Genomic DNA, 56441 nt, shown 5'->3' on the forward strand with positions numbered 1-56441 from the left:
GTGCGCGGCCGCCCTGCCCGCAGCCGCACAGACCCCGCCCCCCTCCGCGCCGCTGACGATCGAGAATGTGCTCGGCAAGGACATGCCGAACGTCAAATGGGCGCGTGACGGCGAATGGACCCGCGACGGGGCCGGGTTTCTGAAGCTGGAGGCGTCGAAGACCGTCGACGGCGGCAGGGACATCGTCCGCTACGACATCGTTACCGATGCGCGGACCGTCTTGGTCCCCGCCGAAATGCTGGTGGCATCGAAAGGCGCGAAGCCGATCGACGTGCAGGGCTACGGCTTTTCCCCCGACGAACGGAAGCTGCTGATCTACACCAACAGCAAGACGTTTCGCCGCACCAATGCTTTCGGCGATTACTGGGTGCTGGACTTGAACACCAAGGCTCTGCGCAAACTCGGCGGCGATGCCCCCGCGTCCAGCCTGATGTACGCGACCTTTTCCCCCGACGGCACGAACATCGCCTATGTCCGCGGCAATAACCTGTACGTGGAGCCGACCGCCGGCGGCGCTCCCCGCCAGCTGACGACCGACGGCAACACGCTGATCGTCAACGGCATCGGCGACTGGGTGTACGAAGAAGAATACGACTTGGCGAAGGCATGGAGCTGGAGCCCGGATTCGAAGCGGATCGCGTTCTGGCGGTTCGACACGTCGGGTGTCGGCACCTTCAACATGATCACCAATACCGAAGGCCAATATTCGCGCGTCATTCCGCTGCAATATCCGAAGGCCGGAACGGTCAATTCGGCAGCGACGGTCGGGACGATCGACGTCGCGACAGGGACGACGACCTGGATTCCGCTGGAGGGCGACCCCCGCCAGAACTACGTGCCGCAGATGAGCTGGACGCCGGATTCGCGCGCGCTGTTCCTCCAGCAATCCAACCGGCTGCAGAACGCGTACAAGGTCATCCTGGCCGATCCCACGACGGGCAAGAGCAATACGCTGTTCACCGAACGCGACGCCGCCTGGGTGGAGGCGAACCGCGATCCGACCTGGACCACCGACGGCCGCGGTTTCACCTGGCTGAGCGAACGGGACGGCTGGCGGCACCTCTATGTCGGCTCGCGCGACGGCAAGGCCATGGACCTGCGCACGCCGGGCGACTTCGACGTGATCGGCGTGCTGAATATCGACCCCAAGAGCAACTGGGTGTGGTTCACCGCGGCGCCGGGCGATCCGACACGCCGCTACCTCTACCGCGCAACGCTGACCGGCAAGAAGCGGGTCGAGCGGGTGTCGCCGGCAGGACAGATCGGAACCCACGACTATGACATGGCGCCGGGCAGCCGATACGCGCGGCACATCTTCTCGACCTACGACACCGCACCATCGACCGAGCTGGTCGACATGACCACCAACCGCGTCGTGCGCACGCTGGCGACCAACCAGCCGGTCACCGACTTCATCGCATCGCGCGGGCTCGGTAAGACCGAGTTCACCCGGCTCGACATCGGCGGCGGCACCCAGCTCGACGCGTGGATCATCAAGCCCAAGGGCTTCGACCCGTCGAAGAAATATCCGCTGTTCGTCCATGTCTACGGCGAACCCTGGGGTCAGACCGTCGCCGATCGCTTCGGCGGGCGCAACGACATGTGGCACCGGATGTTGGCGGAGCGCGGCTATATCGTCGCGAGCATTGATCCGCGCGGCACCGCGTCGCCACGCGGGCGAGCGTGGCGCAAAAGTATCTATGGGCAGGTCGGCATTCTCGCGTCCGCCGATCTGGCGGCGGGCGTGCGCAAGCTGATCGCGACCCGCAGCTATGTCGATTCCGATCGCATCGGCGTCTGGGGCTGGAGCGGCGGCGGGTCGATGACGCTGAACGCGCTGTTCCGCTATCCCGATCTGTACAAAACCGGCATCGCCGTCGCCGCGGTGTCCGACATGACGCTCTACGACACCATCTACCAGGAACGGTACATGGGCCTGCCCTCAGGCAACGCGAAGGGCTATCGCGACGGATCGCCGATCAATTTCGCGCAGAATCTGAGGGGCAATCTGCTGATGATCCATGGCACCGGCGACGACAACGTCCACTACCAGAACCTGGAGCAGGTCGTCGACAAGCTGGTCGCGAACAACAAGCATTTCGATATGATGGCGTATCCGGATCGCGCCCACGGCATCTACGAAAAGCCGGGCACGAGCCTGCATCTCTACACGCTGATGACCCGCTATCTCGAAGAGAAGCTGCCCCCCGGCCCGCGCTGACTTAGGCGGGCAGCGCGCCGGCGGGCTGCTGGTCGGCCGGCGCGGTCAGCAGCCCTTCGCGCTTGGCGACGATCGTCGGGACCAGCATCTGCCCGGCGACGTTGACCGCAGTGCGCCCCATATCGAGGATCGGATCGATCGCCAGCAGCAGCCCTGCCCCTTCGAGTGGCAGGCCGAGCGTGGTGAGCGTCAATGTCAGCATGACGGTCGCGCCGGTCAGCCCTGCGGTCGCCGCCGACCCCAGCACCGACACCATCACGATCAGCGCATAATCGCCCGCGTGCAGCGCCAGGCCGAAGAATTGCGCGACGAAGATCGCCGCCACGGCCGGATAGATAGCAGCGCACCCGTCCATCTTCGTCGTCGCACCTAGCGGCACGGCAAAGGCCGAATAGGCGCGCGGCACACCCAGCGCGCGCTCGGTCAGGTCCTGTGTCACCGGCAAGGTACCGACCGACGACCGGGTGACGAAACCCAGCTGGATTGCGGGCCATGCGCGACGGAAGAACCACAGGGGATCGACCCGATGCACGGCCAGGAGCAACGGATAGACGACCAGCAGGACGATCCCCAGCCCGACATAGACGGTCGCCGCGAACGCACCGAGCGAGGACAGCGTACTCCAGCCATAGCGGACGATCGCATCGCCGATCAGTGCGGCCGACCCGATCGGCGTCAGTGCGATCACCCAGCGGAGCAGACGGCGCAGGATCGCCAGCAGTGAGGCGTTGAACGCCAGAAACGGTTCGCCCGGTGCCCCGACGCGAACGGCCGCCGCGCCGATCGCAATCGCAACGACGATGATCTGCAGCACGTTGAACCCCAGGGCCGTCGTCGTCGTCCCTGCAGTCGTGGTCGTCGTCGCGGTCAAGCCGAGCATGTTGGCCGGGACCAGGCCCTTCAGGAAATCGAGCCACGACCCGACCGTCGTCGGCGCTGCGGCCGCCGCCGCGATCGACGCACTGCTATGGAGTCCCGGCTGCAGGGTCAGCGCCAGCACGATGCCGACCGAAACCGCGATCAGCGCAGTGATGGCGAACCACAGCAACGTCTGACCAACCAGCCGCGCGGCGTTGGGCAGATCTCGCAGCGCCGCGATCGAGCTGACGATCGCGGTGAAGACCAGCGCAGGCACCAGCGCCTTGAGCAACTGCACGAATATCTGACCGACCGTGTGAAGCGCGACTCCGACCGCTCCGTCCGCGCCGCCCGTCCGACTGGCGATCAGGCCAAGCCCGACGCCCGCGGCCATGCCGACCGCGACCTGAACGCCGAACGACGGACGGAATCTCGATGTGTGCTGCATATGCGAAGATGTCGGTTCCCCGACCCTTTGCAACAACGAAGCTTTTCTTCGATCGACCAAATCGGCGTTTGCCTGCGACATGCAGGGTACCGCCGCTTATTCGGGGCGACGGGGGCGCCCGTGTGCGTCAGTGCCGCAGGCCGGCCTTCAATTCGTACCGCCCGTCGTTCATTTCGCCGAACAGGTCGCCGATCGCGGGATGATCGACCGGCTCGTCGCTGTCGTCGCGGATCAGGTTCTGCTGGCTGACATAGGCCGTGTAGGTCGATTCGTCGTTTTCGGCGAGCAGGTGATAGAAGGGCTGGTCCTTGCGCGGGCGAATGCCTTCAGGAATTGCCTGATACCATTCCTCGCTATTGGCAAAGACCGGATCGACGTCGAAGATCACGCCGCGGAAATCGAACATGCGATGCCGCACGACTTCGCCGATCCCGAACCGCGCTGTCGAGACGCTGGGCATCGGTACGCCGGCGTCGAGTATGTCATCGGTGGAAATGCTGCGATCCATGCATCCAAGGTAAGCAGCTTTTCGCCCTGCACAAGCATGACGCTTGCCACGCCCAAATTCCTTCGCTAAGCGCGCCCCTCACGACCCGCCCCGGGGCCTTTTCAGGAAGGTGACGCCCGGCGCAAACCCCTCGCGGAGAGGTGGCAGAGTGGTCGAATGCACCGCACTCGAAATGCGGCGTGCCGGCAACGGTACCGAGGGTTCGAATCCCTCCCTCTCCGCCACTTACCTTTTGATGTTCAGACGGTGCGCGAGCTTCGCGTTCAGGTCTGTCATGTGTCCGCCACGACGTCAGACGGGGCCGGCTCTCGCCGACCCCGCTGCCCGCCGTGGCGACTCCTGCGCTTGGCTTTCGCCAAGCGCAGGGCGCCCGCGTTAGAACTGAAAAGCAACCCGCCCGTACAGGAACCGCCCGTTGAAGCCGAACGGCGACAACTGGCTGTACGGCAGGAAGTAGCTGTTGGGCGTGAAGCCCGGAGCGCCCGTCGCGCCGCCGGTCGGCAGGCGATCCGGATAGGTGTCGAACACATTGTCCGCACCGACCGCCAGCGTGACCTGCTGGATCGGGTGCACGCGCACTTCGACGTCGGTCACCCACTTCGGCGTCAGCTTGAAGTCGCCGGCGACCGTGCCGAGCGGCGCGGTGAGCGCTCCGTTGACTGCGGTCCAGACCGAACCGAAGCGGTTGGCGCGCACGGTCGCGCCGACGATTCCCAGATCCCAGTCGGCCGACAGGTTCAGCTTCGTCCGCGGCTGCGAGTCGGTCAGACGATAGGATTCCTGACGACCGAACAACGGCGAACCCTGAAGCAGCGGGTTGGGCAGAACGGCGCGATCGGTGATCTTCGTGGTGTTGTAATTATACCCCGCGGTCAGCACGAAGCGGCCCGCACCGAATTCGGGCACGCGGTAGGTGCCGATCACATCGACGCCCTGCGTGCGCGTATCGACGCCGTTCACGAAGAATCGTGCCGATGTCACGCCGTTGATGCCCGCGCCGGTCAGCAGGTTGACCACCGCCGTGCCGGTCAGATTCTCGGTCAGCGTGACACGATCCTTGATGCGGATGTTGTAGTAATCCGCGGTCAGGCTGAAGCCGTTGAACGGATTGAGCGTGATGCCGCCCGCTAGGTTCAGCGCCTTTTCCGGCTCCAGCTGCTTGCCGCCGAGCGCCGCCGCAACGCGGCTGGTCGCCGGCACCGTCACGATGTCGATCAGCACCGGAGTATTAACGACCGTTCCATTCGGCTGCGTCACCGCAACGATGGTGTTGTTGGTCGACGTGGTCGTGAAGAACTGCTGCGCCAGGCTCGGCGCGCGGAAGCCGGTCGACACTGAGCCGCGGATCGCGATGCCCTGGATCGGTTCGAAGCGCGCAGCGACCTTACCATTCCAGGTATCACCGAAGTCCGAATAATGCTCGTACCGGCCCGCGGCCTGCACGGTGAAAGCATTGGTCACATCGGCATCGAGTTCGACATAAGCGGCATAGCTATTGCGCGACACGTCGGTGGCGTTCGACGGCTGGAAGCCCGGGAACACCTGTGCGCCCGGTGCCGCACCATTGGCCGTGTACCGCCCGCCGATGTAGCTCGCCGTGTTGCCGGGACGGATCTTGAAGTTCTCGTTACGATATTCCCCGCCGAGCGCGAAGCCAAGGCTCGAGAGGAAACCGACGTCGAGCTTGCGGCTGAGATCGAGGTTCACGACCGTCTGGCCGAACGCAATACCGCCCGCGTCGAAGCGCCGCGGCGAATCCACCCCGCCCAGCGACACGTTGAAGCTGTCGATCGTCTGGTAATCGAGCTGGTTCGACCCGTAGACGACCGACAGGTCGGCCTTGAACCCGCCGACGTCGGTCCGGATGCCGGCCGCGCCCGACACGTCCTCGATCTGACTCTGGATCTTGGGCAGGAAGCCATCGGCATAATAGGGCACGAAGGTCGTGGTCGACGCGGCCCAGTTGCGGTTGCGCGCGTCGTTCGGACGGCGGAAGAAGCCCGCGCCGATGCCGTCGCGAATGCCGTAGGTGCCGAAGGCATAGAGCTCGGCGTTGGCGCCGATGTCGTAACCCGCATTGACGATGACGTTGTAATCGACCGTCTTGCCGTCGCCGTAGCCGTGGTTGAAGCGGTTTGCGGCGAGTTCCTTGGCATTTTCGCCGACCTGATACTGGCGACGCGGGTCGGCACCCGAACGCTGGGTCGGATCACGATCGCGGAACTGCGCGGAGAAGGTGAAATACCCATTCTCGCCGATCGGCAGGCCCAGACGCGTGGCGAGCGTCAGCGTGTCGCCGTCATGGCGCTTCACTTCCTCGCCGTAGTTCAGCTGAAGGATGTCGTTCGCGCCGCCGTTGTTGGTCAGCACGTTCGGCACGCCGTTCGTCGCCGACACGCCCAGCACTTCGTTCACGCCGCTCTGCGTCGTGCGATACTGCCCGAAGGTGACCGAGCCCGACACGCCTTCGCGCTTCGACAGCTGGATATTGATGACACCGGCGATCGCGTCGGAACCATATTGCGACGACGCGCCGTCGCGCAGCACTTCGATGCGGTCGATCGCGATCGGCGGAATTTCGTTGAGGTCGACTGCGCCCGACCCACGGCCGACCGAACCATTGAGGTTGAGGAGCGCCGCCTGGTGACGACGCTTGCCGTTCAGCAGCACCAGAGTCTGGTCGGGCGCCAGACCACGCAGCGTTGCCGGACGCAGCGAATCGGTGCCGTCGGTCAGCGATGGCTGGGGGAAGTTGAACGAGGGCACGAGCTGGTTGAGCACCTTGTTCGTCTCGGTCTGACCACTGTTTGAAAGCTGGTCGCCGCCGATGACGTCGATCGGCACCGGGCTCTCGGCGATGGTACGGCCGCCGATACGGCTGCCGGTGACCACGACCGTGTCCTCGGTGATCGGCGCGTCGTCGGCCGGCGCGGCCGGCACAGTCTGTGCCGATGCCGGCATGGCCAATGCCGCCGCCGAAACAGAAATTGCAAGCACGCTAAGCAATTTAAGGCGCATAGAAATCCCCCATCATGAAATGTCCGCCCGCTTTGGACCGGCATCGCGCAACATCTTATGTTACGGCAACGATGGAACAAGGATGTCGCAGGGCGAGGCGTGCACTTAAGGTCACGCTGTTGCCCTCACGCCACAATGGCGCCCGAAGGATTCCTTTGGTTGACAGCCCCCGCCCCTTTCGGTAGCAGCGCGCCTTCATCCCGCCCGGCATGCCGGCGCGGGCCCGAATTTTTGATGAGAGTTTGAAACGCCATGTTCGCAGTCGTGCGCACGGGCGGCAAGCAGTATCGCGTTGCCGCCGGAGACAAGATCGTCGTCGAGAAGATCGAGGGCGAGGCCGGTTCGTCGGTCACCCTCGGTGACGTGCTGCTCGCTGGCGAGGGCTCGGACCTCAAGTCGGTTGCCGGCCTGACGGTCGCTGCCGAAATCGTCGCGCAGGCTAAGGGCGAGAAGGTCATCGTCTTCAAGAAGCGTCGTCGCCACAATTATCGTCGCAAGAACGGCCATCGCCAGAACCACACGATCCTGAAGATCGTGTCGATCGGCGGCTCGAACGAGCAGAAGGCGAAGGCGACGAAGGCCAAGAAGGCTGATGCCGCTCCGGTCGAAACCGCCGCCGCTGCTGAAGCGTAAGCGCGCGCCCCGAACAGACGATACGAAGAAGAGAGTTTAGGTCATGGCACATAAGAAAGCAGGCGGTTCGTCGCGTAACGGTCGTGATTCGGCCGGCCGTCGCCTTGGCGTGAAGAAGTTCGGTGGTGAGCAGGTCATCGCCGGCAACATCATCATCCGTCAGCGCGGGACCAAGGTGTACCCGGGCGCGAACGTCGGCATGGGCAAGGATCATACCCTGTTCGCGCTGACCGACGGCCGCGTTGCGTTCAAGGACGGCAAACTCGGCCGAAAGTTCGCGACCGTAGAAATTATGGCCGAAGCGGCCGAATAACGGGCAACCGATGACGGGTTGCCCACCAGGGCGACCCGGCGTTCCGTCACAGGAACCAGCCAAACAAGGGAGGACGGGTCGCCCCGGACTCCCTTTTTTACTGCTCCCTCCTTCGCGACTGTCGCGACCACGTCATATCTTCGTGGTTGGGCGCTCGCGCGACACGAGGAGAGTGGACATGTTCGCACGCACCCGCCGTCTGACGCTCCGGCCCGGCTGGATCGAGGACGCCCCCGCCCTCACCCGCGCCGTCGCGCACGAGTGCGTGGCGATGAAACTCGCCCGTCTGCCCTGGCCGTACGATCTGGTCGACGCGGAGACGTTCCTGACAATGCCGGTCGCTCGCGACGAGGCGCGGTGCCTGATCTTCGCGCACGATCTGGGCGACGCACCGGTGCTGGTCGGCGGTTGCGGCATCAGCCGCGACGAGGGCCAACCCAATCTCGGCTATTGGCTGACGCCGGACGCCTGGGGCCGCGGCTATGCGACCGAAGCCGGTCGAGCGATGCTCGGCATCGCGCGCTGGGGGCTTGGCCATCGGCACCTCGCAGCGCACCACCACCTCGACAATCCCGCTTCGGGCCATGTCCTGCGCAAGCTGGGCTTCGTGCCCACGGGCGTCCGCGAACCGCGGGCGAGCCGTGCGCGGGGCGAAGCGGTGCCGAGTGCGAGCTATGCGCTGTCACTGGATGATGGGGATATCGAAGCGCCGCGTATGGCGGCGTGAGGGTGCCTCATCTGCCCACCTGAGATCCGTCGCCCCCCGCGGAGGCGGGGGTCAATTCTGGCTGACCTGACGTTCTAAGCCGAAAGGTCAGCCAGAATGTATCTCCGCCTTCGCGGGGATGACGAATTCGGCCTTAGGACCGTCAGGCAGCCGCGAGCCGCGCCGCTTCGAACTCGCTGTCGACCAGCCCGATCAGCTTGCGATCATCGTGGTTCCACGGATGGAAACCGGGGAGGAAAAACGCGAAATACTGACCCAGCACTTTGCGGGCCATGCCCGGTCGGCCGAAGGCATATTTGAACAGCCGCCACTTCACGCCCGCACCGGTGAAGCCGTCCTGCCGCAGCAGCTCCAGCATCCCCTTGGTCCGACCGTTGAAGAACCGCCCGGTGACGATCAGCATCACCAGCGCCTTGATGCGCCAACGCTTGAACCGGGGCCAATCCTTCGTCGCATGAAGCCAGGTGTCATAGGCGACGCCCTTATGCTCGATCTCCTCGACCGCGTGCCATTTCCAGAGCGCGACCGCATCCGCATCACCACCCTCGAGATGCGAGGGATCGGCGATCAGCTGGTGCGCCAGGATCGCGGTGAAATGCTCGAGGCACATCGTCGCGGCAAGGCTCGCGATCGGCGGACGGCCCTTCGTCAGCGCCAGCACGCGATCAACCTCGGCGTCGAGCGGGCGGATGTCATAGCCCTGGTCGGTGACGTGGCGGTTGAACGCGACATGCTCGCGGGTGTGAATCACCTCCTGCTTGGTGAAGGCGGCGATTTCCGCGGCCAGACGCGGGGGCGCGCCATCGCGGAACTTGCGGACCGAATCGATGAAGAAGCCTTCGCCCTTCGGGAAGGTCACCGACAGCGCATTGTAGAACGCCGTCGCGACGGGATCGTCGTTCAGCCACCACCGGCGATAGGTCGCACCCCGCCCGAAGCGCATGTCGCACGGCGTGATCGTCAGGTCAGCGGGAGTCTTTGCGTTCACGATCGAATTCCTCCAATCAGGACGATCTAACTGGCGATTACTTACACACATGTCAATAAGTCCTATCCGCAAGCGACTGAGCCCCGCCGAATCCCGCGATGCCGCGCTCGACGCCGCGCGCGACCTGCTCGTCGAGTTCGGCCCCCAGGCGGTGACGCTGAAGGCGGTCGCGACGCGGATCGGGCGGACGCATGCCAATCTCCTCCACCATTTCGGCTCTGCGGCAGGGCTTCAGAAGGCGCTGATCGAGACGATGGCCAGCCGGATCACCGGCCGCATCGGCGAAGCGGTCCTGCGCGCACGCGCCGGTGACCAGGATCCGCAGGAGGTGGTCGATCTCACCTTCGACGCCTTCGACGAGGGCGGCGCGGGCGCCTTGGCCAGCTGGATGATCCTGTCGGGCAACGAGGATGCGCTCGACCCGATCCTGAGCGCGATCCACGATCTGGTCGATCAGTTGACCGCAGCGGATACCGATGGCGAGCCGATCCATGACCAGACGCTCCAGCTGGTACTGATGGCGCTGGGGGATGCGCTGCTGGGCGGGCCGATGGCCAAGGCGCTTGGCCTGCCGCGTGGCCGTGCGCGGGAGCTGGCGGCGCGGGGACTGCTGGCGGGGCGGAAGAGCGACTGATTCCTTCCCGTTCGGGCTGAGCCTGCCGAAGCCCTGCCCCTCTGATCGGACATGGGCAAAGCCCATGTCGTCGGCCGCAGTGCCTGCGCCGGCCGGGCTCGCGCTTTGTGTCGATTTAGCTTCGCTAAATCGCTACAGCGCGGGCCATGCACTTCCTAGACCAAGCAAAGATCTTCGTCCGCTCGGGCGCCGGCGGCGGCGGGGCCGTCTCGTTCCGCCGGGAAAAATTCATCGAATATGGCGGCCCCGACGGCGGTAACGGCGGCAAAGGCGGCGACATCGTGTTCGAAGCGGTGGCCGGCCTGAACACGCTCATCGACTTTCGCTACACGCAGCATTTCCGCGCGCCCCGCGGCAAGGGCGGCGCAGGTTCGAACATGACCGGCGCGGGCGGTCAGGACCTGGTCATCCAGGTTCCCGTCGGCACGCAGGTGCTGAGCGAGGACAAGGAAGAGGTGCTGATGGACTTCACCCGCGTCGGCCAGCGCGAGGTGTTCCTGCGCGGCGGCGACGGCGGGCGCGGCAACCTGAGCTACAAGACATCGACCAACCGCGCGCCGCGTCAGCATGGCACCGGCTGGCCGGGCGCCGAGGCCTGGGTCTGGTTGCGCCTGAAGCTGCTCGCCGACGCCGGCCTGGTCGGGCTGCCCAACGCCGGCAAGTCGACCTTCATCAACGCGGTGACCAACGCGCAGGCCAAGGTCGGCGAATATGCCTTCACCACCACCCGCCCCCAGCTGGGCGTCGTGCGTCACCACGACCGCGAATTCGTGATCGCCGACATCCCCGGCCTGATCGAGGGCGCGGCCGAAGGTGCCGGCATCGGCGACCGCTTCCTTGGGCATATCGAACGCTGCCAGGTGTTGCTCCATCTCGTCGACGCGAATGACGAGGACGTCGCCACCAGCTACCGCATCGTCCGGGACGAGTTGGAAGCGTACGGCGCCGGCCTGGCCGACAAGCCTGTCGTCGTCGCCCTCAACAAGATCGATACGCTCGACGAGGAATTGATCCAGGCGCTTTCTGCCGAACTCGAGGACGCGAGCGGCGCGCAGGTCATCCCCATCTCCGGCGCCGCACAGATCGGCGTCGATTGGGTGCTCGACGAGCTGCTGGCCAAGATCAGCGACTCCGCCGACGTCGTGCCCGACGACGACGAAGGCGAGGATGCAGTGGAGTGGTCGCCGATTTAACAGCGACCGCCGACCTGCTATATTTGCGACATGGCGACCCAAACTGTCTATCCGCTGCTGACCGCAAGGGAGTTCCTCGAAATCGATTTCGGGGATCGGAAGGCCGAACTTGATAACGGCGTCATCCGTATGATGGCCGGCGGAACGGTCCGTCATGCTATGGTGCAGGGCAATATTTTCGCATGGCTTCGACTGCATTTGAGGGGGAGCGGCTGTCGTCCCTATGGGTCGGATATGGCAACGCAAACCCACGATCTCTCGGTGCGCTATCCCGATGTCAGCGTGTTCTGCGGAGAGCGCGACCCTCTAGCCGACACGTATCGTGCCTTCGACGACCCGAAAATCATTGTCGAAATCCTGTCGGCCAGCACCGCGCGAACTGATCTTAGGGTTAAATTGCCGGAATATATGGCCCTTCCCAGCGTCGACACGATCGTCTTCGTCGATATCGCGAGTGAAAGGCTGCGGATCGTCCAGCGAACCGGTCCGCACGGCTGGAACGACGTGCAATATGACGGACCGATCGATCTGATTCTGCCCTCGCTCGACCTTACCATCCCTCACGACGAGATCTTCGCGCGCGACTGAGGTGATTGGCGGACGGCGGCGCGCACGCTAACGAGCCTGCGCGATGAGCCTGTTTCCGCCCGACACCTGCCCGCGCCTGATCGTCAAGATCGGGTCCGCGTTGCTTGTCGATCCGGACGGCAGCGTGCGGCGTAACTGGCTGGCCGGGATCGCTGCCGACATAGCGGCGCGGGTGCGGGCCGGGCAGCAGGTTGCTGTCGTATCATCGGGGGCAATTGCGCTCGGGGCGCGGCGGCTCGGCCTGGCAAAGGGCGGGCGCGCCAGCCTGGAGGACGCGCAGGCCGCTGCCGCGACCGGACAAATCGCACTCAGCCAGACCTGGGCCGAAGTGCTTGGAGCGGAGGGGCTGACCGCGGCGCAAATGCTGGTGACGCTCGATGATCTGGAGGACCGGCGCCGCTATCTGAACGCCGCCGCCACGCTCGATCGATTGCTCAGCCTCGACGTCGTGCCCGTACTGAACGAGAACGACAGCGTCGCGACAGCGGAGATCCGCTTCGGAGACAATGACCGGCTCGCCGCGCGGGTGGCGCAGGCGGCGGGCGCACAGGGCGTCGTCTTGCTGAGCGATATCGACGGCTTGTATGACCGCAACCCCGCCCTGCCCGGCGCCATCCATATCCCGCGCGTCGAGCGGATCGATGCCCAGATCGCAGATATGGCCGACACCGGCTCCGCGTCCGGCATGGGATCGGGCGGCATGGTGTCGAAGATCGCCGCAGCGCGCATCGCCGCTGCTGCGGGCACGCATCTCGCCATCGCCTCGGGACGGATCGACCGGCCGCTCTCGGCCGAGGCCCGGCACACGATCTTCGTCGCGGAAAGGGCCGCGCCGGCGCGCAAGGCGTGGCTGGCCGGCGGGCTGACCGCGCGAGGCACGCTCCATGTCGATGCAGGTGCTGCCAGAGCGCTGGCGGGCGGCGCGAGCCTGCTCGCGGCCGGCACGACTGCCATCGATGGCGACTTCTCGCGCGGCGACCTGGTTGCCATCGTCGGGCCCGACGGACCCATCGCCCGGGGCCTCAGCGAATATGACGCCGACGACGCTCGCTGCCTGTTGGGGCACAAACGCGAAGAGCACGCGGCCATCCTCGGCTATGCGCCGCGCTCCGCACTCGTTCACCGCAACCACATGGCGCTGACATGAGACTGGCGATCACCGGTGCGACGGGATTCGTCGGCAAGCGACTGGTCGCACTCGCGCTGCGGCAGGGCCATGCCGTCACCGCGCTGACTCGCCGCCCGCGAACGGGCGGGGACGGCGTGAACTGGGTGTTCGGTACGCTCGAGACGCCGAACGCGCTTCAGAGCCTGATGCGCGGCGCCGATGCTGCGATCCATGTCGCGGGCGTCGTCAACGCGCCGGACCGGCCGGGCTTCGTCCTCGGCAACATCGACGGCACTCGCAACGTACTGACCGCCGCACAGCAGATGGAGGTGCGGCGGTTCATCCATGTCTCGTCGCTTGCCGCGCGCGAGCCGGGATTGTCCAACTACGGCTGGTCGAAGTCCGCGTCGGAGGGGCTGGTCATCGGCTCGGACACCGACTGGGACATCGTCCGCCCGCCCGCCGTCTATGGCCCGGGCGACTTGGATATGCTTGAGATCTTTCGCATGGCGAAGTTCGGCCTCGCGCTGCTGCCGCCGGGTGGGCGCATGTCGGCGATCCATGTCGATGATCTTGCTCGCCTGCTGCTCGCACTTGCCGAAGCGCCGGCCAGCCGCACCATCCTGGAGCCCGACGATGGCCGCCCCGGCGGCTGGAGCCACCAGGGCTTCGCCCGCGCAGTCGGCGACGCGGTCGGCAGGCGCGTGCGGCCGGTCGCCCTGCCTCGAAAGCTGATGGCGATCGGCGCGCGCATCGATGGATTGGTGCGAAAGGGCGGCGCGCGGCTGACGCCCGACCGTGTATCCTACATGTGCCATCCCGACTGGGTGTCCGATCCGCTGCGCCGCCCGCCGCAACAGCTGTGGCGCCCGCAGATCCCGACGCCCGAGGGCCTTAGCCAAACCGCGGCATGGTATCGCGCCGAGCGCCTGCTATAGCGACGCCCAATCCCGGCCGCATTTGCCGACCAGAAGGACCGCCATGACCGACCGCGCCCAGATTTTCGACACCGTCGCCGCCCAGATCGAGCCGTTCAACAAAAAGGGTGTCGCGCTGACCGAGGCGACCACCTTTCAGGGTGACCTGGAGTGGGATTCGCTCACGGTCATGGATTTCGTCGCGGCGATCGAAGACGAATTCGACATCATCATCACGATGAACATGCAGGCCGAGATCGAAACGGTCGGCCAGCTGGTCGATGCCGTCGCCAAGCTGAAGAACGACTGACCCTCCCCTTTTCCTTGTCCGAGCAGACCATGACCGAAACCGGCCTCCAGCCCGAAGCCCTGCCCGCAAACCCGACGGCGGGGCCGGCGACCCGCGACCTGATGTCGAAGTTCGACGCGCTCATCGCCGAACGACAGGCGCTGATCGATACGGGCGTGACTGATCCGTTCGCGATCGTGATGGATGAGGTCCGCTCGCCGACCGAAGCGGTCATCAAGGGCCGCGAGACCATCCTGCTCGGCACGTACAATTACATGGGCATGACGTTCGACCCGGACGTCATCGCCGCCGGTCATGCGGCGCTCGACCAGTTCGGGTCGGGCACCAACGGCAGCCGCATGCTCAACGGCACCTTCCGCGACCATATGGAGGTCGAGGAGGCGCTGCGCGATTTCTACGGCGTCAGCGGGGCGATCGTGTTCTCGACTGGCTACATGGCCAATCTCGGCATGATCTCGACGCTGGCCGGCAAGGGCGATTATGTCATCCTCGACGCCGACAGCCATGCGTCGATCTACGACGGTTGCAAGCAGGGCGTCGCGGAAATCGTCCGCTTCCGCCACAACGACGTCGCCGATCTCGACAAGCGCCTGGGCCGCCTGCCCGCCGACGCCGGCAAGCTCGTCGTGCTGGAGGGCGTCTATTCGATGCTCGGCGACATCGCACCGCTGAAGGAGATGGTCGCGGTCGCCAAGAAGCATGGCGCGATGGTGCTGTCGGACGAAGCGCATTCGATGGGCTTCTTCGGCCCCAACGGCCGCGGCGTGTACGAGGACCAGGGGCTCGAGGGGCAGGTCGATTTCGTCGTCGGCACCTTCTCCAAATCGGTCGGTACCGTCGGCGGCTTCTGCATTTCGGATCATCCGAAGTTCGAGGCGATCCGCCTAGCCTGCCGCCCCTATATCTTCACCGCCAGCCTGCCACCGTCGGTGGTCGCGACCGCAGCCGCGTCGATCCGCAAGCTGGCGACCGCGCATGAGAAGCGTGCACGGCTGTGGAATAACGCCCGCACACTCCACGCTGGGCTGAAGGCGCTGGGCTTCCGCCTGGGTACGGAGACATGTGACAGCGCGATCATCGCGGTGATCCTGGAGGATCAGACGCAGGCGGTCGCAATGTGGCAGGCGCTGCTCGACGGCGGACTGTACGTCAACATGGCGCGACCTCCGGCGACCCCGGCCGGCACCTTCCTGCTGCGCTGCTCGCTGTGCGCCGAGCACACGCCTGAGCAGATCGAACGCGTTACGGCCATGTTCCGCACAGCGGGCCAAGCCGTGGGCGTGATCGGCTGAGCGCCGCTTCCCAACCCGCTGAGCCTGCTGTAGAATCGCCGTCGGCATGAACGACCGGGGCGGGTCCGACATCGCGGCGATACTCCATGCGCATTGGCGTGCGATCCTGCTTGCGGTCGTGGCGACGCTTGGTGCGGGCGTGTTCGCGGCGGTCATCATCACGCTGGGCGAGGCGAACCGTCAGCGTGACCGCGCGCTCGACCTGCAGTCGCACAGCTTCGAAGTGATGCTGCGAACGCGGGCATTGGCCGAGACGATGGCACGGGCGGAGGCGACCCTTGGGCGCTACGTCATCAGCGCCGACAAGAAGATTGGTCAGCGATATTCGGAGGAATGGCAGCAGGCCGGTCGCCAGATCGATCGTCTGGCGACGCTGACCCGCGATACGCCGCAGCAAAACCGCCGGGTCGATGCGTTGCGGGCCGCCTATGAGAGCCGCGGAGCGGAATTGTCGGCCATCGCGCTGAACACCAGCTACAAAAAAAATCAGCAGGCCCTGTCGCGTTTTTACGCCGCCGCCGATGCCGAAGCGCTGCACCGGACCGGCCGGTTGCTGCAGGAATTTCTCGACAGCGAACGCAGCTTGCTGGAGCGCCGCACTGCGGTGGCAGAGGCGAGCGTCGCCAGTTCCAATCGGGCGGCGGCTGTGCTGGCGATATTCGGCGCCGCGATCGTGCTCGGCGCCATCCTGCTCGGCTGGCTCACCGTCCGCGCGCAAACCGCTCGCGCGGTCGCATCCGCAGAGGCCGAGGATGAGCGCGAACGAGCCGAACTGCTCGAAGTCGCGGTTCGCACCACCACGGAGGAATTGGAAGCCGAAGCGCGCGAACGCGCCGCGGCGGAGGCCAAGCTCCGCCAGATGCAGACGCTCGATGCGATCGGTCAGCTGACCGGCGGTATCGCGCATGATTTCAACAACATGCTAGCGGTCGTTATCGGCGGGATCGAACTCGCCAAACGACACAGCGCCGATCCGGGCGAAGTCGTTCGCCACCTCGATAGTGCGACCGAAGGCGCCGACCGCGCCGCCGCGCTGACCCGCCGCCTTCTGAGTTTCGCGCGGGCGGAGGCCCTGCAACCCGTTGCCGTCGAGGCGGCATCGGTCATCGCCGGCATGTCCGATCTGATCGATCGGACGCTCGGCGACCTCGTTACCGTGGAGGTAAAGGACGACAGCGCGGGCTGGCAGGTGTTCGTCGACCGTCACGGGCTGGAAAATGCGGTGCTGAATCTGGCGGTCAACGCGCGGGACGCGATGGACGGACGCGGCACGCTGACCATCGCGACCGGTCACGAGACGCTTGCCGCGCATCAGGTCGACCATTGCGCAGCGGGCGACTATGCGACGATCGCAGTCGCCGACACCGGTTGCGGGATGAGCGAGGCCGTGATCGCCCGCGTGTTCGAGCCGTTTTTCACGACCAAGCCGATCGGCAAGGGCACCGGCCTCGGCCTCAGCCAGATTTTCGGATTCGTCCAGCAATCGGGCGGCGCGATCGCGATCCGGTCGGCACCTGGCGAGGGTTGCACCGTCACGCTGTACCTGCCCCGCCATAGCGCTGCAGCGGCCACCGCCGGCGACGCGACCGAAGGTCCGGCCGCCGCACAGCCAACGGGCGCGACAGCGCTCGATATCCTGGTCGTCGAGGACGATCCGCGGGTATTGTCCGCGACGATGGGTGCATTGGAAGCACTCGGCCACCGTCCCGTCGCCTGTGCCGACCCGCTGGGCGCGGAAGCGGTGGTGGCCGACCATGACGCGCGTTTCGACCTCATCCTGTCGGACGTGCTGATGCCGGGGCGCACCGGCCCCGAACTCGTCGCCGATCTTGCCCCGCTGCTGCCGAGCGCGGCGGTGGTGTTCGTGACCGGCTTTTCCGGCGACGCCGGCGAACAGGGCGCGCTTGCTGGCCGACAGGTGCTACGCAAGCCCTTCACCATGGCCGCGCTGGCAGCGGCGATCGATACCGCGGTCGCCGCCCGGCCTGCGTCGGAGCCAATCCGTAACGCCGCCTGACGCGCACCGCAATTATCGCTGGCGCGCGCCGTTCGCGCCGATATAGCCGGCCCCCATGAAGTCGATCGATCGCTACCTCGCGCGCCTGATCGCCGTGCCGTTGATCTCGACGCTCGTGATTGCGGCGATGCTGCTGGTGCTCGATCGCATGTTGCGCCTGTTCGACTTCGTCGCGACCGAAGGCGGACCCGTCAGCGTCGTATGGAAGATGTTGGCGAACCTGCTCCCTGAATATCTGGGCCTCGGCATTCCGATCGGATTGATGCTCGGCATTCTGCTCGCCTTCCGCCGTCTGGCGACCACGTCGGAACTCGATGTGCTGCGCGGTGTCGGAATGAGCTACGCCCGGCTGCTGCGCGTGCCGTACTACTACACCATCGTGCTGGCGGCGGCGAACCTGGCGATCGTCGGCTTTGTCCAGCCCTATGCGCGCTACGCCTATGAAGGCTTGCGGTTCGAGCTGCGGTCGGGCGCGCTAGGTGCGTCGATCAAGGTCGGGGAGTTCACCAACCTCGGCGACAAGATGACGCTCAGGATCGAACAGAGCCTGGACGACGGGCGCCGCCTGAACGGCATCTTCGTCCATGCGACGCCGCGGCCCGGACAGGAAGCGTCGGTTACGGCCGAGAGCGGCCAGTTTCTCCGCACCGACGACCCGGACGTCATCATCTTTCGCCTGACCAACGGCACGTTGGTCCACAATGGCCCCGGTTACCGGGCGCCGCGCGTCCTGACCTTCACCAACTACGACCTGCCGATCGATCTGCCGCGGTTCGAGCAGTTCCGCCCCCGTGGGGAGCGCAACATCGAGCGCAACCTGATCGAGCTCGCGCGTCTGGGCCGCGACCGCAGCGCGACCGAGGAAACCCGCGACACCAGCCGCTCCGCCTTCCATTTCCGCCTGGCAGAGGTCGCGACGATGTTCCTGCTGCCGCTGCTCGCGGTCGCGCTGGGCGTGCCGCCCAAACGATCGACCTCGGCGCTGGGCGTGTTCCTGTCGATCGTGATCATCGTGACCTATCACAAGATCAACCAATATGGCGAAAGCGTCGGCGGTCTCGGCCGGATCGATCCGATCATCGCGCTATGGGGGCCCTTCGTGCTGCTGACCGCGCTGATCGGCTGGATGTTCTATCAGATCGCCTATGTCCCCGGCGGCCAGCCGATCGGCGCGCTGGAGCGCGTGTTCGGCAAGGCGCTGAAGGCAGTGAAACGCTGGATTCCGGGCATGAACCGCCGGCGGGGGGCAGAGGCATGAGCAGCGCGACCTCGTTCTTCCCGTCGCGGACGATAACGCTGTACATGGCGCGGCTCTTCCTGACGCGGACGTTCGCGATCCTGCTCGCGCTGGTGGTCGTGCTCCAGGCGCTCGACCTGCTGAGCGAGAGCGGTCGCATCCTCGCCCGCGCCGGCAACGGCGAGCCGGAGATCTGGCGTTACGTGGGCCTGCGCGCGCCGCAGATCATCGCGCGCTTCCTGCCTTTCTCGGTCCTGCTCGGCACCATCATCACGCTGACCACGCTCAACCAGAACAGCGAAGTGATCTCCATGAAGGCGGCCGGGCTGTCGGCACATCAGGTGCTGGCGCCGCTGATCGTCGCCAGCCTGGGCGTCGCGGCGATTTCCTTCGCCTTCAACGATCGGATAGTGTCGCGCGCGACTGCGACGCTCGACCAGTGGCAGAAGGTCGATTACGGCCCCATGCCGATCGATCGCGGCGACCGCGCCAACGTGTGGGTTCGCGAAGGCGACGACCTAATCCAGGCGCGGCAGATCCGCGGTCGCGGCGACGCAGCGACCCTCGGCGGCGTCAGTGTGTTCGAACGTGATGGCGGGCGGCTCATTTCGGTCACGTCGGGCACGACCGGCCGGCGCGATGGCGACGGATGGCGGATCGACGGTGCGCAGCGCTTCGACGTCGCATCCGGCACCGTCACGCCGCTGGGCAGCACGGTCGTCGGCCGCGGCGTACGGCCGGATCAGTTCACCTTGTCGAGTGTCGATCCGGACGGTCTGTCGTTCCGCGAGCTCAGCAGCGCGATCGACGACCTGAGCGCCGCCGGCCGCCCGACCAAGGCACTCGAAGGCTCGCTCTGGCACAAATTGTCCGGCCCGCTGTCATCGGTGCTGATGCCCCTGCTCGCCGCCGTCGCTGCATTCGGCGTCGCTCGGTCCGGCAAATTGTTCGTCCGCGCAGTCATCGGCATGGCGCTGGGCTTCGCCTATTTCGTCGCCGACAATTTCGCGCTCGCGATGGGCAATCTCGGCGCCTACCCGCCTTTTCTCGCCGCCTGGGCGCCGTTCCTGCTGTTCCTGATGGTCGGCGAGGCGGTGCTGGTGCGAACGGAGGAGTAACGATGCGGCGGCTCTTCGCTCTTTTCCGCACACGTTCCGCCGCGCCGGTCGAGCCGGAGCCGGCATCGCCCCCTGCCGCGCCGCTACCGATGCTCGACGACCTGCGCGACTTCATCCGTCGCGATGTCGCTGGTGGCTTCTTCGACGACGACGCGGTGCTGCGAAACGCGGTGGAGGTCTACGCCGACGAGATCGACGCCGACACGCTGCGCGTCAGCGCCCAGGCCTATCTGCGCGACGCGCTACGCGACCACCGCGCCGCGCAGGCGGGGTGGCCGGAGGAAACCGACTGCGACCGGCTCGACGCGGCGTTTGAGGCGTTGGAAGCGCAGGGTATCGTTTGCCGTCAGAACTTCACGTGCTGCGGCACCTGCGGTGCGGCGGAAATTCGTGATGAGATGGACGCGATCGAAGCCGCGGGGTTCGACGTCCGCGGTTACGCTTTCTACCACGCCCAGGACACGGAAGCGGCCGTGGACGGCGATGGGCTGTACCTGAACTATGGCGCGATCGACGACGACGACGACCAGGCGGTGGCGGTCGGACGGCTCGTCACCCAGGAACTCTCGGCGCACGGGCTCAAGGTCAGCTGGTCCGGCGACCTCGCAAAGCGGATCGGCGTCTTCCTCGATTGGAAACGCCGCCGCTGATCACCGCTGGCCGAAGGTCGAGCGCACCAGCCGGTCGAGCAGCCCCGGCAGGCCGGCATAGCTCGCCTTGTGATAGAGCGAGTTGGCCTCCAGCGTCGCAGTCAGGCGACGATGCGCCTCGCCCAGCGAATGATAGGGGACGCCCGGCAGCAGATGGTGCAGCGCGTGGTAGCGAAGGCCGACCGGCGCCCACAGCATCGGCAGCATGGCCGGCGGTGGCACGTTGACCGAATCGAGATATTGCGCGGTCACGCTCATCTGCTCGCCGTCATTCTCCCACAAATGAGCAACGAGGGTACGGACCTGATTGAGCACCATCGTTGCTGACAAGATGCCGAGGTAGATCGCCAGCGCGCGTAGCGGCACGACGCCAGTGGCGACCAGCGCGAGCACCGCGATCGCCCAGACGCTCGTCGCGATCTCGAGTCGCACCCACAGCTTGCGATAGTCGTCCCTCATGTCGCGGCGACGGAAGGCGGGATTGATCGCGAGTGCCGAAAAGCGTGCGGCGATCGTCCGGCGCAGCGCCGGGACTGCCAGGGACAGCGGCGACAGGATCGCAAAACGGAACAGCAGCGCGATCGGTGCGAGCGCGGAAGCGACGACGAACAGCGGCACGGACCAGGGCTTCATCAGCGCGAGCGGCAGATATTCGGGATCGTCGACCGTGCCGTAGCGCGTCTTCGCATGGTGCAGGTTGTGCACGCCCTCGTACATGAAGGACGGAATCATCAGCGGGATACCGACCAGCAGATTCCAGCCGAGTCGGAAGCCCGGCACCTGCGCGTGCTTCATGTGGCTGACTTCGTGAATGAAGCTGCCCGCCCGATACAGCGCGAAGATCGCGACGATGCCGCTGACGATTGCCACGGCCAACGATGGTGCGAGGATCGCGCCCGCCAGGCCGGCATAGCCAAGCGTCGCAGACGCAAGCATGTCCGCCCAATAGATTTTCGGGTTCGCCGCATGCAGGTCGCGCGACAGCTCGGCAGCCGTCCGCAGCAACGCTTTGTCATCGGCGATCTTTTCCGCGGCAGCGCGCGGCTGAACCCCGGCCCAGGCGCCCGGCGCCCGGCGGTCGAGAGTGGCAGTCGTGGTCATCGCGTGTTCCATTGCCCTAAAATAGTGGCTGCATGGTGGCGACGCGAGGGCTCCGACGCCCGGAAAACTCGCTTGCTATGATCGATTCCGCTCGTCACACCGACGCCGCAAAGCCGTCCTAGCGAAAGCCGATCATGGCCGACATCACCATCCGTCCGATATCGTCGAAGGCCGATTACAAGCGCTTCGTCGACCTGCCCTTCCGCCTCTACGCCGACGACCCCAACTGGGTTCCGCCGTTGAAGGGCGAGGCGCTGGGGTTGCTTCTTCCGGAGAAGAACGGGTGGTTCAGCCATGCCAAGGCGCAGCTGTTCCTGGCCGAGCGCGGTGGTGAGCTGGTCGGGCGCATCTCCGCCCACATCGATACGCTCGCGCTGACGATGCCGCCCGAACAAGGCTTCGGCCCCGGTGTAGGGCAATGGGGCCTGTTCGATGCGGTCGATGGCGAGGTCGCCGCCAAGCTGATCGCGACCGCGGAAGACTGGCTGCGCACCCAGGGCATGACCCGCGCGCTCGGCCCCATCTCGATGTCGATCTGGGAAGAGCCGGGATTGCTGATCGACGGCTACGATCATCCGCCGACGATCATGATGGGCCATGCCAAACCCGAATATCGCGGCTGGATCGAGACGGCGGGCTATAGCGGCGTCAAGCAGCTGATGACCTATGACCTGGACATTACCCAGGACTTCCCGCCGATCGTCCGCCGCATCATCCAGTCGGGCGAGCGGAACGAACGCATCCGCGTGCGCGAGGTCGACAAGTCGAAGTTCGACCAGGAAGCCGCAATCATCCTGGACATACTGAACGACGCGTGGTCGGACAATTGGGGCTTCGTCCCCCTCACCCCGCCCGAGATCAAGGACGTCGGCGTCAAGCTGAAGCCGATCGTCTTCAACGACCTGATCCGCATCGCCGAGCTGGACGGCAAGCCGGTGGCGTTCATGATTACGCTCCCCGACCTGAACGAAGCGATCAAACCGCTGAAGGGCAGCCTGCTTCCGTTCGGCTGGGCCAAGCTGTTGCTGTGGCTGCGTCGACCCAAGGTCCGCACCATGCGCGTCCCGCTGATGGGCGTGGTCAAGGAACTGCAGGCCTCGCGCATGGCGAGCCAGCTCGCCTTTATGATGATCGAATATATCCGCCGCGCCTCCGTTCAGCATTATGGCGCGACCCGCGGCGAGATCGGCTGGATCCTCGACGACAACCAGGGCATGCGCTCCATTGCGGAGACGATCGATAGCAAGGTCAACAAGGTCTATCAGGTCTACGGCAAGGACCTGTGATCGGGCGAGGTGGCCGGTTCGCCGACCACCCCGCCGATCGACCCGAGCTCAATTCGGCGCGATCGGATCGAAGCCCTGTGCCATCCACTGCGCACGTGTCCGGCAGGATGTGCGAGGGATACGGCTGCCTGTCAGCGTGTCCTTGATGCAATAGAGCGTCGGCTTCTGCACCTTGGTTTCCCGCGCTGCCGTCGTTGCGCTCATCCCCGTCAGCGCGGCGATGTCGGGCGAGGCCCGGCCGGCGTCCGACGAACCGGTCGCAGCGAGGGCAAGGGCGAAAAGGGTGGTCGTGATCATGATGTGTCTCCCGTCATTCCGGACAAGGGGGCCAGCCCGGTAAGCGTGTTAGTGCATTGAGCATGCCAAACACTCAGATGACGCGATTTCAAACACTTACTCTGCGACTACGCATGTAGTTATCGCTGACTCTCGGCGTTCCCCGCCAAATGATCGCAAGCTTGGCCAAGCTGCACGGACGCGCAGGTCAGCTCACAACGACAACGGCCGCCCCTGCCCCGCCTTCGTAAAAAACGGACGATTTTACCGCAGTTTCACCCATGTCGGCGCGTGGTCGCTGGCCTTTTCTCGCCCGCGATATTCCTTGTCGACGCCCGCGCCGACGAAGCGGTCTGCCGCGAGCGGGCTGAGCAGCAGATGGTCGATCCGGAACCCGGCATCGCGTTGCCAGGCGCCGGCCTGGTAATCCCAGAACGTCCATACGCCGCCCCGCGGGAATTGCGTGCGTAGCGCGTCGGTCCAGCCCTGCGCGAGCAAGGCGCGGTAGCCTTGGCGGCTCTCGGGTTGCATCAGCGCATCGTCCTGCATCGCGCGGACAGAGAAGGTGTCGTCATCATTCGGGATGACATTGTAATCACCTGCAAGCACGACAGGCATCTCCTCGGCCAGCAACGCTTGCGCACGCGCGGCCAGGCGATCGATCCAGCGCAGCTTGTAATCGAATTTCGGCCCCGGCTGCGGGTTTCCATTGGGTAGATAGATCGACGCGATCACGACGCCGTTCACCTCCGCCTCGATATAGCGGCTGTGCTCGTCATCAGGCTCGCCGGCCAGGCCCTTCTGACGCTCGATCGGCTGGGTATCGCGAGCGAGAATGGCGACGCCGTTGAAGCCCTTCTGCCCGTGCCACACGGCGCCGTAGCCGGCGGCTTCGATGTCCTTCGCCGGCAGCGTGTCGTCGGACGATTTCAATTCCTGCAGGCAGACGACGTCAGGCTTGGCTTCATCGAGATATTCGAGCAGCCGCGGCAGACGGGCTTTGATCCCGTTCACATTGTAGCTGACGATCCGCATCAGATCGAGAAGCTGGAGCCGCAGCCGCAGCCCGATGCCGCCTGCGGATTGGTCACGCGGAACGCGGCGCCGCCCAAGCTCTCGACATAATCGACACTGGCGCCCCGGACGAGATCGAGACTGACCGAGTCGACAACGAGCCGCACGCCGTCGGTCTCCGCAGTGACGTCATCGGCCGCCGGCGCCTCGGCGAGCTCGAACTTGTACTGAAACCCCGAGCATCCGCCGCCATCGACGGCAAGGCGCAGGATGGCGGGTTTGTTCTGGCGCGATGCGATCGCGGCGACCCGCGCCGCAGCGGACGGGGTCAGTGAAATATCGGGAGCGGCAGTGGCCATGCCGGGGAGATAAGCCCGCCCAGCCCTCGCGGCAAGCTTAGCGGTCGGAAACCGGCAGCGCCGGGCCGCCGACGCCGCCCGTGTCCATCGACATCGGCGTACCCGGCAGCATTTTCATGTCGGCGACCTGCAGATACGGCGCCGGATTCACGGCGTGGCCATCGATGCGGACTTCATAATGAAGGTGGCTGCCGGTCGAACGCCCGGTCGAGCCCATCAGGCCGATCAGCTGGCCGCGCGACACGCGAGTATTGGGGGCCACGAGGATCTTTGACAGATGGCCGTAACGCGTCTCGATCCCCTTGCCGTGGTTGATCTCGACGAGGTTGCCGTAGCCGCCGGCACGTTCCGCGCGGTTAATCACGCCATCGGCGGTGGCATAGACCGGCGTGCCGATCGGGCCTGGAATGTCGACTCCGGCGTGCATCGCCGCGGTGCCGCGGAACGGATCCGAACGGACGCCGAAGTTGCTGGTGAAGGACAGGCTGGCGACGGGATGTGCCGAAGGGATCGAAATGACAGTGGATTCGGTGGTGTCAAGCTTCTTCCAGGTCTGAAACAGCGCCTGGAACTGCTGGTCACTCGTCGCAGCAGTGGTGCCGGTTTCGGCCGCGGCCACGGTTTCGAACGGGCCACCTACTGCGGGCTTCTCTTCAGCCTGGACCAGCGTCGGCGTGATCACCGTGGCAGCGAAAAGGCAGGCTCGAGCAATCTGGCCCGTGAACGTCGAAAAAGTCATCGATCCCCACATATCCAAAGCGCCCGCGCGCCCTGAAGCGCGAACGAGAAAACACTGTCGAGAGTTGGAGCCCCCTCCGCTTCCTGACGATCGTGGGGATGCAGGGAAGCTCAGCCTTGAGCAATAGGCGCGTAATATTCGCGGGTCAGACCGGCAGTCTCGCGCGCCGAGTCGTTGAACGGGGGCTTAAGCGTACCGCGAAAATGCGTTTTCACCCGGTCCTGCCATGTCGCGATCGGCTCCAACCCCTTTGCCGCACAACCGAATCCGAACCAGCGCGCCCCCGCCGCGACGTGCCGGACTTCATCCTTCAGGATTCGGGCGAGGATGGCGGCAGTGGCATCGTCCCCGACGGCTGCAAAACGGTCGCGCGTAGCCGGCGTCACGTCCAGCCCGCGCGCCTCCAGCACCATCGGTACGATCGCCAGCCTGGCAAGCGGATCCTGCGCCGTTTCGGCCGCGGCTTCCCACAATCCATCATGCGCGGGCATCGCACCGTAGAAACTGCCGAAGCCACGCAACCGCCGGTCCAGCAAAGCGAAGTGCATCGCCTCGTCCGCACCGACCGCCATCCAGTCATCGACGAATGCACGAGGGAAATCGGCGCCGAACCGCCCGACGACGTCGAACGCCAGGTCGATCGCACCGAATTCGATATGCGCAAGAGCGTGTATCAGTGCGACGCGCCCGCGTTCGGACCCGCCCTTGCCCCGCTTGGGCATCCGATTCGGCGGCAAAAGCTCGGGACGGTTGGGACGGGCCGGACGATCGGGCATCGCCACGTCGAAATCATGCGCCAGCCGACCGAGCCGCCAGTCGCGCGCGGCGGCCCGCGCCAGGCGAATTTTCGCGCGCGGGTCGGCCGCCAGCAGAACGTTGCGCACCGCCGCGGCGATGCTCGGGGCCGGAGTCACAGCGTTTTGGCGGCGGCCAGTACGGCTTCGGCATGGCCGGGCACTTTCACCTTACGCCAGGACTTCACCAGTGTGCCGTCGGCGTCGAACAGGAAGGTCGACCGATCGATGCCCATATACTTCTTGCCGTACAGGCTCTTTTCGACCCAGGCGCCGAACGCCTGCAGCACCGTTCCATCGTCATCGTCGCTCGCCAGCGGAACGGTCAGGCCATGTTTGGCGGTGAATTTTGCATGTTTGGCGGGCGGATCCTTCGACACGCCCAGCAGAGCGACACCGGCGGCCGCAAAATCGGCGGCGCGTTCCGAAAAGTCCTGCGCTTCACGGGTGCAGCCGGGAGTATCGTCCTTCGGGTAGAAATAAAGGACGAGCGGCTTGCCCCGATAGTCGGCCAGCCTGATGGGGCCGTCCGCACCGGCCAGGGTCAGATCGGGGATGGCATCGCCTTCGGTCACGTCGCGTCTCCTTGTGCCGCCGCCCAGGCCGCGCGGACGCCTTGGCGGGTCGTGTCGAGCCGTTCAAGCACCGCGTCGAAGCTGTCGATCGTCAGCGCCCTGGCGAGCAGCCCGCGCGTCGCCTCCGATGGCGGCTGCGCATCGGGTGTCACCAGGCGCGCGGTGACGAGCAGGCGGGTAAGAAAATCATGCGCTTCCCGCATTTCGGGCGCGATCAGCCCATCCGCGACCAGCGCATCGATCGCGCGTCCGAGATGCGGATGGAAACCGCTGCGATGCACAAGCTGCAACGTATGGACCGCAAATTCGAGGTCGACGAGCCCGCCATCGAGCAGCTTTGCATCGAGCGGACCCGACGGAGGTTTATGCGCCGCCATGTCGGCGCGCATCTTCATCGCATCGGCCCGGATGTCGCGGTCGGGCCGATCGCCCGCCAGCACCCGATCGATGATCGCCTGCACCGCACCCCGTGCCTCCGGCGATCCGAAAATCGGCCGCGCGCGGGTCAGCGCCATATGCTCCCATGTCCAGGCGCTCTCGCGCTGATAGCGTTCGAATCCGTCGAGCGAGACAACCAGCGGCCCGGACGCCCCCGACGGCCGCAGCCGCGTGTCGATCTCGTACAGCGGCCCCGACGCGGTCGGAACCGACAGTGCCGCCGACACCCGCTGCGCGAGACGATTGTAATAGAGCACCGCACCAAGCGGTTTGGCGCCGTCCGATTCGCTCGCGAAATCTCCGGTAAATAGGTAAATCAGGTCGAGATCGGATGCATGGGTCAGTTGCGCGCCGCCCATGCGGCCGAGCGCCAGGATGACGAGCTCGCTGTCGGGCACCCGACCATGCGCCGCGACAAAGGACTCCACTGCGGCGCCGGCAAGGACATCGATCGCGGCTTCGGCCACGCGGGCATAGCCAGCAGACACGTCGAGCGGGTCGCTCGCGCCCGCCAGGATCTGGACACCGAGCGCGAAACGCTTCTCGTTTACGACCTTGCGCACCCGGTCGAGCACGCGTTCGTAATCGTCGCCCCGCTCGCCCGCACGCATCTCGGTGGCGAGCGCCGCGACGTCGCCCGGCAGGTCGAGCGCGGACGCATCGATCAAGCCGTCGAGCAGATGCGAGCGCCGTCCGAGCTGGTCCGCCAGCGTCGGGGCATGCGCGAGGATCGTGGCGAGCAGTGCGAGCAGCGCCGGACGCGCGGCAATCAGGCGCAGCACGTTGATCGCGGTCGGCAAACGGGCGAAAATCGCATCGAGCCGCAGCAGCGCGCGGTCAGGGTCGGGCGCATCGCCGATCGCAGTGATCAGGGCAGGCAGGACGGCATTCAACGCCTCGCGCGCCGCCTCGCTGCGCAAGGCAGGATAGCGGCCGTCCCGCCAGCTGGCGATGCGCGCTTCTGCAGCCTCAGGGTCCGCAAAGCGGCCGGACACGGGGCGGCTTTCCGCCACCGGCGCCGCTGCGACCTGGGCCGGCCGGTCACCATCCAGCGCATCGTAAACCCGCCCCACCCGCTCGACATGCGGCCGCAGCAGGTCGATCAGCTCGGCGCCGTTGGTCAGCCCATGCAGCCGCGCGACGCGGTCGAGCGATCCCGGCTGCTTGGGGAGCGCATGGGTCTGACGATCGTCGATCATTTGCACGCGGTGTTCGATCGTTCGGAACAGCGTGTACGCCTCTGACAAGGCGGTGGCATCGTCGGGGTCGATCCGCCCCGCCCCGGCCAGCGCCGCCAGGGCGTCGCGCGTCGCCGGGGTTCGCAGTTCGGGCTCGCGACCGCCGTGGATCAACTGGTGGATCTGCGCAAAGAATTCGACTTCGCGAATACCGCCACGCCCACGTTTCAGGTCGAAACCCGGGCCGAAAGCCTGTCCCTGCGCATGGTGCTCGCGAATGCGGCGCGAGATGCCGCGGATCTCGCCGATCGTCCCGAAATCGAGCGCGCGACGCCAGACGAACGGACGGATGGTCGTCAAGAAATCGTCGCCTAACGCCTGATCGCCCGCGCAGGCTCGCGCCCGAATGAACGCTGCCCGCTCCCATGGCAGGGCCTGCGATTCATAATAGCCGATCGCCGCCTCGACCGGCAGGACGATCGGCGTGACCTCGGGCGATGGGCGCAGCCGCAGGTCGACACGTAGGACATAACCATCGCCGTCGCGCGCTTGGAGCAGCTCGACGACGCGCCGGCCCACGCGCACCGCCGCTTCATCGACCTCGTCGCGCTCGCGGTGCGCCAGCCGCGCGGGGTCGAAGATCAGGATCGGGTCGATATCCGACGAATAGTTGAGTTCGCGGCTGCCCTGCTTGCCGAGCGCGATTGCGGCGAAGCCGTCCGCCGTAGCACCGGGCACGCGCTCGGCAACCGCGACGCCGATCGCGCGGTCGAGCGCGCGATCGGCGAAGTCGCTCAGCAACTGCGTGGTGCGGGTTAGATCGTACCGGCCCGATAGATCGCCGATCGCCACTACCAGGGCCAGCCGCCGCCGCGCCATGCGCAGACCGCGCGCCGCGGGCTCGTCGACGATCTCGTCCAGCAGGACCAGCGGATCGTCAAGCAGCGTATCGAGCCGCGCGACCGTGTCGGTCTCGCGGCGGATCAGGTTGGCGAGGAAGTCGGACTCGGCTTCAGCCGCCGCCAAAGCGTCGGACAACCCGCGTGCGCGGGGCAGCAGCACTGTCATCGAGCCGCCACACCTCGACAAGGTGGTGCAGCCCTGGAGCAACAAATCGTCGGTGAAGGTGTTTCAGCACCATGGTTTCCGCTGCGCACGATACGAATGCCCCTTACGTCGTGGCTTCGCCGCGCGACGGCGACGGCATCGGCGCAGCCCTGCGGACGGCCTACACCGACCACCGTCTCCCCGACGATATGCTGGCCTTGCTCGGGAAACTCAACGGGCGCGCGACCGGAAAACAGCACTGATCGAGCGCGGCGGCGGCGCCGCTCGCACTCAGTTGCGGGTTTCGCGGCTCAGGTCGTCGACCTCGTCCATGATCGCGTCGAGCGCGCTCTTCTCACCATCGTCGTGCTCTCGACGCGACGGCAGGCGACCTTCGTTCAATATGCCTTCCAGCGCCACGCGCCCACGCGCGACACGGCTCTTGATCGTGCCCACCGCGACGCCGCAGATATCGGCGGCTTCTTCATATGCGAAGCCACCCGCACCGACGAGGATCAGCGCCTCGCGCTGCGGCTGTGGCAGATGCAACAGCGCGCGCTGCATGTCGGTCAATTCGACATGGCGGTCCTGACTTGCCGGCGCGGCGAGAAGCCGGTCGGCGACCAGATCGTCCCACTCACCCTTGAAGCGCGCGCGACGCATCTGCGACAGATATAGGTTGCGCAGGATGATGAAGGTCCAGGCGCGCATGTTGGTGCCGGCCTGAAACCGCTGACGCGCCGCCCAGGCCTTAAGCAGCGTTTCCTGAACAAGGTCGTCGGCCAGGTCGCGGCTTCCCGACAGCGACCGTCCGAACGCGCGAAGGTGCGGGATGACCAGCGCCAGCTGCGCCTTGAATTCGGGATCGCTGAGCGCGACGTGCGGCACGGGTTCGGCCGCGACGGCCGAGCCGGTCTCTTCGTCGTCATGCGCAGTCTGTATCATGGATGTCCGATCGGGAACGGGTCTTCAAGATAATGCGCCGCCGCCCGATTACGAGCAACGACGCAGATTATCCCGTTCGTCAGGTCAGGAAGTAGATCAGGGCGAAGATCACGACAACCAGCGCCAGCGAAATGGCGAGGATATACCGCGTCATCCCGGGCGTCGCGCCCGCCCGGGCGCGATCGGTGTCGATATGCTGCTGACCTTTGGAATCGATATGGTTCGACATACGCGATCAACCCCCCAGAACCGTTTTGGGTCCGTAATTTTCTGAAGCGTCGGCGGCCTCAGGCCGCCGGCACCGTCGCCTCGTCAAAGAACAACGCCTGGCTGATCGCTGCCTTCACCGTCGACCGCTGGAACGGCTTGGTGATGAGGAAGGTCGGCTCGGGCCGTTCGCCGGTCAGCAGACGCTCGGGGAAGGCGGTGATGAAGATGACCGGCACGTTGAATTCGGCCAGAATGTCCTTCACCGCGTCGATGCCCGAGCTATCGTCAGCGAGCTGGATGTCGGCGAGCACCAGGCCCGGCCGATCTTCCATCGCCAGCGCCACGGCCTCGTCGCGGGTCACGGCAACGCCGGTGACTTCATGGCCCTGGTCGCGAACGATCGATTCGATGTCCATCGCGATGATCGGCTCGTCCTCGATGATCAGGACCCGTGCGCGGGTCTGCTTGTCGATTTCCGACAAGGCGTCGGCGACCAGATCGTCGACTTCTTCCGATGTCGCGTCGATCAGATAGGCAGTATCCTCGGTCGAGAAACCTTCCATCGCGGTCAGGAGCAGCGCCTGGCGCGATAGCGGCGCGACGCGGGCAAGGCGGCGGCGGGCGATCGCCTCGTGCCCGCTCGACCCGTCATCTTCGGGCAGCGCCCGATTATCTGCATGGGTCGACGACCAGATCGCCTGGAATGTGCGATACAGGCCGAGGCGCGGATCGACGTCCTTGGGAAATTCTTCCGGGGCCGCGACGATCGCTTCCAGCGTCGCACGGACATACTGGTCGCCCTCGGACTGGCTGCCGGTCAACGCACGGCCGTAGCGCCGCAGGAAAGGGAGGTGCGGCGAGAGCTGCTGTCCAAGCGACATGTTCGATCGAAACTCCTTATTGGGCACCCTAAGGTGTGGCGGCGCCCGGTCCTTTGCAATCGTTCAGAAAGCCGCTCGTCGGCCCCCTCCCCGATATTTTGCACGGTCTGGAACAAACGAGGCGGTCTTTGGTTTCATCGCCGTTCCGATCCGGATATGCGCACGCACCGGAAGGGGTGCCCGCATGTCGCCGGGCTTATTTTTTATGGTTCGCGTATCCGTCCCGCCCGCCGGGACGCTCAGGGGGACGAGGTGGTTTCCAAGACGGACGACGAGAAGACGCCCGGACGTAAGGGCGGCAAAGCTGGTGGGCAGGAGCGAGACGTCGGAGAGGCGTTGCGCGCGGTCTATCATGATGCCGCATCCGAAACCGTGCCCGACGAGATGCTGGAACTCCTGAAGAAGCTGGGATAGTCCGTCGCAGATGACGGACGCTTCGCACGAGCAGCCGGCCCCGGTCCTGACCGGCGTGCCGGCCGGCCGGTTTGCCCGGTTGCCGACCGGCGCCAAACTTTTCCTGATCCTTAGCGTAGCGCTGTTGCCGTTTGCGCTTATCATCACTTTCGCCGCCTACCAGACGACCCGCGTATCCGACAGCGAGAACCGCGCGCGGTTGCGCGTCGCCGCGACAGAAGGCGCACGCACGCTGACGATCGAACTGGTCGGCGACATGACGGCGCTGCGTTCCGCTCTCGATACGATCGAGCGCGATCCTGAGGACGCGCTCAGCTGCGCGCGAGTCAGCGGTGTCTTCGCGCCCGATCTCGGCGCCGGCGGCAGCTTCGGCATTCATGACGCCGCCGGGCGGCTGCGTTGCGGCCGCGACATTCCGCAGGCCGAAGGCGCCACCGGCACGACGGTGGCGACCACCATCATGCCCGATCGCGGGCTGACGATGACGATTCGCGGCTCAAATGGCCTCGCGCGCGCCACTGCCTTCTTTCCTACCGCCTTTCTGAGCAGCGTCAGTCGACCGAGCGGTTTCGTTCCCGAATATGGCTCTGAACTGCACGACGATGACTCGACGCTGCAATTGCGGCGTCTCGATGGACCGCTGCTTGCGCGCCGCGACACGCTGACGGTCCCGGTCGGCCTGTCCGACCTCGAATTCGTCATGACGATGGCCAGCACGCCGATCACCTCGCCGGTTCTGATCGCGATGCTGCTGCCGCTGCTGATGTGGGCGGTCGCCGCGAGCGTCGGCTGGTTCGTCGTCGATCGCATGCTGATCCGTCCGCTGCGTCGGCTGCGCACCAGCGTCGTGCAATATCGGCCCGGCAATTCGTTCGACGTCATGTCGATCGGGGCCGTGCCCGCGCACGAAATCCGGGAGCTAGACCAGGCCTTCCTCGGTCTCGGCCGCACGGTCCAGGCCCACGAAAGCGACCTTGCTGAAGGTCTCGTCCGCCAGACCCGACTGACCCGAGAGGTCCATCACCGCGTCAAAAACAACCTGCAAGTCATTGCAAGCCTTATCAACTTTCACGCCCGCGGATCGGCGTCGAAGGAGGCGAGTGCGGCCTATGCCTCGATCCAACGGCGCGTCGATGCGCTGGCGGTCGTCCATCGTCATCATTTCGCGGAAATGGAGATCAACCGCGGCCTCGGGCTACGCTCGGTGCTCGGCGAGCTGTCCGCGAACCTGCGCGCGACGGCGCCGGAGGGTGGCGGACGGCTGTCGCTGGTCCTGGACATCGACCCCTTCTATGTCAGCCAGGACACAGCGGTAGCGGTCGCGTTTCTGACGACCGAACTGGTCGAACTGGCGATGACAATCGCGCCCGCCTCGCAGGTTCGCATCTCGCTGAAGCCCGAACCGGGGTCCGAGGACCGCGCCATCTTGAGGATCAATTCGCCCGCCCTCGTCGAAGGCGACACGCTGCGCGACCTGCTCGCCACGCGCTATGGCCGCGTGATCGAAGGCCTGTCACGCCAGCTGCGGACAAAGCTGCATCACGATCCGCTGGTCGGCGCGTTCGAAGTCGTGATCACCGTCGTGGGTCGCGATTGATCCGATTCATTTTTTTTGACGTTTTTGACTCTCCGCTGGAACCCTGAAGCCAAAGGGCCGTTCTGCTCCACGGATAGTGACCTTTTGCCCCCCCGCTCTCGCTATCCAAGACATAGGCCCGGAAGCGTCCACCCCTCCCCCCCCCCGGTGACGCTTCCGGGCCTAAATTCTTTTCGGGGCTCTCGACATCGCCGACCCCCTGCCCGCCGCGACGGCGGAACGATCGCCGATGTCGATCATTGAGCCAGCGCAACCAATCTTCGGGAGTTATCGTCCATGCGTAAGATCCTGACCGCGCTGACCCTTGTCGGCGCCCTGGCGGTGAGCGCCTGCAATACCGTCGAGGGCGTCGGCCGCGACGTGGCATCGGCGGGCAACACCGTTGCGAAGACCGCCGACAAGTCGAAGTAATCTCCGGCCCGACCGGCATGACAGAAGGGCCGCGATCCACCCCGGATCGCGGCCCTTTCGTTTTGGCAGTGCGGTAGATCAGGTCAGGCGTCGCTGTCCGCTGTGACCTTGGCTCGCTTGCGCTCGGTGAACCAGATACCGATCAGCGCAAGTTCGTAGAGTAGCACCAGCGGCACCGCCAGCATCAGCTGCGACCCAACGTCCGGCGGCGTCAACACGGCGGCGATGCCGAATGCCCCGACAATGGCGTACCGGCGGGCACCGACCAGTTGCTTCCGGGTGACGATGCCGGCACGCTCCAGCAGCATCAGCAGAATCGGCAGCAGAAAGGAAATGCCGAACGCGAACAGGAACTGCATCACGAACGACAGGTACGGCCCCACAGTCGGAATCGCTTCCTGCTGCACGCCGCCCAGGTCACCCTGGTAACTCAGCAGGAAATGCACCGCGATCGGGATCGCCATGTAATAAGCGAGCGCCGCCCCCATGGTGAACAGCACCGGTGTGGCGAGCAGGAAGGGCAGCAGCGCCTTCTTCTCGTTGCGGTAGAGCCCCGGCGCGACGAACTGCCACAGCTGCATCGCGATGACCGGGAAAGCCAGCATCATCGCCGCAAAGAACGCGACTTTGATTTGGACGAAGAACGCCTCGAACAGCTGCGTGAAGAAGATCTTGTTCTGCCCGGCCTCGACCAGCGGGTGGACCAGAAACGAGAAGATCGGCCGCGCAAAGTAGAAACAGACGGCAAAGCCCAGAACGATCGCGAGGACGCAATACAGCAAGCGCCGGCGCAACTCGATCAGGTGGTCGAGCAGCGGGGCCTGGGTATCGTCGATGTCTCTCATGACGGCGTCTTGTCGGCCGGCGGCGGGGCCGCGTCGGCGGGGGCGGGTTCGACGACGGGCTTTTCGACCATCACCGGCGGGTGCGGATGATCGTCGACCGTATCACGGACCGGATCGGCATCGGCGGGCGCGCTGTGGAAGACGGGCGCTTGCCCCGGCGTATGCGCGTCGACGCTGTCCTCCGGCGCCGGGAGCGCGGCGGGCGTGGGCGTCGCGGGATGCTCGCGCATGATCCGCGCATTCTCCTCCGCCCATTTCTTTTCCATCTCGGCCAATTCGGCCTCGCGCACCATCGAATCGAAGCCGGAGCGGAATTGTCGCGCGACGCCGCGCGCCTTGCCGACCCAGTGGCCGACAAACCGCATCGCTTTCGGCAAATCCTTCGGTCCGATCACCAGCAGCGCGACGATCGCGACCAGCAGAAGTTCGGTAGGAGCTACGTCGAACATTCAGACGCCCGACCGCGCCGGACACGGGCCGGCGCAGTGCTTCAGGAGGAGTGGAATCAGCGGTCTTCGCGGACGCGCTCGGCCTCGGACTTGTAGGCGGGCTCGGCGGCCTTCTGTGCCTCGATCCGGGTGGGTTCCTTCGACGACGGCGTCTCGTCGTCCTCGGCCATGCCCTTCTTGAACTGCTTGATGCCCTTTGCGACGTCGCCCATCATGTTGGAGAAGCGGCTGCCGCCGAACAACAGGATGACGATCACGGCGACGACCAGCCAGTGAACCAGACTCATGCTACCCATGATCAACTCCTTAAGTTGGGCTCCACTTAGTCGTCCTCGTCGCTCTTTTCCACGGCATTCTCGAAGGCGAGGTCGACAGGATCGAGCAGGCCCGCCGCGCGCAGGTCGTCCAGCCCCGGCAAGTCGCGGCGGCTGGCGAGGCCAAAGTGGCTGAGGAAGCCGGCCGTCGTTGCATAGGTTAGCGGTCGGCCGGGCACTTCGCGGCGGCCGGCGGGACGGATCCAGCCCGCCTCCAGCAGCACGTCGAGCGTGCCCTTGGCGACCTGAACCCCGCGGATCGCCTCGATTTCCGCGCGACTGACAGGCTCATGATAGGCGATGATCGCCAGCGTCTCGATACCTGCGCGGCTGAGCTTGCGCGTCTCTTCGCGGTCGCGACGCAGCAGATGGGCGAGATCCGCTGCGGTCTGAAAATGCCAGCGCCCACCGCGCTCGACCAATTCGATGCCCCGCCCCGCATAGCGTTCGACCAGGGCGGCAAGCGCGCCCGCCACGTCCGCCTGCGTACCGACATGCAGTCCGATGTCGTGCGCCGTCAGCGGCGCCTCCGCAGCGAACAGCACCGCTTCGACCGCGCGTTCGAGCGAGTCGGCCGGTGTCACGAGGCGGCCCGCAGGTACAGCGGTGCGAAGGGCGCGGCCTGGCGCAAGTCGACCTTACCCTGTTTGGCGAGTTCGAGGGCAGCCACGAAGCTGGAGGCGAGCGCGGACTTGCGATAGGCGCCGGTTGCCTCGCCAGGCAGGAATTTCTCGATCATCGCCCATGTGACATGAGTTTCGAGGAGGGCAGATACGCGGGCCAGCGCCTCCTCCAGCGTCATGACATCACGATGAGCGACGACGTGCATCACCGGCCGGGATCGTGCACTGATCCGCCCGTAAGCCGTTATTAAGTCATAGATTTCCGCTTCCCACGTCGCATGCCGGACGGTGCGCAATCCTTCGGGCGCGCCGCGGCGGAAGACGTCGCGGCCGAGCCGATCGCGGGTCATCAGCCGGGCACCGGCCTCCCGCATCGCATTCAGCCGTTCGAGGCGGAGTTGCAGGCGCAGCGCCAGATCTTCGGGGCTCGGCGTTTCCTCCGGGTCGCGCGGCAGCAGCAGCGCCGACTTGAGATAGGCGAGCCATGCCGCCATCACGAGATAATCGGCCGCGACCTCGAGCTTCAACGACCGCGCCTGGTCGAGGAACGCCAGATATTGCTCGACCAGCGCCAGGATCGAAATCGCCTTCAGGTCGACCTTCTGGTTTCGCGCGAGCGCCAGCAGCAGGTCGAGCGGCCCTTCCCACCCGTCGAGGTCGAGTGTGAGGGTGTCAGCGTCCATCGTGTCAGGCAAGCGCCAGGAACGAGTCCCGCCGTGCGATCGCCTCGGCAAAGTCGACGCCCCCGGGCGCCGCGACACTCGCCATCGCGCGGTCGAGGCGCGCACGCGCCGCATCCGAAATTTCGTCGACCCGCCCGGCGATCTCGACCATCTCGTCCATCCGCGCCCAGCAGTCGAGCACCACGTCGCACCCCGCCGCCAACGCTGCCGCCGCCTTCTCGCCCGGCGTGCCCGACAAGGCCTTCATATCGATATCGTCGGTCATCAGCAGACCGTCGAAGCCGATCCGGCTGCGGATGACGTCGGCGATGACCGTCGGCGACAGCGTCGCCGGATGCTCGGCGTCCCAAGCCTTGAATACGACGTGGCAGGTCATGCCCATCGGGGCGTGAGCGAGCGTGCGGAACGGCCGGATGTCTTCCTCCAGTTCGGCGTCCGACGCGTCGACCACGGGAAGTTCGTAATGGCTGTCGACGCCGGCGCGACCGTGGCCCGGCATATGTTTGATGACGCCCACCACGCCCGCCTTTGCCAGCCCGTCGAGCATCGCCCGACCGAGCGCGGCGACCTGCATTGCGTCGCCACCATAGGCGCGGTCGGCGATGGCACCGACGGTGTCGGGAAATCGCCGGTCGAGCATGGGCGCGCAATCGACGGTGATTCCGACCTCCGCCAGCATTGCGCCCAGCGCCTCTCCGTTCGCGCATGCAGCGGCGATGGCCGAGGCGGGTGCGGTGTCGTACAGCGCGTCGAACGCCGGGCCGGCGGGAAAAGCGGGCCATTCAGGCGGCTTCATCCGCGCGACGCGGCCGCCCTCCTGATCGATCAGGATCGGCAGGCGGTCGTTGCCGGAAAGCTCCCGCAATTCTGCCGTCAACGCAGAGAGTTGCGCCCGGTCCTGAACATTGCGTCCGAACAGGATGTAGCCGACCGGATCGGCCTCGCGAAAGAAGGCGCGTTCGTCGGCGGTAAGCGTCAGGCCCGACAGGCCGTAGATGACTGGCTTCATGACAGCGGCTTTAGCGGGGAAGTGCTTGGGCAGGCAAATCGGTTGAGGGGGTCGTGCCCCCTTCCCAAACGTCATCCCCGCGCAGGCGGGGATCAATAGTCGCTGAGCGTCGTGAGACTCATCGCCGTCAGCCAGAATTTATCCCCGCCTCCGCGGGGATGATGATGATGGACGGAATGCCAGGGTGAGCGGCTTTGGGACGATCAGGCTAAAAAAGCCCAACCCAGCCGTTCGCCCTGAGCTTTTCGAAGGGCCGTTCTTTAAACCGCAAGCTTCTCGCTCCGGGCACAAAGAACGGTGCTTCGACAAGCTCAGCACCAACGGGGAGAAGGACTCAACCCCTCAATTCGGAACGAAGCAGGCCTCACCCGCGACCTTCAGCCGCCCGCAGATCGTCGTTGCATTGCCGTTGCTGCCGGCATTCACCCGCAGACGATACACGGTTGCGCCCTTCACATCGGCCTTTTCGATCGACTTGCCCAGGTTCGCGACATAGGCGAACCGCTTCGACAATGCCTCCCAGGCGGTGTTCGCCGCTGCCTCGGACGGGAAGGAGCCGAGCTGGACCAGCGCACCGCCACCGCCGCCGGTGTTCGACTTGGGCAGCGGGACGCCCGGTGCTTGCGCGGTCAGGCGACCGCTGGGCGCCGGCGGAACGGCGGCGACGACGCGGGCCGCCCCTTCGGTCGGCTTCACCTTCGGCGTCGCGGTCTTGCCGGCAACCGGCGCTTCGGGCACCGCGCGGGTGTCGATCGCGCCGGTCGCGGTCGCCCCTTCCGACGTTCGAAACACGCTATCGCCCTGGCCATCGACCTTCATGCCGCCAGGCGTGTCGGGCTTGACCTTGTAGTCGCCGTCCTGCGCCGTGATCAGTTCGCCGGAGCCGGTGGTGCCCGAGCTGCCGCCATAACGCTGATAGGCCCATACGCCGGTCGCGATCAGCGCCAGGACGATAACGGCGATCGCCAGGATGCGAAGCAGCGACGGCCCCTCGCTGTAATTGTCGTCGGCGGACTCGAGCCAGGGGAGCCGATCGTCCTCGGCAAGAACCGGGCGACCGCTGCTCTCGTTACCGATGCTCACCCGCCCATCTCCTCGACTGCCTCGACCCCCATGATCGCAAGCCCGCCCCGGATAACCTGACCGACCGCGTCGGCCAAGAACAGTCGCGCCGCCGTGGTCTCGACGTCGTCGACCAGCAGGAATCGCCGCGACGGATCGTCATTACCCTGATTCCACAGAGCATGAAACTCCGCAGCCAAGTCATAGAGATAAAAAGCGATTCTATGCGGCTCGCGCGCCGCCGCCGCCCCTTCGGCGACACGTGGGAACTGCGCCATGCGCTTCACCAGCGCGAGCTCCGCCGTATCAAGCCGGGACAGATCGGCCTGTGCCGGCAGCGTGATCCCCGCCTCTTTCGCGCGGCGGTGCAGCGAATGGATGCGCGCGTGGGCGTAGTTCACGTAGAAGACCGGATTGTCCTTCGACGCCTCCACCACCTTGGCGAAGTCGAAATCCATCTGCGCATCGGCCTTGCGGGTCAGCATGGTGAAGCGCACCACGTCCTTGCCCACTTCGCGCACGACGTCGGCCAGCGTCACGAAATTGCCCGCGCGCTTCGACATCTTCACCGGCTCGCCCGCCCGCAGCAGGCGCACCATCTGGACCAGCTTCACGTCGAAGCGCGTCTTGCCTTCGGTCAGCGCGGCGACCGCCGCCTGGATGCGCTTGACGGTGCCGGCGTGATCCGCGCCCCAGATGTCGATCAGCTGGTCCGCGCTCTGCGCCTTCTGGAAGTGATAGGCGAGGTCCGCGCCGAAATAGGTCCAGGTCCCGTCCGACTTCTTGATCGGGCGGTCCTGGTCGTCGCCGAACTTCGTCGAGCGGAACAGCGGCAGCTCGACCGGCTCCCAATCCTCGGGCGTTTCGCCCTTCGGCGCCTCGAGCACGCCGTCATAGACGAGGTCGCGCGCGCGCAGCCACGCCTCGGCGGCCTCGGGCTTGCCGGCGGCCTGCAGCTCGGCCTCGGACGCGAAGACGTCGTGATGGATGCCGAGCAGCGCGAGGTCGGCCTTGATGAGATCCATCATCGCGTCGACGGTCTTCACGCGGAACGTCGCGAGCCATTCGCTCTCCGGAGCATCGACATAACGGTCGCCGAATTCGGCAGCGAGCGTCTGCCCGATCGGGATCAGGTAATCGCCCGGATACAGCCCCTCGGGCACGGCACCGACGTCCTCGCCCAGCGCCTCGCGATACCGTAGATGCGCCGAGCGGGCGAGCGTCTGCACCTGGCTGCCCGCGTCGTTGATGACATATTCGCGAATGACCTTGTGCCCGACGAAGGCGAGCAGGTTGGCGAGCGCATCGCCCACCACCGCCCCGCGGCAATGGCCCATGTGCATCGGCCCCGTGGGGTTGGCCGACACATATTCGACGTTGACGGTAATGCCCGCACCGACGCTCGATTTGCCGTAGTCGTCGCCAGCCGCGACGATGCCCGCAAGCTCGTCGCGCCATGTCGCGTCGTCCAGCGTCAGGTTGATGAAGCCCGGCCCTGCCACCGTGACGCTCGACACGCCGGGGATCGCGCGCAGTTCGCCGGCCAGGGCCTCGGCCAGCGCGCGCGGATTGGTGCCGGCGGGCTTGGCCAGCACCATCGCGGCGTTGGTCGCGAGGTCACCGTGGCTCGCATCGCGCGGCGGCTCGACCGTGATCGCGCGTCGCTCCAGCCCCGCCGGCAGCTGTCCCGATGCGACGAGGGCATCAAGAGCGGAATCGATATGGGCGGCAAAGCGCGGATAGAGTGTCATAGCACGCAGGCGCTTACGGGCGGTGGCGTCGCATCGCAAGCACCGGCCGCTCCGCAGTTGCAGGAATTGCAATCGCGATCGCAACACGTGCGATTGTCCCTATGTTGCAGTGCAATATGATCCAGATGTCAGACGGGAACCGCGATCGACGCTTCCCCGACATCATTCGGAGACCTGCTATGTTCAAGCTGCTCAGCATCATCGCGACCCCTGCTCTCGCCCTTGTTGCCACCGCTGGCATCGCCGGCGAGCCGACGAAGAGCTTCACGCACGACGGCGTCACCTATCGTTACGAAAGCACCAAGACGGCAGACGGGGCTACCGTTCTGACCGGCACCGCGCTGCCGCAGGGCGACGCGTTCCGCCTGGTCGTCCGCAACGGTGTCGTCACCGGCCACGCCGGCGCCCGCCCGGTCCGCTTCTCGGTCGCATCGGCCAAGGGTGCCCTCGCCCGTGGCACCGCCGACCGCACCGCCAGCGCGGACTGATCCCCCTCCTCCCCTGCCAGGGGAGGTCGCAGGCCAAAGGCCTGACGGAGGGGAACGGCAGGTCGATCCCGCCCCGCGGGACCTCAGATTGCCGGGGGCAATCTAACCTGCCGTCCGCTCGCGATAGCGGGACACCCCTCCACCATGCTGCGCGCGGGCCCCCTCCTCTTGCCGGGGAGGATCGCGGTCCCCGTTCGAGGCTACGCCAGCCCCTCGACCGCCTTCACCGCTCCCGCCTTCGGGAAGAGCGCTGCGACGGTGCGGGCCGGATCGATCCCGAAGTGCGACGCCGCAGCGCCTGCGATGAAGCCGTCCAGGCTGGTCGTCGGCTTGAGGTCGCGGCCTTCGAACAAGTTCGCCGGCGTAAGTCCCGGCCAGTCGGCCAGCACCCGGCCGCCCTTCACCCCGCCGCCGAACAGCATCGCCGCCGATGCCGTGCCGTGATCGGTGCCGCCGGTGCCGTTAACGGCGACGGTGCGGCCGAATTCGGTGGCGACCAGCACCATCGTTTCCTTCCACGCCGGGCCCATGCCCGTCTTGATGGCGGCGATCATCGCGTCGAGGCCCCGCAACTGCCCTGCGAGCCGGGCTTGCTGGCCGCTGTGCGTGTCCCAGCCGCCTGTCTCTATCATCGCGATGCGCGCCCCGTCGGGCGGAGCGAGCAGCTTGGCTGCCAATGCGCCGGTCGCCGCCGCGTTGCGGCCATCGTCGGCGGCGATATCTCCAGTCAGGTTGCGCGTCGCCATCGCCTGTTCCCACAAGCCATGCAGTTGCGCGTCGCCGGCGTAGAGGTGTGTCACCCGCGCCAGCAGGTCGTCGGTCGCATCGGGCAGCACGGACGGGGCATAGGACGCGACCTCGACCCGCCCCCGGAGCGCCATCGGCACCGTCGCCGCGATGGCGATGGCACGCGTATCGCCCTGCGGCAGGACCGTCAGCAGGCGGTTGAGCCATCCGTCCTTGACCGCATAGGCCTGCGCTCCGCCGGTCTCGAGTACATTCTGACCGTCGAAGTGCGAACGGTCACGGTATGGCGATGCGATGGCGTGTGCGAACAGCGCCTCGCCGCTGCGGTACATGGCCGCCGATTGCGCGAGCATCGGATGCAGCCCGAACATGCCGTCGAGCTTCTGAAACGGCCCGTCGGCGAGCACGCCCCGCGCCGCGGCATAGGCCGGGTCGGCATAAGGCACGAGCGTGCCGAGCCCGTCGGCGGCACCGCGCTGAATGACGAACACGAAGCGCCTGGTCGTCGGCGCGGCGGCGAAAGCGATCCGCGGGGCGAAGGTCGCACCCAGCATGGCGAGGCCCGCGGACGAAACGACATGTCGACGCGTGACCATGGGCTTATCTCCGCATGAAATCGGGGGACACCAGCAGCAGCGCGAGGCCCTGCGGCGGACTTTCGGCACGCGCGATGGCCTGGGTCGTCGCCGGGCTGGCGCCGCCGGGAAACAGCTCGGCCGCGCGTTCCCGCGGGTCGATGATCTGGCCGGCACGGTTTGCGAACCGCTCCGCCGCTTCGACGCGGCGCAGGACCGCATCGGGACCGGCCCAACTTGCGGCCACGTCGTCCCACCCCGCGGGCGACCCCGGCCGCCACACCGGCTGCCCGAGCTGCTGGAGCAGGCCGACGGTCTGCGGCGTGCCGAACTCGCTCAGACCCAGCCCACGAAGCGTCGAGACGGACCAGTCCCACGGGGTCTTGAACTTCGCGGCCTGCGGCACCCAGGCCTCCGGCGCCGCGATCAGCGCACGATAGACGGTCGGCAGATCGCCGTCCGATTGCAGGAACGCCGCCTCCACCCGCGCGACCGCGGCCGGGGGCGGATCGTCGGCAACGAAATGGCGGACGAGCTTGGTCGCGATATGTCTGGCGGTTGCGGGATGCGCGGCGAGCATGTCGAGCACCGCGGACGCCTGGGCCACGCCCGCCTGTGCATAGCTCCTGCCGAGGATCGTGCGCGTCCCCGGTTCGTGCAGTCGCTCGGCGAACAGGAAGCTGCCCGGCGCGGCGCCCGGCGCGCGCCCGACGCCGCGCCCGAGCCCCGCGACCGTCCAGCCGGTCATCGCGCGGGCGAACTCGGTCACGTCGGCCTGGGTATAGCCGGTGCGCGCGCCCAGCGTGTGAAGCTCCATGATCTCGCGCGCGAGATTCTCGTTCAGCCCGAACTTGCGCTGCGCCGCCGCCGGGCGCTGCGCGGCGACCGTCGCAAACGCCGAGTTCGGCCCGACCGACTGCGCCTGATCGAGGAACAGCAGCATCGCCGGGTGCCGCTCGACAGCGAAAAGCATGTCGCGGAAGCTGCCGAGCACATGCGGTCGGATCGCCTCGAATTCGAACGGGCCGGCAAAGGGCGCGACGCGCAGGCCATCGGCGGACACGGCGAAGTGGTTCGCCCAGAAATGCACCAGCCGCTCGACGAACGGTGCGGGCGTCGTCAGCGCCGCGTTCATCCTCAGGCCGATCGAACGCGTGTAGAGGCTTTGCCCCTGACGGCGAAGCGCGACGCGCATCCGCTCCGCCTCGCTCGGCAGCGTATCGTCGGCCTGCGCGACCTGACGCGGTCCGGCGGGGCGCCGGTCGGTTGGTGCCATCGCAGGCTCGGCCATCATCGCCGCAGCAGGGGCCTGCGCACGGCGTTCCTGCCGCACGTCCTGGCGGATCGCCTGATATTGCTGGATCTGCTGCGCCGCCTGGGCCCCGGTGGGCGCATCGGCCAGCACCGCAGGACGCGGCTGGTAGCGGTCGAATTGCGCGACCAGCCATTTGCGGGGATCAGCGGGCGGCGCCTCGCCGGGCCGGGCGCCCAGGCCGAAGCGATTCAAGGCAACGACGGTATCGGACATCGCGGTCGATCTCCCGGTCTCCCGAGCGGGACTACGCCTGTCCTGTCGCAGAACTGTGTCAGGCGCGCGGTTCGTCGCAGCAGCGGCTCGGCTGGCGTCAGAACCCTTCGGGTAATGCGACCGGGCCGGCGATGTCCTGGAACCGGCGGATGGCGTAGCGATCGGTCATGCCCGCGATGAAGTCGGCGATGTGGCGACTGCGGAACGGCTCTGTCTCCGGCATGCGCTCGCGCCACTCGGGCGGCATTGCGGACGGATCGGCACGATAGGTCTCGAACAGCCCGCTGACGATCGTGCGCGCGGTATCGGCGGCGGCCAGCTGGTTCGGGTGGTGATAGAGATTGGCGTACATGAAACGCTTCAGCGTGCGTTCGTCCTCGCGCATCGCGTCGGAGAAGCGGCCGAGCGTGCGGCCCGCGGCGCGGACGTCGTCGACCGTCTCCACCCCCGCCTCCGCCACCGCGGCGCGAGTCGTCTCGATCAGGTCGTTGACCATCGCGCCGATTTGCGAGCGGATCAGTTCGCCGATCAGCCGCTCGGCCGGTACGCCGGGGAAGCGGCTGCACACCCCCTGCCAGCCGCGCGCGACCAGCGGCACGGCGAGCAGCTGGTCGAGCGTCAAGAGCCCGGCGCGCAGGCCGTCGTCGATGTCGTGATTGTCATAGGCGATGTCGTCGGCCAGCGCCGCGACCTGCGCCTCGAGGGAGGCGTGGCTGGTCAGGTCCAGCGGCATCTCGGCATCGACCGCGGCCAGCGCCCAGCCGGGTTCGTGAACCGGGCCATTGTGTTTGGCGAGCCCCTCCAGCGTGTCCCAGGTCAGATTGAGGCCGGGCCACATCGGATAGGGCGAATCGAGCCGGGTCAGCGCACGCAGCGTATGGCCGTTGTGATCGAACCCGCCATGACCCACCAACGCGGCCTCCAGCGCATTCTCGCCCGCATGGCCGAACGGCGGATGGCCGATGTCGTGGGCCAGGCACAAGGCCTCGGTCAGATCCTCGTTCAGCCCCAAAGCACGCGCGATCGTCCGACCAATCTGGGCGACCTCGATGCTGTGCGTCAGCCGGACGCGGAAATGATCGCCATCGGGCGCCAGAAACACCTGCGTCTTGTGGCGCAAGCGGCGAAAGCTGATCGAATGGATGATGCGGTCGCGGTCGCGCTGAAACGCGTCCCGGGGCCCGCGCGCCGATCCGCCCGGTTCCGGATGGAGCCGCCCCCGGGTCGCGTCCGGGTTTGCGGCCCAGCTGGCACGGGCGATCACTTGGTCGCGAGCCTGCTGACCTTCTGTCCTGCCGGGCTCTGCCACGCGAACGCGGATGTGCCATCCTTCTTGAGGGTATTGACGAGGGCCATGGCCTCTTCTTGCGATTTGAACGGCCCCGTCAACAGCCGGTTCGTCGCGCGTAGCGGCGTGGTATAGGCGCCCTTGCCCTTCAGCGCGGCGGACTTGGCCGTCACGCGCTTCCAGTCCTTGTCCAGATCGTCCTCGTTCGCACCGCCCGCGACCTGCACCCACCAGCGCTGTGGCTCCGCCTTGGTGGGGTCGGGCTTCTTCGCATCGGCGACCTTCTTGGCTTTGGCCTCAACGTCTGCCTTCGCCTTGGCGTCTGCAAGCTTCTTCGCCTTGAGGTCCGACAGTTTCGCGTCGGCCTGCGCCTTCGCTTCCGCCTTCTTGTCGACAGGGACCTTCTTCGCGTCGGCTGACTTCGTTGCCTTTACTTCGGCTTCGGCGGCCGCAGTCTTCGATGCGCGCGTAGGCTTGGCGGTCGACCGCGGGGCGGCCACCTCGAGTTCGGCGGCGGGCACGTCGATCTTCTCGATGATCGAGGCGAGCAGTTGCGTGTTTCGCCGTGCGACCTCGGGCGTGCGCACCGTCGGCACCGGGCGGGCGACGGCTTGTTGCACGACGGGGACCGGCGTGGGGGTCGGACTCGGCGCCGGTGCCTGCGCCACCCGGCGGGTCGGAAGGGTCACGACCTCGACGGGAACCGGTTGGGTCGGGACCGGCGCCGGCGGCTCTGCAACCGGCGTCGGTGTCGCAGCGGTGACGACCGGGGCCGGAGTCGGTGTGGGTGCCGGTGTCGGTAGCGGCGAAGGTGCGGGCGCTGCGGCTGTCGTGAAGCTTGATGAGGCGCGCACCACGGTCGGCGACGCCGCCCCCGACGCGGTCAGGCCCGAGGGCACCGTGGTAGAAGCCGCCGCCGCTACCTGTACCGGCGCGGGCGTCGGCGCTGCAACCTGTACCGGCGCGGGAGTCGGCGCAGGGGTCGGCGCTGGCGCCGGTCGCACGAGGGGCAGGACCGGCGCGCGCATTTCGCGACTCGCCACCTGAACCCCCGCCTGCCCGCCCGGCGCCGGCGCCATTCGGGCATCGGCCATTCGCGCCGCGCTCGGCGACAACTGGCCGAAATGCACCGCAAAGGCGCGATCGGTTGCCGGCAGGGTCGTCAACCGCGCAAGAAACGGCGCCAGCGCGGAGCCGCCGGCCATCATATTCGTGGCGATTTGCCGCGCCTGCGGCTGGTCCCCCGCCATCGCCAGCACGAACGCCCAGGCACGCCATGCCGCGCGGTCGTTGCGACGCAGCAGCGGGTCAAGCAGCGTCAGCGCCTCGTCGCGCTTGCCGGCAATGCCGAGCGACAGGCCGAGCCGACGAACCGTCTCGTCATCGGGCGACAGCGTCAACGCGCGACGATAATCGGCCTGCGCCAATGCGCCCTGGCCGGTCAGGTCGTACGCCAGCCCGCGCTGTCCCAGATAGCTGTCCATGCCGACGCCGGCACGCTCGGCCTGCCCATAGAGGCGCAGCGCCTCCACCGGCCGTTCCATCGCCACCAGGATCGACGCACGCGCCGCCTGCAACCGCGGGTTGGTGGCATCGACCGTCTGCGCCCGCGCAAGAAAACCCATCGCCGCCGCCGTGTCGGCCAGCCGAACACTCAATTCGCTTGCCTGGAGCAGCGCCGACACGTCGCGCGGGTTCTGCGCCAGAACGCGCATCTGTGCTGCCAGCGCATCGGCCGTCGGCGTTGGCGCTGGCATCAGATGCTGGGCCATGACGCCCGCCGGAACGACGGCAAGCGCGATCGCCGCGACGCCGGAACGGAAATGTCGAAGTCTCATCTGTGACCGTACCTGAGCGCCCGCGCGCCTGAACCTGCGCTGTCGACGCCGCAATCTTGCGTCGAACCGTCTGAAAATACGGATGAAATCGACGGATGGGACGTTCGGCGGACGCGCATTGCAGGCTCTGCCTAGCAGGTCGGCGCGGAAACGGGGAGTCGGGAGGGGGGCGGCTTCGTCGCCGATTTGTGTCGGGATGGCGCGGTTGGGGCTCTGTGGATCCTCCCCGGCACGGGGAGGCGTGTTGGCGCCCGCTCGCCACGCCGATCCTCCCCGGTACGGGAGGGGGCCATGCGCAGCATGGTAGAGGGGGCGGGCCGCGAGCGAGTCGCCTGCGGAAGCCCCCCTCCACCACCGCCTGCCGCGGCGGTCCCCCTCCCCTTGCAGGGGAGGAGTGTTGGCGCCCGCTCGCCATGCCGATCCTCCCCGGTACCGGGAGGGGGACCATGCGCAGCATGGTGGAGGGGGCGGGCCGCGAGCGAGTCGCCTGCGGAAGCCCCCCTCCACCACCGCCTGCGGCGGCGGTCCCCCTCCCCTTGCAGGGGAGGAGTGTGACGGCGCCCGCTCGCCAAGCCGATCCTCCCCCTGCAGGGAGGAGTGTGATGCCGCCCGCTCGCCATGCCGATCCTCCCCGGTACGGGGAGGGGGACCATGCGCAGCATGGTGGAGGGGGCGGGCCGCGAGCGAGTCGCCTGCGGAAGCCCCCCTCCACCACCGCCTGCGGCGGCGGTCCCCCTCCCCTTGCAGGGGAGGAGTGTGACGGCGCCCGCTCGCCATGCCGATCCTCCCCGGTACCGGGAGGGGGACCATGCGCAGCATGGTGGAGGGGGCGGGCCGCGAGCGACTCGCCTGCGGAAGCCCCCCTCCACCACCGCCTGCGGCGGCGGTCCCCCTTCCCTTGCAGGGGAGGAGTGTGACGGCGCCCGCTCGCTACGCCGATCCTCCCCGACACGAGGACGACTTTGGCCGAAAACAAAACGGGCGCCGGTTGCCCGACGCCCGCTTTCGATTTCTCCAACCAGTCTTACTGGTTGTTCTGGCGGTGCAGGAAGCGGGGGATGTCGACCGGCGACTTGCCGTCGGTATCGTCCTCTGCCTTCGGACCGCGGCCCGACATGCGTTCGAACAGCGTACCGCCCATCTTCACGCGCGGGGCCGGTTCGGCCGGGGCCGCAGGCTCGTCAGCCGCGCCAGTCAGCCAGCGGCGACGGATCGCCGGTTCCGGCGGGACGTCGCCGTAACCCTGCGGCTGCGGCTGCGGCTGCGCCGGCGCCTGTGACGGCGGCACGTCCATCATCGCATCCGAGCCGAGCACGAGCTCATCGTCTTCCGCACGCGCCGCGACGGCAGCCGGCGAGGACACATGGGTCGGCTCGTCATAGCCGCCGGCATCGACCTGGGTCGGGACCGGCGCCGTCGTGCCATAGGTGTCTTCCGGCGCAGGCGCCGGTGCCGGCTGTGCCGCGACCGGAGCGGCGACCGGGGCCGCAGCGGGCTCCGGACGGCGCGGGGCGTTGAACGAGAAGACACGCGGCGCTTCGGCGACCGGCGCAGGCGGCGCTTCGCCTTCGGCCATCGCCTCTATGCCGGTCGCGACGACCGACACGCGGATCTTGCCTTCCAGGTCCGGGTTGAAGGCCGACCCCCAGATGATGTTCGCGTCCGGATCGACCAGTTCGCGGATATGGTTCGCGGCTTCGTCGACTTCGAGCAGGCGCATGTCGTCGCCGCCGGTGATCGACACGATGACGCCCTTGGCACCGCGCATCGACACGCCGTCGAGCAGCGGGTTGGCGATCGCCTTCTGCGCCGCTTCGATCGCGCGGGCATCGCCCGAGCTTTCGCCGGTACCCATCATCGCCTTGCCCATCTCCTGCATCACCGAACGGACGTCGGCGAAGTCGAGGTTGATGAGACCCGGCATGACCATCAGGTCGGTGATGCCGCGCACGCCCTGCTGCAGCACTTCGTCGGCCAGCTCGAACGCTTCCTTGAAGGTCGTGTTGGCGTTGGCGATCAGGAACAGGTTCTGGTTCGGAATGACGATCAGCGTGTCGACGAACTTCTGCAGTTCCTCGATGCCCGCTTCGGCCGACTGCGCGCGGCGCTTGCCCTCGAACGCGAACGGCTTGGTCACCACGCCAACGGTCAGGATGCCCATGTCGCGGGCCGCCTTGGCGATGACCGGGGCCGCACCCGTGCCGGTGCCGCCGCCCATGCCGGCGGCGATGAAGCACATATGTGCGCCCTCAAGGCTCTTCTGGATCTGCTCGATCGTTTCCTCGGCCGCGGCGCGACCGATCTCGGGCCGCGAACCGGCACCCAGGCCCTGGGTGATCTTGGTGCCCAGCTGGATGCGCGTCGGCGCCTCCGACTGCTTCAACGCCTGCGCGTCGGTATTGGCGACAAGGAACTCGACCCCCTGCACATCGGCGCGGATCATGTTCGCGATCGCGTTGCCGCCCGCGCCGCCGACGCCGATCACGCTGATGCGCGGCGTCAGCTCATCGACGTCGGGGGGAAGGAATTCGATGCTCATGCCCTGGTCTCCCAAGGACCCCAATTACTCCGGGGCCCACCTGTTTACTGTCCCGTTTTGCACCAACACTCGAGTTTCGACTAGGGCCAAAACGGGGAAAGCCGTCGCAAAACGTTAATAATTCGCCCGAAATGCCGACATCAGCCGTTGCAGCAGCGCGCCGCCCTTGGGTCGCGCGACCAGCTGGCCACCGCTCGGCTCGATCGCGCGCAGGTCGATCGGGTCGGATGCGGCAAAGGCGGCGAGCCCTGCAAGCGTCGCGAACGCCGGCCCTGAATGCGCATCCGGCAAGGCCGACAACCCGCGCGGCCGCCCGACGCGGACCGCCCGCCCCAGCGCCTGCTGTGCGTAATCGGCGATGCCGCGCAGTTCCGATCCGCCGCCCGTCAGCACGATCTGCCGCCCGACCGGATCGTCGAAGTTCAGCCGCTTCAGCTCCTTGGTGACCTCCGCCATCAGCCGTTCGAGCCGCTGGCGGATCACGGTGTTCAATTGGGCGCGCGTGATGCGGGTCACTTCCGCATCGCCGTCATGGCTGATCGGCGCGACGTCGATCATCTCGTGGTGATCGCGCGGACTCATGTTGGCCGAGCCGTGGAAGCATTTCATCCGCTCCGCCTGCGCGCGACGGGTGCCGAACGCCGAGGCGATATCGTCGGTGATGTCGGCGGCGCCCATGCCGATCGACGCCAGGCTGGCGAGGACGCCTTCGCGGAACACGCTGACGTTGGTCACGCCCGCGCCGATTTCGACCAGCGCGACGCCCAGCTCGCGCTCCTCCTCGGACAGGCACGACAGGCCGGTCGCGACGGGGGCGGCGATGATCGACTTGACCTCAAGATGCGCCGAGCGGACGCACAGGTCGAGATTGCGGACCGGCGAGCCGTCGGTCGCGACGACGTGGATATCGACGCCCAGCTTGTCGGCATGCAGCCCCAGCGGGTTGCGCACGCCGTTGCGCCCGTCGAGCGTGTAGCGCATCGGCTGGGCGTGGAGCACCATCCGCCCGCCGGGATCGATCGCGTTGCGCCCGGCGCGCAGCAGGTCGTCGATATCGGCCTGTTCGACACGGTGGCCGCCTAGGTCGACTTCCAGCTTCACGACGTCGCTGACCAGGCCACCGGCCGAGAAGCTGACCCAGACATCCTCGATGTTGAGGCCTGCGATCCGCTCGGCCTGCTCGACCGCCTCGCGCACCGCGGCTTCGGTCGCGTGCATGTCGCTGATATAGCCACGCTGGACACCGCGGCTTTCGCGCTGGCCGGTGCCGAGCACGACCAGCTCACCGCCGTCGCCCTTCTGCGCGATCAGCGCCGATACCTTCGACGACCCGATGTCGAGTGCGGTGATGAGTTCTTCAGGCCCTGCCTTCGCCATTGCCTTGCCCCTGTGTGACGCCGCTCAGGCGCCGTCCCCCGTCATCGTCTTGGCGTTGGTCGCGCCACCCGGCAAACGCAACACCATTCGTGTCGGATCGCGCAAGTCAAAGCTCAGATAGCCGCGCCCGAGCAGTCGGTCGCGCGCGTCGAGCTGCGAAAACTTGGCCAGCGCCCTCGCCGCGGCCTCCTCGCCCTCGGGCAGCGACAGCTTCTCGCCGCTCGCGAACAGCAGGTCCCAGCGGCGATCGCCGACCCAGGTCGCGGCCTTCACGATCCGCTTGAACTGCGGCGCGGCGTTCATCAGCGTCTGATACTGCGGCTCGCGTTCGTTGGCACCGTCGCCGATCACGAGCGGCAGCGGCGGCATCGCGTCGGGCGACACCGGCTCCAGCGGCTTGCCGGTGACGTCGATCAGCATCAGCTGGCCGTGGTTCTGCCAGATCGCGACGGGCTCGCGCTCGACGATGTCGATCACCAGCATGTCGGGCAGTCGGCGCGACACGCGTGCATCGGCAATCCAGGGATAATCGAGCAGCTTGCTGCGCACGCCCTCCAGATCGATCAGCGGCATCGCCCGGCTGCGCTGGTCGAGGGCGACGGCGTAGATCGTCATCCGGTCCATGCGATTGGTGCCGGTGACCTCGATCCGATCGACCTTCAGCCCCGCACGCCCGACCGTTTCGGCCAGCGCCGTACCGATCGTACCGGGAATGCCCAGCCACGCGGCCATGACGATCAGCACGCCGAGCGCCGCGGCGAACATCGACCAGCCGGTCGCCTTGCGCAACGTCTGTTCGCTGACCGGAATCGCCGCGACGGCGCGGTCCAGCAGGCCGACCTTCTTCGCCGGCTTGCGACCGCCGCGGCCGCTCGTCTGCGGGCGACGCTTCAGCGTGCGTTTGGCGGGTGCGCGGCTCATCGGCGACCGAGGGCCTCGTCGACGATCCACTGGACCAGGTCCGGGTAGCTGATCCCGCAATGCGCGGCCTGTTCGGGCACGAGGCTCAGCGGCGTCATGCCCGGCTGGGTATTGACCTCCAGCAGGAACAGCCCGTCGACACCGCGTTCGTCGTCCCAGCGAAAGTCGGAGCGTGACGCGCCCTTGCAGCCGAGCAGGCGATGCGCGTCGGCGGCGATGCGCTTGCAGGCATCGGTGATCTCGTCGGGGATCGCAGCAGGGAAGACATGTTCCGTCATCCCGTCGGTGTATTTCGCGTCGAAATCGTACCAGCCGGACTTGGGCCGCAGTTCGGTGACGCCGAGCGCGCGGTCGCCGAGCACCGCGGTCGTCAGCTCGCGCCCGCGGATGTACGGCTCGGCCAGGAGTTCGGCGAAATCCTGCCACGGGCCCGCCACGTCGCGACCGATCGGCGAGCCGTAATTGCCGTCGTCGGTGACGATCGCCACGCCCAGCGACGACCCTTCGTTGACCGGCTTGACCACATAGGGCCGCGGCAGGGGGTCGCCCTCGAACAGCTCGGCCGACTTCATCATCCGCCCGCCGGGCATCGGGATGCCGTGGGGGACGAGCTGGTTCTTGGTCAGCACCTTGTCGACCGCGATCACGGACGTCGCAAGGCCGCTATGCGTATAGGGAATGCCCATCAGGTCGAGCATGCCCTGCACGGTCCCGTCCTCCCCCGGTGCGCCGTGAAGCGCGTTGAAGACGAGATCGGGCTTCGCCTCGCTGAGGCGCGCAGCGACATTGCGGTCCATGTCGATGCGCGTGACGCGGTGACCGAGCGATTCCAGCGCGTCCGCAACGCCGGCGCCGGACATCAGCGATACGGGGCGCTCGCCCGACCAGCCGCCCATGAGGACCGCGATGTGCAGGGGAGCGGTCATAGCCCTCTCCCCTTCAGGGGAGAGGGTTGGGAGAGGGGCAGTGCCGCGAGCGAAGGCTTCATTGGTCATGCCCCTCTCCCCGGCCCTCTCCCCTGAAGGGGAGAGGGAGACTTATCCCCACCCGCTGGATTTCCCACTCCAGCTCGACCCCGCTGGTTGCCTTCACCCGTGCCCGCACGTCTTCGCCCAGTCCTTCGATATCCGCGCTCGTCGCGTCGCCGGTGTTCAACAGAAAATTGGTATGTTTCTCGCTGACTTGCGCCCCGCCCCGCGTCAATCCGCGACAGCCGGCGGCGTCGACCAACGCCCAGGCCTTGTGACCGTCCGGGTTCTTGAAGGTCGATCCGCCGGTCTTGCTGCGCAGCGGCTGCGACGCCTCGCGCGCGGCAGCGATGCAGTCCATCTCCGCCTGAATCGCGGCAGGCTCGCCCGCCTCGCCGCGAAACGTCGCACCGACCACGATCGCGCCATCGGGCAGCGTCGAGTGGCGATAGGTGTAGCCCAGCTCTTCGACCGCCAGCGTCCGCCGCTCGCCCGATCGCAGGATCACGTCGGCGGATACGAGTACGTCGGCGGTCTCCTTGCCGTACGCGCCGCCGTTCATCCGCACGAAGCCGCCGACCGTGCCGGGGATCGAACGGAGGAATTCGACGCCCGCGATACCCGCGTCGCGTGCGGTGGAGGACACGAGGATGCCGCTCGCCCCGCCGCCGCAGGTCAGCGTCAGGCCATCCGCCGCGACCTTGGCGAACGGCTTGCCGAGACGAATGACGACGCCGGGGACGCCGCCATCGCGGACGATCAGGTTGGAGCCGAGCCCGAGCGCCATCACCGGCACATCGGGCGCGAGCGCGCGGAGGAAGTCGCAGAGGTCCTGCACGTCGGCCGGCTCGAACAGCCACTGCGCGGCGCCACCGGACTTGAACCAGACGAGGGGTGCGAGCGGGGCATTGGGGGTCAGACGGCCGCTGACGCTAAGCTCCTCCCCGGCACGGGGAGGGGGACCAGCCGCAGGCTGGTGGAGGGGGCTCTCCGCGAGGGCTGCACCAAGAGGCGCCCCCCCTCCACCACCGGCTACGCCGGCGGTCCCCCTCCCCGTGCCGGGGAGGATTTCGGTCACTTCCAACCCCATAGCTTTGCCCAGGCCTGGAATGCCTTCACATTCGCCTCGGCCGCCTTCTGCGTTACGTCCTGCGCGGCGGCGACCTGCTTGCCGGCATCGAGCATCTTCTGCGCGGCATCGAGCTGCGCCTTTTGCGCCAGCAGGATCTCGCGCTGCATGTCGATCGCGATCGAAAAGAAATCGCTCATGCCCGCTTCCCTTCGATTGCTGACGCCAGACCGGCGGCCCATTTGGTGATGTCGCCCGCGCCCAGGCAGATGACCTGGTCGCCGGGGGCAAGGTCATTCGCCAGCACGCCTGCCAGATCGTCGGCGTCCGCCACGGTCGCGGCCTGGCGGTGTCCGCGACGCTTCAGCCCCTCGACCAGCGCATCGGCATCGACGCCCTCGATCGGCGCCTCACCCGCGGCGTAGACCGGGGTCACATAGACCGCATCGGCGTCGTTAAACGCCCCCTGGAAGTCGTCCATCAGATTGCCGAGCCGCGAGAAACGGTGCGGCTGGACGACTGCGATCACGCGGCCCTGCGCACTCTCGCGCGCCGCCGACAGCACCGCGCGGATTTCGACCGGGTGGTGGCCGTAATCGTCGATGATCGTCGCACCGGCCACTTCGCCGACCTTGGTGAAGCGCCGCTTGACGCCCGAGAAGCGCTCGAACCCCTTCTGGATCGTCGCATCGTCGATGCCCAGTTCCAGCGCGACGCCGATCGCCGCCAGCGCGTTCTGGACGTTGTGGCGGCCGGGCATCGGCAGTTCGATGCCCTCAATCGAACGGACCGAGCCATCGCGGTGGCGGATCAGCGCCTCGAACCGGTTGCCGCCGGGATAGGGCTGGACGTTGACCCCGCGTACGTCAGCGCTTGCCGCGAAACCATAAGTCACGATCCGCCGATCACGGACGCGCGGGATTAGCGCCTGCACTTCCGGATGGTCGAGGCACAGCAATGCCGCGCCGTAGAAAGGGACGTTCTCGACGAACTCGACGTAAGCGTCCTTGGCACGCTCGAAGCTGCCATAGTGGTCGAGGTGTTCGGGATCGATGTTGGTGACGACCGCGATCGTGCCGTCGAGACGCAGGAAGCTACCGTCGCTCTCGTCGGCCTCGACGACCATCCAGTCGCTCGCACCCAGGCGGGCGTTGGAGCCATAGCTGTTGATGATCCCGCCGTTGATGACGGTCGGATCGACGCCGCCCGCATCGAGCAGCGCGGCGACCATCGACGTCGTCGTGGTCTTGCCATGCGTGCCGGCGACCGCGACGGTCGACTTCAGCCGCATCAGCTCGGCGAGCATTTCCGCGCGACGGACGACCGGGATGCGGTTGCTGAGCGCGGCTTCGACTTCGGGGTTACCGCGCTTGACCGCGGTCGAGGTCACGACGACCGCGGCGTCGGTGACGTTCTCCGCCGCATGGCCGATCGTGACCGCGATGCCGCGCTTGCGCAGGCCTTCGATCACATAGCCCTCGGCCACATCACTGCCCTGCACCTGGTAGCCGAGGTTGTGCATCACCTCGGCAATGCCCGACATGCCGATGCCGCCGATGCCGACGAAGTGGATCGTCCCGATGTCGGTCGCGACGCCTTTCAAAGCTCGTTCCTCCCCTGCAAGGGGAGGTGGCGCGCGGAGCGCGACGGAGGGGTGTCCCCCCCATCGATAGCGCGACACCCCTCCGTCAGGCCTGCGGCCTGCCACCTCCCCTTGCAGGAGAGGATCGTAAACTCGCCGCTCACGCGAAGGCCTCCTTGCGCTGGGGACTCACCACCGGCGGCCGTGCCGGCTGGGCATCGATGCTCTCCACCAGATCGGCCAGATCGCGCGCCGCATGCGGGCGGCCACAACTGCGCGCGCGGGTGGCGGCGTTGGCCAGGCCGTCGGTGTCGAGGCCCAGGCGCTGCATCTGCTTGGCGAGTTCGGCTGCGGTGAAGGCCGGTTGGGCGATGGTGCGCGCACCGCCCGCTTTGGTGATCTCGCGCGCGTTGGCGGTCTGGTGGTCGTCGGTCGCGATCGGCAGCGGGACCAGAATTGCGGGACGACCGGCGGCGGTCAGTTCGGCAATGGTCGATGCACCTGCGCGCGCGATGACCAGATGCGTCCACGCGAGATGCTCGGGCATGTCGGGCAGATAGGTCGCGGTTTCGGCCGGGATGCCGTGCTCGGCATATTTCGCCCGCACAGCGTCGATATCCTCGATCCGCGCCTGATGCGTCACCTGCAATCGGCGGCGGAAGTGAACGGGCAGCAGCGCAAGCCCATCGGGTACCACCTGGCTGAGGATGGTCGCCCCCTGGCTGCCGCCGGTGACGAGCAC

General features: G+C 66.8%; 56 protein-coding genes and 1 tRNA gene (2 of these 57 running past the window's edge). 22 read left to right on the top strand and 35 right to left on the bottom strand.

The window, feature by feature from the left end; translation table 11 throughout:
* Nucleotides 1–2221, top strand: partial view of a S9 family peptidase gene (locus JW805_09965; GenBank protein ID MBN2972340.1) — the 3' portion only. 35 nt of this gene lie to the left of the window's left edge; the window shows 2221 of its 2256 coding nt (coding positions 36–2256); its start codon lies off the left edge, out of view; the stop codon is at nucleotides 2219–2221.
* Between the two features lies 1 nt (nucleotide 2222).
* Here the strand turns inward: JW805_09965 and JW805_09970 are convergent, their stop codons facing one another.
* Both JW805_09970 and hspQ read right to left on the bottom strand, forming a co-directional pair.
* Nucleotides 2223–3527, bottom strand: a complete 1305-nt coding sequence (locus JW805_09970; GenBank protein MBN2972341.1) for a dicarboxylate/amino acid:cation symporter — start codon at nucleotides 3525–3527, stop codon at nucleotides 2223–2225.
* A gap of 127 nt (nucleotides 3528–3654) precedes the next feature.
* Nucleotides 3655–3987 carry a heat shock protein HspQ gene (gene hspQ / locus JW805_09975; protein ID MBN2972342.1) on the bottom strand — a complete coding sequence of 111 codons (333 nt, stop codon included), beginning with the start codon at nucleotides 3985–3987 and terminating at the stop codon, nucleotides 3655–3657.
* 182 nt (nucleotides 3988–4169) lie between these two features.
* Here hspQ and JW805_09980 point away from each other — a divergent pair.
* Nucleotides 4170–4259, top strand: a tRNA-Ser gene (locus JW805_09980).
* Nucleotides 4260–4410: 151 nt separating this feature from the next.
* On the opposite strand, the gene JW805_09985 is transcribed toward JW805_09980, so the two are convergent.
* The gene (locus tag JW805_09985; GenBank protein ID MBN2972343.1) at nucleotides 4411–7053 is read right to left on the bottom strand and encodes a TonB-dependent receptor; all 2643 of its coding nucleotides are present in this window, start codon (nucleotides 7051–7053) and stop codon (nucleotides 4411–4413) included.
* Nucleotides 7054–7305: 252 nt separating this feature from the next.
* On the opposite strand from JW805_09985, the gene rplU reads away from it, so the two are divergent.
* From rplU to JW805_10000, 3 genes are all read left to right on the top strand, one after another.
* The gene (rplU, locus tag JW805_09990; GenBank protein ID MBN2972344.1) at nucleotides 7306–7686 is read left to right on the top strand and encodes a 50S ribosomal protein L21; all 381 of its coding nucleotides are present in this window, start codon (nucleotides 7306–7308) and stop codon (nucleotides 7684–7686) included.
* Between the two features lie 43 nt (nucleotides 7687–7729).
* Nucleotides 7730–7999, top strand: a complete 270-nt coding sequence (gene rpmA, locus JW805_09995; protein MBN2972345.1) for a 50S ribosomal protein L27 — start codon at nucleotides 7730–7732, stop codon at nucleotides 7997–7999.
* A 178-nt stretch (nucleotides 8000–8177) separates the two neighbouring features.
* Nucleotides 8178–8726 carry a GNAT family N-acetyltransferase gene (locus JW805_10000; GenBank protein ID MBN2972346.1) on the top strand — a complete coding sequence of 183 codons (549 nt, stop codon included), beginning with the start codon at nucleotides 8178–8180 and terminating at the stop codon, nucleotides 8724–8726.
* A 142-nt stretch (nucleotides 8727–8868) separates the two neighbouring features.
* Here the strand turns inward: JW805_10000 and JW805_10005 are convergent, their stop codons facing one another.
* A complete protein-coding gene (locus JW805_10005; GenBank protein ID MBN2972347.1) occupies nucleotides 8869–9714 on the bottom strand; it encodes a metal-dependent hydrolase in 846 nt (281 codons plus the stop codon).
* Between the two features lie 49 nt (nucleotides 9715–9763).
* Between JW805_10005 and JW805_10010 the strand changes: the two genes are divergently transcribed.
* The 11 genes from JW805_10010 to JW805_10060 all read left to right on the top strand — a co-directional run bounded on the left by JW805_10010 (nucleotide 9764) and on the right by JW805_10060 (nucleotide 20778).
* A complete protein-coding gene (locus tag JW805_10010) occupies nucleotides 9764–10348 on the top strand; it encodes a TetR/AcrR family transcriptional regulator (protein MBN2972348.1) in 585 nt (194 codons plus the stop codon).
* Between the two features lie 146 nt (nucleotides 10349–10494).
* Nucleotides 10495–11541 (top strand): GTPase ObgE, encoded by a 1047-nt coding sequence (gene obgE / locus JW805_10015; protein MBN2972349.1) that lies wholly within the window; start codon nucleotides 10495–10497, stop codon nucleotides 11539–11541.
* A 30-nt stretch (nucleotides 11542–11571) separates the two neighbouring features.
* Nucleotides 11572–12129: a Uma2 family endonuclease gene (locus tag JW805_10020; GenBank protein MBN2972350.1), complete on the top strand. Its 558-nt coding sequence runs from the start codon at nucleotides 11572–11574 to the stop codon at nucleotides 12127–12129.
* 43 nt (nucleotides 12130–12172) lie between these two features.
* The gene (locus JW805_10025) at nucleotides 12173–13276 is read left to right on the top strand and encodes a glutamate 5-kinase (GenBank protein ID MBN2972351.1); all 1104 of its coding nucleotides are present in this window, start codon (nucleotides 12173–12175) and stop codon (nucleotides 13274–13276) included.
* The gene (locus JW805_10030) at nucleotides 13273–14175 is read left to right on the top strand and encodes an NAD(P)-dependent oxidoreductase (protein ID MBN2972352.1); all 903 of its coding nucleotides are present in this window, start codon (nucleotides 13273–13275) and stop codon (nucleotides 14173–14175) included. The genes JW805_10025 and JW805_10030 overlap by 4 nt, the downstream gene beginning before the upstream one ends.
* 43 nt (nucleotides 14176–14218) lie before the next feature.
* A complete protein-coding gene (locus JW805_10035) occupies nucleotides 14219–14464 on the top strand; it encodes an acyl carrier protein (protein MBN2972353.1) in 246 nt (81 codons plus the stop codon).
* A 101-nt stretch (nucleotides 14465–14565) separates the two neighbouring features.
* The gene (locus tag JW805_10040) at nucleotides 14566–15756 is read left to right on the top strand and encodes an aminotransferase class I/II-fold pyridoxal phosphate-dependent enzyme (protein ID MBN2972354.1); all 1191 of its coding nucleotides are present in this window, start codon (nucleotides 14566–14568) and stop codon (nucleotides 15754–15756) included.
* A gap of 46 nt (nucleotides 15757–15802) precedes the next feature.
* Nucleotides 15803–17773 carry a response regulator gene (locus JW805_10045; GenBank protein ID MBN2972355.1) on the top strand — a complete coding sequence of 657 codons (1971 nt, stop codon included), beginning with the start codon at nucleotides 15803–15805 and terminating at the stop codon, nucleotides 17771–17773.
* 55 nt (nucleotides 17774–17828) lie between these two features.
* A complete protein-coding gene (gene lptF, locus JW805_10050; GenBank protein ID MBN2972356.1) occupies nucleotides 17829–19031 on the top strand; it encodes an LPS export ABC transporter permease LptF in 1203 nt (400 codons plus the stop codon).
* The gene (gene lptG, locus JW805_10055) at nucleotides 19028–20128 is read left to right on the top strand and encodes an LPS export ABC transporter permease LptG (GenBank protein ID MBN2972357.1); all 1101 of its coding nucleotides are present in this window, start codon (nucleotides 19028–19030) and stop codon (nucleotides 20126–20128) included. The genes lptF and lptG overlap by 4 nt, the downstream gene beginning before the upstream one ends.
* A gap of 2 nt (nucleotides 20129–20130) precedes the next feature.
* Entirely contained in the window at nucleotides 20131–20778 is a 648-nt protein-coding gene (locus tag JW805_10060; protein MBN2972358.1) for a hypothetical protein, read from the top strand.
* Here the strand turns inward: JW805_10060 and JW805_10065 are convergent, their stop codons facing one another.
* Nucleotides 20779–21879, bottom strand: a complete 1101-nt coding sequence (locus JW805_10065; GenBank protein ID MBN2972359.1) for a fatty acid desaturase — start codon at nucleotides 21877–21879, stop codon at nucleotides 20779–20781. It lies immediately after the preceding gene.
* 134 nt (nucleotides 21880–22013) lie between these two features.
* Between JW805_10065 and JW805_10070 the strand changes: the two genes are divergently transcribed.
* On the top strand, nucleotides 22014–23165 hold the full coding sequence (locus tag JW805_10070) for a dATP pyrophosphohydrolase (GenBank protein ID MBN2972360.1): 1152 nt from the start codon (nucleotides 22014–22016) through the stop codon (nucleotides 23163–23165).
* 48 nt (nucleotides 23166–23213) lie between these two features.
* Here the strand turns inward: JW805_10070 and JW805_10075 are convergent, their stop codons facing one another.
* From JW805_10075 to JW805_10105, 7 genes are all read right to left on the bottom strand, one after another.
* Nucleotides 23214–23462, bottom strand: coding sequence for a hypothetical protein (locus JW805_10075; protein ID MBN2972361.1), 249 nt, complete (start codon nucleotides 23460–23462; stop codon nucleotides 23214–23216).
* Between the two features lie 243 nt (nucleotides 23463–23705).
* Nucleotides 23706–24476 (bottom strand): exodeoxyribonuclease III, encoded by a 771-nt coding sequence (gene xth / locus JW805_10080; protein ID MBN2972362.1) that lies wholly within the window; start codon nucleotides 24474–24476, stop codon nucleotides 23706–23708.
* The gene (gene erpA, locus JW805_10085; protein MBN2972363.1) at nucleotides 24476–24814 is read right to left on the bottom strand and encodes an iron-sulfur cluster insertion protein ErpA; all 339 of its coding nucleotides are present in this window, start codon (nucleotides 24812–24814) and stop codon (nucleotides 24476–24478) included. The genes xth and erpA overlap by 1 nt, the downstream gene beginning before the upstream one ends.
* A gap of 37 nt (nucleotides 24815–24851) precedes the next feature.
* Nucleotides 24852–25553: a M23 family metallopeptidase gene (locus JW805_10090; protein ID MBN2972364.1), complete on the bottom strand. Its 702-nt coding sequence runs from the start codon at nucleotides 25551–25553 to the stop codon at nucleotides 24852–24854.
* Nucleotides 25554–25663: 110 nt separating this feature from the next.
* Nucleotides 25664–26467 carry a ferritin-like domain-containing protein gene (locus tag JW805_10095; GenBank protein MBN2972365.1) on the bottom strand — a complete coding sequence of 268 codons (804 nt, stop codon included), beginning with the start codon at nucleotides 26465–26467 and terminating at the stop codon, nucleotides 25664–25666.
* The gene (locus tag JW805_10100) at nucleotides 26464–26922 is read right to left on the bottom strand and encodes a peroxiredoxin (protein MBN2972366.1); all 459 of its coding nucleotides are present in this window, start codon (nucleotides 26920–26922) and stop codon (nucleotides 26464–26466) included. Before JW805_10100 ends, JW805_10095 begins: the two co-directional genes overlap by 4 nt.
* Nucleotides 26919–29606, bottom strand: a complete 2688-nt coding sequence (locus tag JW805_10105; protein MBN2972367.1) for a bifunctional [glutamine synthetase] adenylyltransferase/[glutamine synthetase]-adenylyl-L-tyrosine phosphorylase — start codon at nucleotides 29604–29606, stop codon at nucleotides 26919–26921. Before JW805_10105 ends, JW805_10100 begins: the two co-directional genes overlap by 4 nt.
* A gap of 71 nt (nucleotides 29607–29677) precedes the next feature.
* On the opposite strand from JW805_10105, the gene JW805_10110 reads away from it, so the two are divergent.
* The gene (locus JW805_10110; protein ID MBN2972368.1) at nucleotides 29678–29848 is read left to right on the top strand and encodes a hypothetical protein; all 171 of its coding nucleotides are present in this window, start codon (nucleotides 29678–29680) and stop codon (nucleotides 29846–29848) included.
* Nucleotides 29849–29876: 28 nt separating this feature from the next.
* Here JW805_10110 and JW805_10115 read toward each other — a convergent pair whose 3' ends face one another.
* From JW805_10115 to JW805_10125, 3 genes are all read right to left on the bottom strand, one after another.
* Entirely contained in the window at nucleotides 29877–30530 is a 654-nt protein-coding gene (locus JW805_10115; GenBank protein ID MBN2972369.1) for a sigma-70 family RNA polymerase sigma factor, read from the bottom strand.
* A gap of 79 nt (nucleotides 30531–30609) precedes the next feature.
* On the bottom strand, nucleotides 30610–30759 hold the full coding sequence (locus JW805_10120; GenBank protein ID MBN2972370.1) for a hypothetical protein: 150 nt from the start codon (nucleotides 30757–30759) through the stop codon (nucleotides 30610–30612).
* Nucleotides 30760–30817: 58 nt separating this feature from the next.
* Nucleotides 30818–31621 carry a response regulator gene (locus JW805_10125; protein ID MBN2972371.1) on the bottom strand — a complete coding sequence of 268 codons (804 nt, stop codon included), beginning with the start codon at nucleotides 31619–31621 and terminating at the stop codon, nucleotides 30818–30820.
* Nucleotides 31622–31873: 252 nt separating this feature from the next.
* Here JW805_10125 and JW805_10130 point away from each other — a divergent pair, with 252 nt between their 5' ends.
* From JW805_10130 to JW805_10140, 3 genes are all read left to right on the top strand, one after another.
* On the top strand, nucleotides 31874–32035 hold the full coding sequence (locus JW805_10130; protein ID MBN2972372.1) for a hypothetical protein: 162 nt from the start codon (nucleotides 31874–31876) through the stop codon (nucleotides 32033–32035).
* Between the two features lie 10 nt (nucleotides 32036–32045).
* Complete coding sequence (locus JW805_10135) at nucleotides 32046–33632, top strand: hypothetical protein (protein ID MBN2972373.1); 1587 nt, start codon at nucleotides 32046–32048, stop codon at nucleotides 33630–33632.
* Nucleotides 33633–33908: 276 nt separating this feature from the next.
* Nucleotides 33909–34043: an entericidin A/B family lipoprotein gene (locus tag JW805_10140; GenBank protein ID MBN2972374.1), complete on the top strand. Its 135-nt coding sequence runs from the start codon at nucleotides 33909–33911 to the stop codon at nucleotides 34041–34043.
* An 83-nt stretch (nucleotides 34044–34126) separates the two neighbouring features.
* Here the strand turns inward: JW805_10140 and tatC are convergent, their stop codons facing one another.
* The 8 genes from tatC to JW805_10180 form a co-directional block, all read right to left on the bottom strand.
* Nucleotides 34127–34888: a twin-arginine translocase subunit TatC gene (gene tatC, locus JW805_10145; GenBank protein ID MBN2972375.1), complete on the bottom strand. Its 762-nt coding sequence runs from the start codon at nucleotides 34886–34888 to the stop codon at nucleotides 34127–34129.
* The gene (gene tatB / locus JW805_10150) at nucleotides 34885–35337 is read right to left on the bottom strand and encodes a twin-arginine translocase subunit TatB (protein MBN2972376.1); all 453 of its coding nucleotides are present in this window, start codon (nucleotides 35335–35337) and stop codon (nucleotides 34885–34887) included. The genes tatC and tatB overlap by 4 nt, the downstream gene beginning before the upstream one ends.
* 56 nt (nucleotides 35338–35393) lie before the next feature.
* Nucleotides 35394–35633 (bottom strand): twin-arginine translocase TatA/TatE family subunit, encoded by a 240-nt coding sequence (locus JW805_10155; GenBank protein ID MBN2972377.1) that lies wholly within the window; start codon nucleotides 35631–35633, stop codon nucleotides 35394–35396.
* Nucleotides 35634–35659: 26 nt separating this feature from the next.
* On the bottom strand, nucleotides 35660–36235 hold the full coding sequence (gene scpB / locus JW805_10160; GenBank protein ID MBN2972378.1) for an SMC-Scp complex subunit ScpB: 576 nt from the start codon (nucleotides 36233–36235) through the stop codon (nucleotides 35660–35662).
* Nucleotides 36232–36957 (bottom strand): segregation/condensation protein A, encoded by a 726-nt coding sequence (locus tag JW805_10165; GenBank protein ID MBN2972379.1) that lies wholly within the window; start codon nucleotides 36955–36957, stop codon nucleotides 36232–36234. The genes scpB and JW805_10165 overlap by 4 nt, the downstream gene beginning before the upstream one ends.
* Nucleotides 36958–36961: 4 nt before the next feature.
* Complete coding sequence (nagZ, locus tag JW805_10170; GenBank protein MBN2972380.1) at nucleotides 36962–38041, bottom strand: beta-N-acetylhexosaminidase; 1080 nt, start codon at nucleotides 38039–38041, stop codon at nucleotides 36962–36964.
* Nucleotides 38042–38308: 267 nt separating this feature from the next.
* Entirely contained in the window at nucleotides 38309–39049 is a 741-nt protein-coding gene (locus JW805_10175; GenBank protein MBN2972381.1) for an SPOR domain-containing protein, read from the bottom strand.
* Nucleotides 39046–40779 carry an arginine--tRNA ligase gene (locus JW805_10180; GenBank protein ID MBN2972382.1) on the bottom strand — a complete coding sequence of 578 codons (1734 nt, stop codon included), beginning with the start codon at nucleotides 40777–40779 and terminating at the stop codon, nucleotides 39046–39048. The genes JW805_10175 and JW805_10180 overlap by 4 nt, the downstream gene beginning before the upstream one ends.
* 179 nt (nucleotides 40780–40958) lie before the next feature.
* On the opposite strand from JW805_10180, the gene JW805_10185 reads away from it, so the two are divergent.
* The gene (locus tag JW805_10185) at nucleotides 40959–41267 is read left to right on the top strand and encodes a hypothetical protein (GenBank protein MBN2972383.1); all 309 of its coding nucleotides are present in this window, start codon (nucleotides 40959–40961) and stop codon (nucleotides 41265–41267) included.
* A 200-nt stretch (nucleotides 41268–41467) separates the two neighbouring features.
* Here the strand turns inward: JW805_10185 and JW805_10190 are convergent, their stop codons facing one another.
* From JW805_10190 to murG, 12 genes are all read right to left on the bottom strand, one after another.
* A complete protein-coding gene (locus tag JW805_10190) occupies nucleotides 41468–42610 on the bottom strand; it encodes a DUF1501 domain-containing protein (protein ID MBN2972384.1) in 1143 nt (380 codons plus the stop codon).
* A gap of 4 nt (nucleotides 42611–42614) precedes the next feature.
* On the bottom strand, nucleotides 42615–44117 hold the full coding sequence (locus JW805_10195; GenBank protein MBN2972385.1) for a DUF1800 domain-containing protein: 1503 nt from the start codon (nucleotides 44115–44117) through the stop codon (nucleotides 42615–42617).
* A 97-nt stretch (nucleotides 44118–44214) separates the two neighbouring features.
* Nucleotides 44215–45381 (bottom strand): deoxyguanosinetriphosphate triphosphohydrolase, encoded by a 1167-nt coding sequence (locus tag JW805_10200; GenBank protein ID MBN2972386.1) that lies wholly within the window; start codon nucleotides 45379–45381, stop codon nucleotides 44215–44217.
* The gene (locus JW805_10205; GenBank protein MBN2972387.1) at nucleotides 45378–47243 is read right to left on the bottom strand and encodes an SPOR domain-containing protein; all 1866 of its coding nucleotides are present in this window, start codon (nucleotides 47241–47243) and stop codon (nucleotides 45378–45380) included. Before JW805_10205 ends, JW805_10200 begins: the two co-directional genes overlap by 4 nt.
* A gap of 1024 nt (nucleotides 47244–48267) precedes the next feature.
* Nucleotides 48268–49782: a cell division protein FtsZ gene (gene ftsZ / locus JW805_10210; GenBank protein ID MBN2972388.1), complete on the bottom strand. Its 1515-nt coding sequence runs from the start codon at nucleotides 49780–49782 to the stop codon at nucleotides 48268–48270.
* 114 nt (nucleotides 49783–49896) lie between these two features.
* The gene (gene ftsA, locus JW805_10215) at nucleotides 49897–51159 is read right to left on the bottom strand and encodes a cell division protein FtsA (GenBank protein MBN2972389.1); all 1263 of its coding nucleotides are present in this window, start codon (nucleotides 51157–51159) and stop codon (nucleotides 49897–49899) included.
* A gap of 24 nt (nucleotides 51160–51183) precedes the next feature.
* Nucleotides 51184–52080 carry an FtsQ-type POTRA domain-containing protein gene (locus JW805_10220; GenBank protein ID MBN2972390.1) on the bottom strand — a complete coding sequence of 299 codons (897 nt, stop codon included), beginning with the start codon at nucleotides 52078–52080 and terminating at the stop codon, nucleotides 51184–51186.
* Nucleotides 52077–52994, bottom strand: a complete 918-nt coding sequence (locus tag JW805_10225; protein ID MBN2972391.1) for a D-alanine--D-alanine ligase — start codon at nucleotides 52992–52994, stop codon at nucleotides 52077–52079. Before JW805_10225 ends, JW805_10220 begins: the two co-directional genes overlap by 4 nt.
* A gap of 70 nt (nucleotides 52995–53064) precedes the next feature.
* Nucleotides 53065–54138: a UDP-N-acetylmuramate dehydrogenase gene (gene murB, locus JW805_10230; GenBank protein MBN2972392.1), complete on the bottom strand. Its 1074-nt coding sequence runs from the start codon at nucleotides 54136–54138 to the stop codon at nucleotides 53065–53067.
* Nucleotides 54123–54317: a hypothetical protein gene (locus tag JW805_10235; GenBank protein MBN2972393.1), complete on the bottom strand. Its 195-nt coding sequence runs from the start codon at nucleotides 54315–54317 to the stop codon at nucleotides 54123–54125. Before JW805_10235 ends, murB begins: the two co-directional genes overlap by 16 nt.
* Nucleotides 54314–55720, bottom strand: coding sequence for a UDP-N-acetylmuramate--L-alanine ligase (locus tag JW805_10240; GenBank protein MBN2972394.1), 1407 nt, complete (start codon nucleotides 55718–55720; stop codon nucleotides 54314–54316). Before JW805_10240 ends, JW805_10235 begins: the two co-directional genes overlap by 4 nt.
* A 139-nt stretch (nucleotides 55721–55859) precedes the next feature.
* Nucleotides 55860–56441: the 3' portion of an undecaprenyldiphospho-muramoylpentapeptide beta-N-acetylglucosaminyltransferase gene (gene murG / locus JW805_10245; protein ID MBN2972395.1), read on the bottom strand. It continues 564 nt past the right edge of the window; only the last 582 of its 1146 coding nucleotides appear in the window; its start codon lies off the right edge, out of view; its stop codon occupies nucleotides 55860–55862.

It is taken from the genome of Roseomonas aeriglobus (assembly GCA_016937575.1).
Taxonomy (GTDB): Bacteria; Pseudomonadota; Alphaproteobacteria; order Sphingomonadales; family Sphingomonadaceae; genus Sphingomonas; species Sphingomonas aerigloba.

Coding starts and splice junctions, on each gene's coding strand:
- JW805_09970 (MBN2972341.1), bottom strand. CDS start 3,527: ATGCAGCACACATCGAGATTCCGTCCGTCGTTCGGCGTTCAGGTCGCG.
- hspQ (MBN2972342.1), bottom strand. CDS start 3,987: ATGCCCAGCGTCTCGACAGCGCGGTTCGGGATCGGCGAAGTCGTGCGG.
- JW805_09985 (MBN2972343.1), bottom strand. CDS start 7,053: ATGCGCCTTAAATTGCTTAGCGTGCTTGCAATTTCTGTTTCGGCGGCG.
- rplU (MBN2972344.1), top strand. CDS start 7,306: ATGTTCGCAGTCGTGCGCACGGGCGGCAAGCAGTATCGCGTTGCCGCC.
- rpmA (MBN2972345.1), top strand. CDS start 7,730: ATGGCACATAAGAAAGCAGGCGGTTCGTCGCGTAACGGTCGTGATTCG.
- JW805_10000 (MBN2972346.1), top strand. CDS start 8,178: ATGTTCGCACGCACCCGCCGTCTGACGCTCCGGCCCGGCTGGATCGAG.
- JW805_10010 (MBN2972348.1), top strand. CDS start 9,764: ATGTCAATAAGTCCTATCCGCAAGCGACTGAGCCCCGCCGAATCCCGC.
- obgE (MBN2972349.1), top strand. CDS start 10,495: ATGCACTTCCTAGACCAAGCAAAGATCTTCGTCCGCTCGGGCGCCGGC.
- JW805_10020 (MBN2972350.1), top strand. CDS start 11,572: ATGGCGACCCAAACTGTCTATCCGCTGCTGACCGCAAGGGAGTTCCTC.
- JW805_10025 (MBN2972351.1), top strand. CDS start 12,173: ATGAGCCTGTTTCCGCCCGACACCTGCCCGCGCCTGATCGTCAAGATC.
- JW805_10030 (MBN2972352.1), top strand. CDS start 13,273: ATGAGACTGGCGATCACCGGTGCGACGGGATTCGTCGGCAAGCGACTG.
- JW805_10035 (MBN2972353.1), top strand. CDS start 14,219: ATGACCGACCGCGCCCAGATTTTCGACACCGTCGCCGCCCAGATCGAG.
- JW805_10040 (MBN2972354.1), top strand. CDS start 14,566: ATGTCGAAGTTCGACGCGCTCATCGCCGAACGACAGGCGCTGATCGAT.
- JW805_10045 (MBN2972355.1), top strand. CDS start 15,803: ATGAACGACCGGGGCGGGTCCGACATCGCGGCGATACTCCATGCGCAT.
- lptF (MBN2972356.1), top strand. CDS start 17,829: ATGAAGTCGATCGATCGCTACCTCGCGCGCCTGATCGCCGTGCCGTTG.
- lptG (MBN2972357.1), top strand. CDS start 19,028: ATGAGCAGCGCGACCTCGTTCTTCCCGTCGCGGACGATAACGCTGTAC.
- JW805_10060 (MBN2972358.1), top strand. CDS start 20,131: ATGCGGCGGCTCTTCGCTCTTTTCCGCACACGTTCCGCCGCGCCGGTC.
- JW805_10065 (MBN2972359.1), bottom strand. CDS start 21,879: ATGACCACGACTGCCACTCTCGACCGCCGGGCGCCGGGCGCCTGGGCC.
- JW805_10070 (MBN2972360.1), top strand. CDS start 22,014: ATGGCCGACATCACCATCCGTCCGATATCGTCGAAGGCCGATTACAAG.
- JW805_10075 (MBN2972361.1), bottom strand. CDS start 23,462: ATGATCACGACCACCCTTTTCGCCCTTGCCCTCGCTGCGACCGGTTCG.
- xth (MBN2972362.1), bottom strand. CDS start 24,476: ATGCGGATCGTCAGCTACAATGTGAACGGGATCAAAGCCCGTCTGCCG.
- erpA (MBN2972363.1), bottom strand. CDS start 24,814: ATGGCCACTGCCGCTCCCGATATTTCACTGACCCCGTCCGCTGCGGCG.
- JW805_10090 (MBN2972364.1), bottom strand. CDS start 25,553: ATGACTTTTTCGACGTTCACGGGCCAGATTGCTCGAGCCTGCCTTTTC.
- JW805_10105 (MBN2972367.1), bottom strand. CDS start 29,606: ATGACAGTGCTGCTGCCCCGCGCACGCGGGTTGTCCGACGCTTTGGCG.
- JW805_10110 (MBN2972368.1), top strand. CDS start 29,678: ATGGTTTCCGCTGCGCACGATACGAATGCCCCTTACGTCGTGGCTTCG.
- JW805_10115 (MBN2972369.1), bottom strand. CDS start 30,530: ATGATACAGACTGCGCATGACGACGAAGAGACCGGCTCGGCCGTCGCG.
- JW805_10120 (MBN2972370.1), bottom strand. CDS start 30,759: ATGTCGAACCATATCGATTCCAAAGGTCAGCAGCATATCGACACCGAT.
- JW805_10125 (MBN2972371.1), bottom strand. CDS start 31,621: ATGTCGCTTGGACAGCAGCTCTCGCCGCACCTCCCTTTCCTGCGGCGC.
- JW805_10135 (MBN2972373.1), top strand. CDS start 32,046: ATGACGGACGCTTCGCACGAGCAGCCGGCCCCGGTCCTGACCGGCGTG.
- JW805_10140 (MBN2972374.1), top strand. CDS start 33,909: ATGCGTAAGATCCTGACCGCGCTGACCCTTGTCGGCGCCCTGGCGGTG.
- tatC (MBN2972375.1), bottom strand. CDS start 34,888: ATGAGAGACATCGACGATACCCAGGCCCCGCTGCTCGACCACCTGATC.
- tatB (MBN2972376.1), bottom strand. CDS start 35,337: ATGTTCGACGTAGCTCCTACCGAACTTCTGCTGGTCGCGATCGTCGCG.
- JW805_10155 (MBN2972377.1), bottom strand. CDS start 35,633: ATGGGTAGCATGAGTCTGGTTCACTGGCTGGTCGTCGCCGTGATCGTC.
- JW805_10165 (MBN2972379.1), bottom strand. CDS start 36,957: ATGGACGCTGACACCCTCACACTCGACCTCGACGGGTGGGAAGGGCCG.
- nagZ (MBN2972380.1), bottom strand. CDS start 38,041: ATGACGTTTGGGAAGGGGGCACGACCCCCTCAACCGATTTGCCTGCCC.
- JW805_10180 (MBN2972382.1), bottom strand. CDS start 40,779: ATGACACTCTATCCGCGCTTTGCCGCCCATATCGATTCCGCTCTTGAT.
- JW805_10185 (MBN2972383.1), top strand. CDS start 40,959: ATGTTCAAGCTGCTCAGCATCATCGCGACCCCTGCTCTCGCCCTTGTT.
- JW805_10190 (MBN2972384.1), bottom strand. CDS start 42,610: ATGGTCACGCGTCGACATGTCGTTTCGTCCGCGGGCCTCGCCATGCTG.
- JW805_10195 (MBN2972385.1), bottom strand. CDS start 44,117: ATGTCCGATACCGTCGTTGCCTTGAATCGCTTCGGCCTGGGCGCCCGG.
- JW805_10205 (MBN2972387.1), bottom strand. CDS start 47,243: ATGAGACTTCGACATTTCCGTTCCGGCGTCGCGGCGATCGCGCTTGCC.
- ftsZ (MBN2972388.1), bottom strand. CDS start 49,782: ATGAGCATCGAATTCCTTCCCCCCGACGTCGATGAGCTGACGCCGCGC.
- ftsA (MBN2972389.1), bottom strand. CDS start 51,159: ATGGCGAAGGCAGGGCCTGAAGAACTCATCACCGCACTCGACATCGGG.
- JW805_10220 (MBN2972390.1), bottom strand. CDS start 52,080: ATGAGCCGCGCACCCGCCAAACGCACGCTGAAGCGTCGCCCGCAGACG.
- murB (MBN2972392.1), bottom strand. CDS start 54,138: ATGGGGTTGGAAGTGACCGAAATCCTCCCCGGCACGGGGAGGGGGACC.
- JW805_10235 (MBN2972393.1), bottom strand. CDS start 54,317: ATGAGCGATTTCTTTTCGATCGCGATCGACATGCAGCGCGAGATCCTG.